Origin of the sequence: Planctopirus hydrillae, assembly GCF_001707835.1 — a bacterium.
GTDB lineage: Bacteria > Planctomycetota > Planctomycetia > Planctomycetales > Planctomycetaceae > Planctopirus > Planctopirus hydrillae.
In genome coordinates this window covers 1-57671 of record NZ_LYDR01000154.1, presented here as the reverse complement: position 1 = coordinate 57671, position 57671 = coordinate 1, and the positions used below count along the sequence as shown (strand labels likewise).

Genomic DNA, 57671 nt, shown 5'->3' with positions numbered 1-57671 from the left:
AGGCTGCGTCCAAAGTCTGAAAAGCTTCATCGAGTGCCTGGCGAGCTTCGCGAGGCCGTCTTTCGACTAAGGCGAGTTGTGCGCGCAATGAATGCATCTGAGGTGCGTTTTCTTGCGTGTTTTTCAGCCAGCGGGCCAGTTGAGGCCGGGAAGTATAAGTCACCAGGCCGTCTGTACTGAACGAGACAAGTCGATCTCCTGCAGCCACCAGATTGCCCAAGTAGGCGCTATCGTTGGCGGTTCGCCGTGTTCCTGTGATGCCACCATCCTGTAAATTGATGGAATAGATTCGTCCCTGGCGGGAAGGGGCAAGATATTCGCCATTTCCCAGAACACCACGTCCCGCCAGAAGATCCGACTCGGGAAGTTCGGTTGTCCATAAGGATTGTCCGTCAGCGAGATTTAAAGCTGTCAGACCACGTGGATGTGCCAGTACGACAGCCGTGGGTGTCACCGCTGCGACAAAGACATGATTTCCACGATCTATCTTCCATCGCTGGCGGCCACTGAGGAGATCAAAACAGAATAGGTGCTGGCTTTCCGCAGGAGCATAGACGACGGCATCGCCCATAATGCTGGGAATTGAGCCGTGCCATTCCGAGCCTAATGATTGCATACCCAGCAACTCAGCCCCCTGGTGAGACATCCCGCGCGTTTCGTGAATCTCGGAATACCTTTGAGCCCAGAGGATCGAATGCCGTTCACGATCCACAGCCACCAGCCACCCTAAAGTCGTAGGGCAGATGATGATTCCCTGGCTGGTGGCGACGGAATTGTTGATCCATCGGCGGGCAATATCGTCTTCAATTTTGGAATCCGGGTAGCCAATCAGTTGAGACCACTGCATTGAGCCGGACTGGGGATTGAGAGCGACTAAACGGACTTCGCCAGCAATTTCGCAGGTGACGAGGAGTTCGTCGCGATCGGGCAATGGGGCGCTGTGGAAGTAGCCACCAGCGAGTGGCAAGCCGAGTGAATCCTGGGCACCACCGCCACCAATTGTCCAGAGAATGCGTCCGGAAGTCAGGTCGTAGGCTGTCAGTCGGTTACTTCGCCAATTCTGTCCGAGAGGGTCTTGAATGTTGCCATTCATGGACCATTGATTGCCAGGATTGGCACGAGTAATGACGGCCTGATCCTCGACGACAAAGAGCCGCTGGCCATCGGACGAGAGGGAGTTGTAGGTCCCTTCGCGGAAGAGCAAAGTTCCCAGCGGATGGTAGTCTGCCGAGTCGCCATTATCGTCCATGGAAGAATCGGTGACCATTCCATTGCGGGCCATGCGGATCCCCGCCGCTCGATTGATGCGAACGTTCCCGCGAAAGGGGAGTGTTCCGTTGGCTGCAGGGGAATCGAGGAAGACATTTTCCGGGACCACGGTCATCTCGGTTTGCCATAACGAGCGACCTGTGCGTATGTCGTACACCTGGACGCCGCCCAGATCGCGGACAATCAATCGATCACCAACGACGAGTGGCTGATTGGTGAGCAGCGGGATCCTCCCTGATTCCAGCAATTCCTCGGTCATGGTGCGGATGCGCTCGAGCAGATAAGAACTGGTCGAGATGGGATGCGCATAAAGTGGCAGGAGGACGTAGTCGCTCGTTTTGGATGCCGAAACCCGGCCGCCAAGACCCTGCGGGATCCACTGCTCTGTCAATGACTGAGGTGGTGGTTCGATAATCGTATGCATGCGATCCAGCCATTGGAGTGGCTGGCGAATTTCTCCACTGGCAAGACTGGCTCCCTGTTTCCATTCCGGCCAGCTTTTTGTGAGGGTCTCGAGAAACTCTTTTCGGCCCGCATATTTGGCTGTGAGTGCGGCTCTCAATTGCCAGGGAGGGTTCTTGACGAACTCGGCCTGGGCGAGCCAGAGCATCTCATGCCAGCGACTGGCCAGGCCGTATTCACCACGATCGAGGCTTCCGAGAGCAAGTTCATCGGCAGCAAGCTGGCCTGCAGGTGTCAGCATAAAACGAGTGGCGACGCTGGTCAGTCGAGTGCGATCGCTGGTTTGCCGGGCTTCTTTGCGAAGTGCCTCGGCCAGTGGAGCGTACCGCTCGATATAAGTTCGTCGAACATTTTCGGGGGCTCGCAACAACGTCTGTGTGGCCAGCCACTTGAGAGATGTCCAGGTGCCATCCTGATTGCGTTCGAGCGAGTCGTTATCGTGATCGAGCACTCGTTGCAGGACATCCATGGCGGTTGCCCAGTCCTGTTGTTTTTCGACCCCTTCCAGTGCAGCACGATAAGCGGATTGCAGTTTCTGGTCCTGCGGTGCACGACTATCGATATGGTCGCGATCTCGGGAACCACGCTCTTTTCTGGCTTCATCGGGTTCGTCATCACGATCGACAGCCTGAGGGACAAGAATTCGCTGGATTATTTTACCCAGCGGGCCTAAGCCGCGATTCTGGGCATTCGCATTTGGCGTCTGATACATCGCCACGATCAGCAATGCGGTCACCAGACCTGCGGTCACCACGATCTTGAGTCGAGAGTTCTGATTGGTTTGACGCTGACCCATTCCTCATCCTTCTCAGAAACTGATCGTCCCGCTGAACGAATGACTCGAGAGACCTGGCCCGTCTGGTGCGGCTGGCGGCAAAACGCTGTTTGAAGCAATACTGGATACGAACATCCGGCTGGCAATCCGAGTGAATTCTGTTTTGGTTCTAACCCAGCCTGCGCAGGATCATTTGTCGAAGTGCAACAGTCACCACCTAGTACAATACCCAGGTGGATGTAAGAAGTAAGCACGTGAACTGACAGTTCCTGAAAAAATAGAGTTCGTAGCGGGTTCCACTGGATCTCGCTTGAATGTTGGTTGCACCAATTTTGTGACGTGATCGGCTTGCGATGTGCTCACCTGCGATTTCCGGAACCACGACGGCTTGGTTGCGAGTCAAGCAACCCCCGGTTAATCTACAGGGTTTGCAATGCCTGCAGCCAAGATGGGTGGGGAACAGTTTTTGATGCCCCAGCCCGTTTTCGCTGACCGATTGGAGAAGATTCTTTTGCGATAACATGTTGTCGCATAGAGAGTTAAGATCTTTGAATTGGGCGTATCGGCATTAGTTTTTTTGTCACACATTCAGCTAGTGGTTTTGCGACCGGAGTTTCTCTCATGTCTGCGGATTCAAAAGTTTCGGTGAAAAAGCGTCAGAAGCTCGGGACTGCAGAGACTCGTCGGCTGCGTCTTTCGGGTCTTGTACCCGGAATTGTTTACGGCCATCAGCAAGAGCCACAGCCAGTCGTTGTTGATGAAACTTTGATTCATCCTATCGTCGTCAGCGGTCATAAAGTTGTTGATCTCGACGTGGAAGGTGTGCTGGAAAAGGCCATCATCCGCGATGTGCAGGTCGATCCTTTTACCCGGCTGATTCAGCACATTGATTTCATGCGAGTTGACCCCAACGAGCGCGTGACAGTCGACGTGGCGATTGAGTTGAAGGGGACAGCACCTGGTATTCTTTCCGGTGGTATGCTCGAGCATCAATTGCACAGCATCAAGGTGGATTGCCTTGCTTACCAGATTCCTGACTCCATCGTCGTGAAGGTGAGTGATCTTCAGTTGGGCGGAGTTATCCATGTGAACGAACTGGAGATCCCTCCGGGTGTGCATGTGCAGACTCAGGGTGAATTGATTGTTGTGCATGTGGTGAAGGTAAGCACTCGCGAGCTGGATCTGGCCGCTCCGGGGGCTGCTGAGCCAGAAGTGATTGGTAAGAAGGCTGGCGAAGCTGAAGCCGATGCTGCACCAGCCAAGAAGAAGTAATTTTCGGGGCTTGATGGTTCCCGGATCAAAGACGAACTGTTGGCGATGACCCTCAGTTGGGGATGACCCTCAGTGCTGAAGCCTGCTTGAAAAAGCAGGCTTCATGGCTTTTGCCATCTGTGGTTGGGGGCGAGGTGGCGTCGGATCGGTGGCTCACTGACCGTGAGCTGGCGGGTGATCTGATGGCGCCTTTCTGTGATAGGAAATCGCTTTGTGTGCCATGCTCGCAGCCCGGGGCAAGCATGTCTTGGCAGCCGGCACTGCGGGGTTGTTCTCTGGGAATAGTAAAAGTAGGGTCTTCAAGGCGTTCTCTGAAGTAGATGTGGCATGAAATGCATTGTGGGGCTTGGAAATCCCGGCGGAAAGTATGTCGGCACAAGGCATAACATCGGCTGGGAGGTGACTGCCGAATTGTCCAGGCGAGGTGGAGGTCCTGCGGGAAAAAGCCGATTTGATGCGATCACTCGTGAAGTCGTGCTGAAGGGTGTTCCCGTGATTTTGCTGGAGCCGCAGACGTTTATGAATTTGAGCGGGCGATCCGTCGGTCAGATGGCGAAGTTCTATAAGATGTCACCCGCCGATTTTATGATTGTTTGTGATGATTTGAATTTGCCACTGGGTAAGCTGCGCGTTCGGGCGGGTGGTTCCTCCGGAGGACAGAAGGGACTGGCAGATATTCTGCAGGTTCTCGGGACGGATGCTGTGCCGCGTTTGCGTCTGGGAGTGGGCAGACCACCCGGAACGATGGATGCGGCTGCGTTTGTGTTGGCCCAGTTTCGGAAGGATGAGCGGATCGAGATGGATCTCGCAGTGGCGACAGCCGCCGATGCTGCGGAGGTATGGCTCGCGGATGGCGTGGATTCCGCTATGAATCGATTCAATGTCAGTGCGGATCCGAAGTGATTCTCTGGTAACAGGTTGTAGTGTTTTTTCTAAGAAACCGTGAAGGCCTTGAGAGACAAAATCAATGGCCGGACGCGGTTAGGTTGCATTCTGACGCTCAGGCGATAAAACTGTATGTTCACGCAAGGCGGCTCGAGATGAGTTCTGCCTTTTGTTTATTGGAGAAGAATTTTGTCCGAATACACTTATGAAGGCATGTTCCTTCTGGACAGCAATCGCTACGCCGCCGATCCCGAGGCAGCGACTGCCAGCGTCATGGGGATGCTGGATCGATGTGGCGCGACTGTTGTGGCACACCGTCCCTGGCAGGAAAACAAGTTGACCTATCCCATTAAGGGGCATCGCAAGGGGTTGTATTACCTTGCCTGCTTCAAGATGGATGGTAGCAAGGTCGACGAGTTGACCCGTTTGGGCAAACTCAACGAAACTGTCCTGCGTCAGATGGTGATTAACCATCCTCAGGTTGTCTTCGATGCCATGGTGGATGCGCTGTCGCATGACGGTGCCATTCACAGCCCTGAGCAGCGCCAGGATCCAATGGGTCTGCGTGATGACATGGGGCCACGCGGTGAGAAGCCCACCGATTTTGAATAATTTTACTGTTAGAGACCTGTGAGTTCACGGGTCAGTCAGCGATTGTTTGTCAGGACAATAAAGCCAGTCAGTCGTTTCCTATCGGATCTCGGGGTCGCCAATTATGGCCAGTTTCAACCGTGTCATTCTGATGGGTAACGTGACTCGCGATCCTCAGGTGAGATATACCACCGGTGGGATGGCGGTTACTGAGCTGGGGCTGGCAGTGAACAGGCAGTGGTACGATAAGGCGTCGAACCAGAAAAAAGAGGAAGTCACTTATGTTGACGTGACTCTCTGGGGCCGACAGGCTGAAGTTGCTGGTGAGTATCTGGCGAAGGGTCGACCTGTCTTCATTGAAGGTCGTCTGCAACTGGATACCTGGGACGATAAAGAGACCGGCCAGAAGCGATCCAAGATGCGAGTGGTGGGTGAAACTCTCCAGTTGCTGGGTTCTCGCGATGGCGGATCTTCTGGTGGGCGAGGAGAATCCTCGTCCCGCGGAGATTCCGGTTCTTTTGATGGTGGTCGGGGTGGTCGTGGTTCCTCACGGGATGGCGGGCAACCTGCACCTTCGGAATCGATGGGCAGTGATTACGGTGATTTTGGCGGTGGTGATGACGACGTGCCTTTCTAAGGCCACGTCTTGATCTTGTAAGGTTAACGTCGGTCAACTGATTCAGGTCAGTGAACTTAGTCGAGAAGTGAACTCAGACGAAAATTGAGATTAATATTTCGATGGTCGTGTCGAAGTGATTCCCAGTCATGGGCCTGTCTAAATCAGGGCAGGCTTTAAGGTTTACTGGGCCAGCTTGAACAGGCCAATCAAGTCAGTGAAAGAAGTGGCAGTCATGGGTCGTGCAAACGTTACCGCCTCCGGGATGTCCCGAGTTTCCCGTCAGGTTGAGCTTCTCCTGGTGGAATCAGTGGAATCATTGGGCGAGCAGGGCGAGATTGTTAAGGTTCGCCCTGGTTATGCTCGAAATTTTCTGCTTCCACAGGGGTTGGCAACTGTTGCGACTCCTGAAAACAAGCGAGCTGTTGAACGTCATAAGCAGAATCTGGCTGAACTCCAGGCCAAGCGTATGGCTGATCTGCAGAAGCTGGCTGAAGCCGTTGGCAAGTACAGCGTCACTCTGGAAGCCAATGCCAACGAAGATGGCCATCTGTTCGGTTCGATCCTGGGCCACGATATCAGCAAGTCGCTGAAATCGGCTGGTTATGCCATCGAAGCCGATCAGGTTCGTCTGGACGGGCCACTCAAAGAACTGGGTATGTACACAGTCAAGATTCATATTTACGGTGAAATCAAGACTGACGTTAAGGTTTGGGTGGTGCCAGCCGTTAAGAAGTAATGGCAACTCAGCTATTCAATTGATGCCGGACAAGTCCGATTTTACGGCATCACGAAATTAAGAACACCCAGGTTTTCCCTGGGTGTTTTGTTTGATATCGGGGAAGATCAGCGGCAATCTGCTGGTAAATGGTTGTTACGAGGTCGATCCGAGATCGAATGGTCAAGGGAGTGCCATGGCCACTGAATTTTCGCGATCAGAGAAATCACGAGTCAAACCGACGGCTTCAGATTTTGCTGGTCATGTGCCGCCGCAGAACCTGATCGCTGAGAAGAGTGTCCTCGGAAGTATTCTGCTTCAGAGTCGAGCCTTTGACGAAGTGGCCGACTTCCTGCTGGCGGATCATTTCTATCATCACGGCCATCAACTGATCTATGCGGCTATCAAGGCAATTGTTGAAGATAACAAGCAGCCTGTTGATCCAGTGACGGTCGCCGAGCATCTGGATCAGAAGTCGCAGTTAGAAGATGTGGGTGGCATTGAGTACCTGATGGAGGTGCTCGAGACAGTTCCGCACGCTGCGAACGTGAAAGGTTATGCGGAGATTGTGCGCGATCGCTGGATTCAGCGATCATTGACCGACGCCTGCACCGAAGTGTTGCGGGATTGTTACTCGGGTTCGGATGATACCTCGGAGGTGCTTTCACGGGCTGAGCAGAAAATCTTCGGCATTCTGCAGGAGCAGGAACGCAGTTCGCAGATCGACATGAACACGATCATGATGCAGACGTTGCATCGGATTAACGCGAGGTTTGATCGCGAAGGTGTGATCAGCGGTCTTTCGACGGGTTTTCTGGATCTGGATCGCCAGACGAACGGGTTTCAGGCGGCAGAGCTGATCATTCTCGCAGCCCGTCCCAGTATGGGTAAGACCGCACTGGTTTGTAATCTGGCGGAAGCGGTCGCCACCAATGGTAACACCGTGCTGGTTTTCAGTCTGGAACAGTCGAAGCTCGAACTGGCGGAGCGATTTCTGTGTATCAGGGCTCGGCTGGATGGTCATCGATTGCGTAAAGGGGATCTGGATCAGGCCGAGAAACATGCCTTGATGACGGCTTCTTCGGAATTGAGCCGGGTGCCACTGTTTATTGATGATGCTCCCGGACGGACAGTGGGACAGATCAGTGCGATTGCCCGCAGGCTCAAACGGAAGAATCAGTTGGGTCTGATTATCATCGACTACCTGCAACTGATTGAACCGGAAGATAAGCGGGCACCACGCGAACAGCAAATCGCGCAGATTACCCGGCGATTAAAAGGAATCGCTAAGGAAAATGAGATTCCAGTGATTGCGCTGTCACAGCTCAACCGGGGAGTGGAACTTCGAGAAGATAAACGTCCGAAAATGGCTGACTTGCGAGAGAGCGGTGCCATTGAGCAGGATGCAGATATCGTCATGTTTCTCCATCGCCCCGATGCTTATAACCCGGAAGATCAACCAGGGTTGGCCGAAGTGATTGTGGCCAAACACCGCAGCGGGCCGACCGGGATTGTGCGGCTGACATGGCGCAGGGAATTCATGCGTTTCGAAGACTACAGTGCCATGGATGCCCCGGATATTGCGTTTTCTGAGTAGGTGGGAGTCGATATGCCTCTCGAAGCGGATGCGGTTCGATTTCTCGATCAGCTCAATGCTCTCCATCTGCCACCTGTGAGCGAGCTGGGTGCTGTGGCGATCCGTAAAGCTCAATGGGAAGAAGCAGCGGCTGCAGCGTTTGCGACGGATGATCGTTTTGAGATGATTGAGGATGTGTGCATCAATCGAGAAATGCAGCTCATTTCACGTGAGGTGGTGGGAGCTTCAGCAGTCAGACCGCTTGTGAGCGATGACAATCAGCTCACTTTACGCATCTATCGCCCACAAGGGGCTTCCGGGCATCACTGTTTGTATTTTCATGGTGGTGGATGGGCGATAGGGAGTGTCGTTTATTTTGATTCGCTGGTGCGGCAATTGGCACTCGCCAGTGGAATGACCATGGTTTCTGTCGAGTATCGGCTCGCGCCGGAGTTTCCCTTTCCGGCGGCGACGATTGATGCCGCTCTGGCGGCCCGATGGGTGTGTTCGCAGCTTTTGCCGGGGCAGAAGTATGCTGTGGCTGGTGACAGTGCCGGTGCAAACCTGGCGACTGTGCTGTGCCAGATGTTGCGTGATCGTGGGGAGCATCTGCCAGCGGCTCAAGTTCTGTTTTATCCGGTGACCGATGCCAACTTTGAGAGCAGCAGTTATGAAGCCTGTCGGGCTGGGTATTTTCTCAGCCGGGAAGATATGAAATGGTTCTGGTCGCTCTACCAGCCCCAGGTTGCTGAGAGAAGTCATCCCTATACTTCACCGCTACAGGGAAATCTTCGAGGTTTGCCGCCAGCGCGAATCTGTGTCGCCGGTTATGATCCGCTCTATGATGAGGGAGCTCTGTATGCGGATAATTTGCAGGTCGCCGGGAATGACGTGGAGTTTGTGGAGTATCCGGGAATGATTCACGGGTTCGTCAAACGCTTTACGGAGTTTGCCTCAGGTCGGCAGGAGATCATCGCGGCGGGTGATTACCTGCGTCGCAAGGTTCAATGAGGGTCATGGGTTGCGACCTGGGCCCGAAATCAATCGGGAGTCAGGCGATTCCAGCGGTTGCTGAGTGAGAAGGCCTCTCTGGGTGCGGGGGCAAAATAGATTTGTGGTAATCGCATGATCGTCGTTCCAGCGATGACCACGATGGTGACGACGCTGACCTCTGTCACCACTTGAGTGATCCAGCCTGCGGGGAAATTCAAGCTGATGAAGCTGGTTGTCGAGCCCAGCGCTGTCACGAACGGCAGGCTGACGATCCATTGCCAGGGTTGATTCACCAGTGCTGAATGCCACCAGAGAAGACCGGCCATCAAGAGTGTGCAGGTAATCGTCTGCAGGCCCATACGGTTTGAATCAGAGAGTCCGTCGAGTAACAATCCCATGCAGGCTGCTGCCAGAAGTGGAGCCGAAGCGGGAAGCCCACAACGGCCCAAAAGTACCATGACACCTAAACCCAGCGCGGGAAGAATAAATCCTTGCGAGAGGTTTTGAGCCATAGGAAGTACGCTGGCCTGTTCGCCATGAGCGGGAGTCAGACTCATCAGGCAGGGAATCAGATAGGCCACACACAAGAGAGCCGCAAAGGATAGCAGTCGCTTCATGGCTGAACTCCCTGTGATGAGGGACTGTCATTCTCGAAACGGGATGAATTGGGACGCAGGCGCAGGATGCTGAGTCGTGCAGGAAATGGTGGCGATGGCGTGGAAGCAGTCGTCACCACGGATCTGGAAGTGACATGTGGATCTGACGTTGTGAATGCGGGATGGAGATACTCCGGTGTGACCTGAACTTCCCAGTAACGATCTTCTGCAGGTAAAGTGGCTTTGGTAATCGTTCCCAGAAAGAGTGGTTGATTCAGAAGACCATCGTCTTCCAGTGAATAGACTTCATCTCCGACACGCAGGCCAATGTTGTCAGAGATTTTCTCAAGACGACATGTCTGGGTGCCATCTCCTGCGAGAATTGTTTGTGTAAGAATGGTGGGCTTCTGTGAAACTGTCGAAGTTTCCGCCTGGCGCACCACCATGGCCCGGCAGCGAAATCGACCGTGAGTGACCGGTAGAAATGTACTCGTCCAATTCCCGACTCGCTCGACTTTTCCAACCACGACCAAACCGGCTGTCAGTACGAGATCGGCTGGGGCGATGTTGTGATCATGGCCAATATCCAGCAATGGTTCAGACGATTTCACGACCCATGCCGACTCTTCGATTCCCTGCCGGCTTCCCCGTGCGATGATGACGCCGGATTTCCAGTTTCTGGAAAGTTCGCTGCCCAGCAAAGTGGCTTCGATGAGATCTGCCACGAAGAGCCTTTTGCTGCTGGTGCGAAGTCGAGAAGAGTTCGATTTCTGTTCGAAATCGGGATGTTCAAAACTGACGGGAACAATCCGGGAAGACTCTGGGCTGATACTGGCCTCGGGAAGGAATGAATTGCTGGTGTGAGATTGTGTGAGCAGTAAGGCTGTGAGCCGGTGGTTTTTCTCGCGTTCGAGTTCAAGTTTCTGCCCAAGGATGGAAGCTGAGTTTTCGGATAATTCAGCAGTGCGCAGATCGTTAGAAGCCGAATGTTGAAACAAGCCTGTCATCTGGCGGGAGATGGGGGCTGCCAGATGAACTTGAAGTTTCCGCAGGATGAGACAGCCGGGAGCTACGACATCCCGAGCCGCTTTTTTCCAGGCACTGGTCATACCCGCGGGAAGTAATGGAACCAGTAGCGTCAGGATGACCAGCAGGGCCTGCGCAGTGCTGAACTGAAGGGGATTGAAGAGGCGTCGATCATTCAATCGCAATAGGCCTTGAAACGAGATTGCTGAGAGTCAGATTTTCGGGAGGCGTGGAGTCGTCAAGAGCAGCCCCAGTCGATTAACTGTCGTGAATGCTGAACAGGGACGATTGCCATTCGTTGAGATGTTCGCTGCAGATGGACAAACCGCGAACAACGGTTTGTTCGGGATCTTCAGCAATCAGAACGGGGATGGCCAGTTGTTCGCTGAAGAAGTCGTCTAATCCGGGAAGCAGGGCACTGCCACCAGCAAGCACCATTCCGGTATCGGCGAGGTCGGCGACAAGTTCTGGCTGACATTGTTCGAGGACCTGTCGAATCCCGGAGAGGATCTTCGCCAGTGGGGCCATGATGGCCTGGCGAACCTCACCTGTGGTCACCAGGACTTTACGCGGCACGCTGCTCATTGCATCGAGGCCGTTGACTTCGGTCGCTTTTTCACTGGTCTGGAGAGAGGCCGAGCCCACTTCGCGTTTGAGATGTTCTGCTGTCTGTCGGCCGATTTTCAGGCCAAAACGCTGCTTCATCCAATCGACAATCGCGTCGTCGAAGGCATCACCGGCAATACGAGTCGAGCAGGAAGCAACGGTCTCTCCCAGGCTGAAGATCGCGACTTCCGTAGTGCCAGCTCCAATATTGCAGACGAGGCTTGCCAAGGGTTCGGAAATCGGCATACCGGCACCAATGGCCGTGGCTTTGGCGGATTCAAGAAGATAGATCGAACCAGCACCAGCACGTTCGGCAGTTCCAAAGACAGCTCGACGTTCGACCGATGTGATCGATTGTGGAACCGAGACCAGGACGCGAGGTCGAAACCCGGGTGATTGCTTGGCTGCTTTTTGGACAAAGTGCCGCAGCATGGCTTCGCAGAGTTCGAAATCAGTGATGACACCATGACGAATGGGGCGAACTGCCGAGATCGAATCGGGCGTTCGGCCAAGCATTTGCCGGGCCAGTTTTCCCACGGCGGCACCGCGTCCGAGAATTTTTCGAGACCCGTTCTGAAGAGCGACGACTGTGGGTTCGTCGAGCACGATCCCTTGATTGAACAGGGCAATGCGTGTGTTCGCACTGCCGAGATCAATCGCGAGGTCGGGACTGAGCCACTGCCGTAACCTGTGGAGCATGATTCACTTTGCGAACGATATCAGAGGTTGACGGAAACCGATTGGCGCCCTGCGTGTATTAGCGCCTCGGAGAGCCTGCGAGCGGGGCATTCTGCAGAATGACAGGCTGCCAGGACTGAGCCTTGATCACATCGGTCGAGAATCGATCTTCAAAGGCCCGGACTCCTTTGAGGCCAACCGGCTTACCAATCTGATCCGCGAGTTGAATCATGAGTTCGTCGGAAGCTTCAACGTAGGCGAGGAGTTTGCCATCGGTCGTGGTAATTGCGAGTGGAGGAAAGTCGATAGGGCGTGGCTGAACTTTCTTGAGGACACCTGCTCCATCGAAATTGGGAATGGAAGTTCCCTGGGAGGCAGGCCTGGCTGTGGCTCGGATCGGGACTGAAGCCGTCATGTTCTGAGCATTTGCCGGGGTGATGGCACTGGTCGCTTGAGGACCTGTGGGTTGTGGGTTAGCAGGAACCTGATGATTCACGGGTTGAATGGCGCTGCCGGGAGGCACCATTGAATTTGCTGGTGCGGGGTAAGGAGAAGAGGCAGCCAATTGCCGGGGCGGTTGCTGTGCGATTGGCTGAGGGTAAGCATTTCCCGGTGGAGCATTACGGAGTGGCGGGGTGTTTGGAGCTTGTTGGAGTGCTGCCCGATTGACAGCCGCTTGTGCCTGAAGTGCCGCATCTTTCTCGCGTGCTTCACGGAAAATGCGATCGAAGTCCTGATAGTCGCTGTAGATCTTCTGATAACGAGACAGGCTGTGAATTCGCTGATCGACAACATACTGGAATGTTTCATCTGTCGTGTCGGCAGCGAGTTGCCGGTACTGCTGTTCGATTCTGGTGAGATCCCAGCGATCCGGAGTTTGTGTCACCATTGTCCGGAGTTGCTGGTCGATCTGGCTGAGGTGTTCTCGACGAGTGCGGGGTGTGACTTCTGCTCGGGAAATTTCTGGAAGAGGGGCAGGTTCCTCAACGGAAGCGACAGGAAAAGCTGGTGGTGATGTGAGCTTCTCGCTGCTGGTGGAGGCCAGCGGCACAGAATCAACGGCCTCTGTCGATGACGTTTCACTCGATAATGGCGGAATTTCGAGTGAAAAGGGATTGGCGGAAGTGGATGCCGATGTCGAGGAAGTGCCCGTCATGTGGGAAGCACTCGCCGAGGTGCTGGATGAAGGGCCGGATGGACTTGCCTGTGATATCGGTCGATCGGTTTCGGGTCGCAGTGCGCGGGCAGTAATCCAGCGGTATTCGTGCGTCGGTGGAGAGATTTTGAAGTACCGCAGAGCACGATTGCCGGCAGGGAGCATGGCCTCGCCCAATATCTGGACGTTGTCACCAGTCGTCAGACGACGCTGGACGACTTGCCGGGAAAGATTCAGTTCGCTTCCTACATACACCAGAGCAGTGCGGGCCGAGACTTTTCCTGAGACAGGTTGAGCTTCATTGAGACGAGCGGCATCGGCGGGATCCAGTTCGATATCTTCAGCGGCAATCCAACTGAAGCTGCCCGGAGGTGGAGCAATCATGACCCAGCCACCGGGATCGTGTCGATGGACGGTCACTTGAGAACCGCGGGGAAGATCGCTGGTGACGTCGTACCGAGGGCCGGGGCCACTGCGCACGGGTTCGGCATCGACATCGATGGTGGCGATGTAAGGGAATGTTCTGTCGGCGGCTATGCCCTGTGATGCAGCACACAGGGAGAGAGTCGCGATCAGAAAAGTCAGACGAAGGAAACGGAAAGGCCTAATTCCGTTGCCTGATGAAACGCATGACGCTGCTGGTGAAGAATTCTGCATAGGGCATCCTGCCTCAAATGTCGAGTGGTCGACACGGAAACCGGCAGAAATGGCCGGTGACTTCAGGCGAGGTGTAGCGAAAGTGGCGTGTTGCCTCAAGATGAATGGTGTTTGGCCGTCACCAAAAAGACTTGCGGATGTTCCGGAAACAACGCTTTGAATCAAAAATCGCTTCAAAGCGATAAATGCAGGAAAGCTGTGAATGTAGGAACGATGGCGAAAGTCAGTTGGCCTGACGACGGTAGAGGATGAGTGAGCGAATGGTGATGACGTGGGTGCAGTCTTTATGTGCCGCCATTTCCTGATGAATGAGCGTCTGCCGACGTAAACCACGTTTGCCCTGGATGCCAGTCCAGGCGATCCAGCCGGACGGGGCGACATGCGGCACAAATTTATGCAGCAATGTCATCAATTCATGACTGCTCCGCGATGAGTGAACGGAGAGCATCGAAATGGGATCGCGAAAGCTGGTGCAGGCTTCCAGTGGGTGAATGTTCTGCAGCCTTAATCGATCAAGAATTCTGGAGACAGGGATTGGTGAAGGGGAAGATAACGAGTTGCTGAGTGGTGCAACGACAGGCGAATAGACATCACTGAAAGTCTGATCGACAATGGATTGCAGGTGTGCGGATTCGGCCTGACGGGCAAAGACCTGCCAGACACGATCGATTTCCTCTCCAATCGAAACGACGGTAAGGGGTGAGGGATGTCTCATGGCGCCCATGGCCATCCAGGCAGCCGAGTATGTCCCCTGAGAGCCGATATCAACGAGACAACCTGTTGGTGGTGCCTGGGCAGCGAGCCAGGCCATCATGCGGTCGATGGTGCGATGTCCTGTTCCACAGATACTGCTCAGAATGGCCTGATCCTGAGGGGGAAACCACTGGGCAAGATCGTAAGCAGCCCGGCTTTCCCATTCGTAAGCACCGGAGAACCAGCGACTGGCAGAGCGGAAGAACCGGCTGGGAGATCGCCACAAGTTACCAAGGAAACGAGAATAAATTGGAACTGTGGAATTGTGATGGGTCGAAATCGCCTGAGCGGAGTTTGCGGCAGTCATGTGCCAATCCTGCTGGTCGAGCTTCTGTCTGAGTCTGTCTGCAGGAATTCCATCCTGATGACGAGATGAGACCAAGGTTTGCTTGCCGGGGCAGGTGTGTAAACCAAAAGGGTTTTTCCGTCCAGTCGAAGGTAGAGAGGATTTGATCGCTGAAAAGAAAAAACCCCGATCAGGTGGATCGGGGTGGAGCATTATCAGAAATTCTGTTTGATCGGGACATCGGCCGAATCCGGGATGCCAGACTGGTCTGCCATCCGGAGGGTTGGTATCAGCCGATGGGTGGGCCGAGAGGTTCTTTCTTTTCAGTGATGGGAGGGCACTGTTCCGACATTTCGGCGTTGAGCTTCAAATAGTCGGCCCATTGAGCGGGAAGATTGTCTTCGTGGAAAATGGCCTGCGGGGGGCACTCGGGGACACAGGCTTCGCAGTCGATGCACTCTTCGGGGTGAATGAAGAGCATCGATTCGCCCTCTTTGAAACATTCGACGGGGCAAACAACAACACAATCGGTGTATTTGCAGTTGAAGCAGGGTTCCGCCACAACGTGAGTCATAAGATCCCTTTGCAATTAAGCGGAAAGAGTCAATTCATTCCGCGAAGAGAGTAGTTACCGGGAAAATGATTACCGGAGAGTGTGAGTCTCGCATAACTTATCTGCTGACAACACATTGCAGAGTTATTCAGGTTGTCAGACGATGTTAGTTGCCACCCAAATAATCGTCAAGGACGTCCCGGTCGGGTGAAAGAAATCATCCCCCGAAGCTGAGATGTTTTTCCATCAGACAAAGAGACGGGTTTTTGGGTTCGATATGTTCGCATGAACATATTTCTTGCCAGAGTTGGGTCATTGCCATATAACTTTGGATAGAGGCGAGTGAATCTGTCGAAAAGATTTACTGACAGATTGATCTGCCTCGGCTGGTAATTCGTATCAGAAACAAGTCGACAGGCAGGCGGGAATTGCCGATCTGACTAAATGTTCACGCGGTGGTTGGGCCACTGGTGAGCCGTCTTTGAGGCTCTGGAACAATTCTGAATTCTGTTGGTGACAGGTATGTGACCAATTCATGAGGGGATGGAACCAGTGAGCGAGTCGCAGACGAAGAGTGTACTGGCAGCTTAAGTAAAGATAGCAGTCACTTTTTGTGATTGGCAGGGCAGAATCGTGGCACTTACGGACACTGATCGAGATCTGATCAATCGCTGCCTCCGCCGGGAAGCCGGTGCGTGGAGGGAGTTTGTTGACCGGTTTTTGCCGTTGTTTGCCCATGTGATTCATCATTCGGCCGAGGCGCGAAGCATTCCGCTGCAAAACTCTGATGTGGAGGATCTCTGCTCAGATGTGCTGATCGCGATCACAGAAAATGATTTTGCTGTGCTGAAGCGGTTTCGAGGGAAGGCTTCTCTTGCAGCGTATCTGGTTGTGGTGGCTCGCCGGGTTGTGGTGCGTGAAATGATCAAACGGCGGATGTCTGAGGCTTTCGGGCACGTGCGTTCGAATCATGTGAACTCCGGGCAGGGTAGCGATGTCATCGAGCCGGTGGCACCAACCGAAGTACGACGGATCGAGCACCAGGAAGTCATTGAGAAGATCCTGAGTGGACTGCCGGCCCGGGATGCCGAAGTGGTGCGTAAGTACCACATGGAGGGAAGCAGCTACCAGGAGATCAGCCGCCAGGTGGGGATTCCGCTGAACTCAATTGGGCCAATTCTTTCCCGTGCGCTGGAGCGGATGCGTCATCGAGTGGCCTCGACGTGATGGGAGCTGATTTCACAGTCGCTAATCGAATCCCGTTCAATGGGGCCAGGTTCTGAGCCAGGCCTGCAACATGAGCACTCCCCAGAGATGGTAATTCCAGACCGGTTGACCGTGGGTATGTGCGTGCCAGCGCTGCCTGATGAGAGGCGTGTTATAGAAACCGGTGGCGTTCAGACTTTGTTCCGAGAGCAGGTCTTCGGCCCAGTCGCGCAGGTCTTCGCAAAGCCAGCGTTCCATAGGCACACCGAAACCCTTCTTGGGGCGTTCGAAGAGTTCTGCCGGGACATATTTGTTGAGAATTCGCTTGAGAGGGATCTTGCCACTATTGGCCTGACGCTTGAAGTCCAGTGGTAATGTCCACGCGAACTCGATGACGCGATGATCAATAAGCGGGGCCCGGGTTTCGAGTGCCACTGCCATACTGGTTCGATCGACTTTAGTGAGGATGTCGTCGGGCAGGTAGGTGCGAGAATCGAGATCCATCCAGCGCTCTTCGGCATGAGATGATGCCAGCCAGGTCTCCCGATTCATGAACTCGGTGCCGCTCCAGGGGATGCCGACGGTGCCGGGAGTCTGCTCAGTCCAATACTGCATGTGGGACAGGTAAAGATCATCGCTCTCAGCATGGGAGAATAAATGGCTGGCGTGGCTGAAGCGTTTCTGCCATCGAAGCGAAACCGATTTTGCCAAGGGGACCGCCCATTGGCAGAGTTTGGCAGCCATTAACCTGGCGGGACCAGGAATTCGCTGCAGCATGCTGGCAATCTGCTGGGTTTGGAAATAGCGGCGGTAACCACAAAAGAACTCATCGCCCCCATCGCCGGAAAGTGCCACGGTCACTGATTGTCTGGCAAGTTTTGAGACGAGGTAGGTCGGGATTTGTGATGAATCCGCAAATGGTTCGTCGAACATTTCCGGGAGCAGCGGGATGACATCCAGGGCTTCGCGGCCCGAGACAATATGCTCGACGTGATCAGTTTTCAGGTGCTGGGCGATCGCTTTGGCAAAGGGGGCTTCGTCGTAGGCTGGGTCTTCAAAACCTATGGAGAAAGTGCGGACAGGTTTGGATGACACTTTCTGCATCAAAGCGGTGACGAGGGATGAATCGATGCCGCCAGAGAGAAAAGAACCAAGGGGAACATCGGCAATCATACGCAGCGAGATTGCGTTTTCGAGCAGTTGATCGAGTTGCTGGAGGGCTTCATCGAAGGTTCCCTGGAAGGGATTGGCCAGACCTTTGGCAGAGGCGTCTTTGCGCATGCTCCAATAAGTCTGCGGTCCTGTGGACTGGCCCTGGGCATTGATGGTCAGAATGGTTCCCGGCTGGAGTTTCCAGATGTGTTCGTAGATGGAATAGGGGCCGGGGATGTAGTTATGCCTCAGGTAGAGAGGAATCGCATGACGATTCAACCTTGGTTCAAAGCGGGGGTGAGGGTGCAGGGCTTTGAGTTCGGATGCAAAAAACCATGTTTGGCCAATGCAGCCGTAGTAGAGAGGCTTTTTTCCCAGTCGATCACGGACGAGAGTGAGTTCTCGCTCGCGATGGTTCCACGCGGCGATGGCAAACATGCCGACGCATTTTTCGATGGTGGGGCGAACCCCCCAGATGTTGAATCCTTCGACGAGCACTTCGGTGTCGGAATGGCCTTTGAAGGTGACACCGAGTGAGGCCAGTTCCTGGCGGAGTGTGTGAAAGTTATAGATTTCTCCGTTGAAGACGATTGTCCATTCGCCATTGGCAGAATCCATTGGTTGGTGGCCAAGTGGTGAGAGATCGACAATCGCCAGTCGAGTCTGACCGAGTGCAACGCCAGATGGCCCATCGATCCAGCAGCCGGAGTCATCAGGGCCACGATGCTCGAGGCGGTTGGTCATCTGGCGGAGCACATGCTCTGCCTCATGGAGTGGCATCGGGGCCTGAGGAGAGTAAAAACCAACGACACCACACATACCAACTCCGAACTCGAAGAAGATCCACCGGGAGATTCTCTGGATTCTGTCGTCACAGTTCTACTCAAGTTCTGCCGAACTTGAGTAGCTCAATGGTGCATGGGTCTGGAATTTCCTCGGGGATCATGCGGATGGGCGGACGAATTCCTGCTCAATTTATGGATTCGTCTGCAAGGAACATGTGGGCCACTCGGAAAATCAGCGTCGTTTTGACCGGAATCAAGAACTCAGGACAAATGACGAACCAAAGAGTCGGAAAAACGTCTTCCTGGGCGTGATCTCTGGAAGATTTATTGTGCGAAAAGTCATGTTGATAGACCTTGTGCGATTGATTGGTTGCGATGTGCGGCTCCGGTGAATTAGACTTCCGGGCTGTTCGAAAAGTGTGGTGGAAGTGGCAGTCTGGTGTGGTCAAGTTTTTCACATGATCGATGCCGGGCATGCTGAAATGAGGAGTAATAGCCAGTGACCAGAGTCCTTTACTGCGGCGATACTTCGCTGGAGACGGCGGCTGGTTATCTGGCGGGCCTGATGACCTCGTGGCAATGGGAGTTTGACTATGTCCCCAGTCATGTCGGGCTGGATGCTGGTGAACTCCTGGTCAAGCAGGATCTGGTCATTCTGAGTGATTACCCTGCGGAACGAATGACCGCACAGGCCATCGATCAACTGGTCACGATGGTCAAGGCTGGCTGCGGACTCGTGATGCTGGGTGGCTGGGAAAGCTATCATGGTCTGGGTGGGAACTGGGACCAGACGGCATTGGCAGAAGTCTTGCCGGTGGATATGAACTCTGCCGATGACCGGGTCAATTTTGACCAGCCGACGTTGGCCATTCCGGCGGCAATCAACAGTGTCTCGCATCCGATTCTGCAGAATCTTCCGTGGGAAGATCGTCCGCCGACCATTGGGGGCCTCAATCGCATCACGGCGAAAGCTAAAGCTCAAACCTTGCTGATGGCCCGCGTCTGGCGGCCGACCTTCAGTCTGGAACATGGAAAAACGACCTGGGAACACGCAGATCATCACCCACTTCTGGTGGTTGGAGAAGCGGGCTCAGGGCGAGTGGCTGCGTTTGCCAGTGATGTAGCACCTCACTGGGTGGGTGGACTGGTCGATTGGGGCCCCGAACGGGTGACGGCACAGGCTCCGGGAGCCGGTGCGATTGAAGTGGGAAATTTCTATTCACAGTTTTTCCGGCAGATGCTGGAGTGGGTCGCCAGATCAGCGAAATGATCCCATCGAATGGGTGGGTCTGAATTCAACGTCCTAAAGAAATCTCTGGAAGGTTTGGAACGAAATGCTCGCAGGCAATGCACTGATTGGACAATCGGGTGGGCCGACATCTGTAATTAATACATCGCTTCTGGGGGTGTTGGAGACAGCCCGGAAGAGTAAGCCCATTCAGCGTGTGTTTGGTATGCGGTTTGGTATTGAAGGTGTTCTCGGTGACCACCTCGTTGATTTTTCCAATGAAGACGCGGCAGTCTTAAAGGGATTGCGGGGAACCCCAGGTTCGGCACTCGGTTCGAGCCGCCTGAAGCTGAAGGATGAGCATTTTCCGGCAGTGCTCAAGCAACTGAAGAAGTACAACATTCGCTACTACTTCATGATTGGCGGTAACGACACAATGGATACGATCCACCGTGTCGTGAAGTATGCCGGGGAAAACGGCCATGAGATGATTGGCGTCGGTGTGCCGAAGACGGTCGATAATGATCTGTTTGGCACTGATCATACCCCTGGCTTTCCGAGTGCAGCCCGTTATGTGGCCATGAGTGTATTGCAGGGTGGGCTTCTGGCAAAAGACATGCAGCGTGTCGATCAGTTTGTTGTGTTTCAGACGGTTGGACGCAGTGCGGGTTGGCTGCCAGCAGCGGCGGCATGTGCCCGCGGAAACGGTCTGACGGCACCGCACGTGATTCTCTTCCCGGAGCGCCCTTTTGTTCGCGATGCATTTTTGAATGTGGTGAAGAAAGCGCAAGAGAAGCACGGGTTTGTTTCGATTGTCTGCGGCGAAGGGATCCGTGATGCCAACGGACAGCCGGTGAGTGCTTCGCAGACTCGTGACAAGTTTAACAATGTCGAGTTTGGTGCGATGGGCGGAACCAGTGCGGCCATGATGCTCCACCGGATGATTTCGGATGAGTTCGGCTGGCGTGGTGAATTCCAGGTGACGGAATCGTTGCAGATGTGTGCGGCAGACCGCGGGCTGAAGCTCGATCTCGATGAAGCGTATGCCTGTGGTAAAGAGGCTGTTCGATTGGCTCTTGCAGGAACCAGCGGCGTGATGGTGACGATGCAGCGCGTCGGGAAGAAGACCGACCCGTACCAGATTGGTTTTGGTACGATTCCTTTGGGAGAAGTCGCCAATCATGAGCGTCCGATGCCGGATAACTTTATCTCCAAGGATGGCTTTGATGTGACGAAGGCCTTTCTGGACTATGCCAAGCCTCTGGTGGGCGAATTGCCAACTTACAGCGTGCTGGCAGCAAAGAAAGCGAAGGCGTAGGGTCCACTGTGCGGACCAGAGTCATCCCCGTTTATCAATGACATTTTTCAAGTTTGGTGATATCCAACATGGTCCGTACAGCGGACCCTACTTTGACAGGTGTTTCATGTTTGCTGATCGTGAGCCGTATGCCGGGTTTGGACTTGTGGCCGATATGCTGGCTGTGCCCCAGGTGATTCGTGAGTTCGATCCTCGAGTGGTGAGTGAGACTGCCCAGGAGGTTCGCGCGGCTGGTCGATTGCTGCTGACAGGCGAAGGATCGAGCCGACTCTTCCCTGGGAAAAATGCCATCATGTACTCCCGCCAGCAGGGTTGGCCATGTGTGCTGCATACAGAAGCTGGTCGGCAATCACAGGATTATGCCCTGGGCGACTGGGCAGTCCTGGCCGCTTCAAATAGTGGCAAGACCGCAGAAGTGATTCGGCTGTTTACGCAGCTCAAAGGGGCCGGGCATCCGGCACTCTACAGTTTGACTGCTCTGGCGGCATCGCCACTGGAAGCTCTTGCCAAACGGGGACATGTCCTGAAGTGTGGTAAAGAAGGTGCCGTCGCAGCCACCAAGAGTGTGATTGAACAGGCTCTGGTGGTGCGGGCACTGCTCGAGGCAGTGGCGGGTGAATCGAATCTCAAGGGCCAGTTGCCCACCTTGGCGGATCAAGTGCAGAAAGTGCTGACTCAGCCGATCGATCGCGAGATCATCGAAAAACTGGCCAGGGCCAGGACGATCTATTTCGCGGGACGGAATGATGGTGTCGCCGAAGAGCTGACACTTAAGACCAATGAAATTACGCGTAAGCCCAGCGACTTCCTGGAAGGGACGTATGCCGTCCATGGGATTGAAGAGATCATGCACGCTGACGATGTGGTCGTGTGGATCAATCCTTATGCTGAGTCGGAACAGAAGTTCATGGACGTGCTGGTGAAGGGAGTGGGCTTAACTGTCGTGACCATTTCGCCGCGCGAGACGATGTTCCCGAACATTCAGATTCCGGATGGGGGAAGTCTGGCGGGGTTTGTCGAACTGAGTGCTGGCTGGAACCTGCTGGTGGAGATTGGCATGGCTCTGGGCGTGAATGTGGATAAGCCCCAAAGAGCCCGCAAAGTGGGCAACGAGTTTGTCGCGGGCTAAACTTGCCACGTGAGAAAGATGATTGCCCTCGTGAGAGACCAGCCACATGGCGGAGGATATTTGCACGCGACTGCTGGATCTCTGGCCGGCGGAAGTCGATCGGATTGACTATTCGTTGCCGACCGCTCCGGACAATCTGGCGTTCGACGAAGCACTGCTGCTGACAGTGAACGATGAGCCGGAAGCGGCGTGTGTGCGGTTTTGGGAACTGCGCCGGTACGCCGTCATTCTGGGGCGTTCCAACTCACGTGAGAAAGAGGTCAATGCAGAAGCCTGTGCTGCTGATGGAGTGGAGATCTTTCGGCGGTGCAGTGGAGGGGGGACTGTCGTGGCTGGGCCGGGCTGCCTGATGTTCACAGTCGTCGTGCCACTCACTGCCGAGATTTCCAAGCTGGGAGTACCGGCGACAACCTGTCAGTTGTTAGGCAGAATCGTCAAGCAATTGCGGCCCATGGTGGGTGATGTGCAGATCAAAGGGACGAGTGATCTGGTGATTGGTGAGCGGAAGTTTTCCGGGAACGCCCAGAAATACAGTCGGCATGCGCTGTTGCACCATGGTTCGATTTTGTACGGATTTGATCTGCCAAGAATCAGTCGATATCTGAAAATGCCCTCCCGGCAGCCCGATTATCGAGTCGGTCGTGGCCATGATGAGTTTGTCATGAACGTGGCGGCGACACGCGAACAGCTGACGTCTGCGATTGCCACTGCCTGGAGTGCTCAAGAAGATGAGCACTTTGTGCCTCCTTATGATCTGACGGCGCAGTTGGCGCGAGACAGATATCGCACGCCTGAGTGGAACGCCTGAAACACTTCGAGGAAGTCATTTCGAGGAGAACCAATCGGGCCGTGGATGCGACCGAAGAATAACGAGACTTCGGTCACTGCGGGATTTGCGGGCCTAAAGATCGGAAAATTGAGTCGCTGCACGGCTTTTTTCGGTCAATTGACTCTTTGGGCAGGACATGCTGTCTTCAATGGCGGGTCATGATGCAGCTCGCTTCGTGAAACTGAACTGTTCGATATGTCGTGCAACGAGCTTTGAACGATTTGAAAGGTGGGCCATGGTCAACCAGGAAGCGGATCGCGCTGTCGATTCTGAGAAGCTCAGGCACACTGCTGGTGGCCGACGGGAGTGGCTTTCGACGTTGCGCTACGGGCTGATTGTGGTGCTCGTGGGTTATCTGGCTGTGGCGTATGTTCTTTTACCTATGGGCTGGTGGCGGTACGAGAAGCGGCATCCTGCGTTGGAGAATGCCCCCACGCTCACTCATACCAAGCTTGGAATTCCCGGTGATCCGTTGAATGTAGGTTTTGTGGGGAGTGAAGAGCAGTTGGTCAAAGCTTTCCATGCCATTGGCTGGACGGAAGCCGAGAAGATTGATCTGAAATCGAGCCTGGGGATTGCTGAGAGCACAGTGCTCGACCGTCCTGATACTGTCGCTCCGGTGAGCAGTCTGTACCTGTTCGGGCGTAAGCAGGATCTGGCGTTTGAATTGCCAGTGGGTGAGAGTGCCCGCAAGCGGCATCATGTGCGTTTGTGGCGCTGTGCAGAGAAAGACGATCAGGGGCGACTCTTCTGGATTGGAAGTGTGACATTCGATGAGCGGGTGGGATTGAGCCATACGACAGAAGAGATCACGCATCACATCAGTCCGGATGTCGATGGTGAAAGAGATGGGCTGTTAAATTCCATGCTCAAGGCAAAGCAGATTGAGTCGATTGAATATGTGGATAATTTTCAGCCTGAGGCTCAGGGAAAGAATGGCGGTGGAGATCCCTGGAAGACCGATCAGCGATTGGGCTGGGGAACGCTGATCGATTAATGGGCCGCCGGGATGCGTATGATGGGGTGCCTGGTACCTGGATGTTCGTCATGTGAGGGGAAGGTTCGCGTTGTTGAATAAACCTGAAGTCCACAACCAGCCAGCCTCTCCAGCTGACCGATGTGAATCGGCTGGCTGTGGACATGACCACGATCACGATGACCATGGTCACGACCAATGTCATCGGCCAGATGCTGTGCAGCAGGGGCTGCCAATTGTGCCAGTTCGTACGTGCGGTCATGGTCATTCGCATGGACACGGGCATATCCATGCCCATGGGGCAAGTATCAACCTGGGGATTGCGTTTGGGTTAAATCTGCTGTTCACGATCATCGAGTTTGCAGGGGGGTACTGGACGAACAGCATTGCGATTACGACAGATGCCGTGCATGACCTGGGTGACTGCCTGTCGCTGGGTCTGGCGTGGTGGCTGCAGATCATTTCACGGCAACCGCGAAGTCCGCGGTTTACTTATGGAATGGCGCGTTTGTCGCCTTTGGGGGCCTTCCTCACGGGCATCGTGCTGATCTTCGGGTTGGTTTACGTGATGGGAGAATCTGTGCAGCGGTTGTGGGATCCACAAACTGTCGCGGGCGAGAAGGTGGTGCTGATTGCCATTCTGGGATTGATCTTCAATGGATTTGCTGCCTGGCGACTGCACGGCGGGATGACACTCAACGAGCAGGTGGCGAGCTGGCATTTGTGGGAAGATACACTGGGTTGGGCCGCAGTGCTGGTGGGTGGTGCGATCATGTCGATCTGGCATGTTCCGCTGCTTGATCCACTATTGGCCATTGGTCTGGCGGTCTTCGTGTTGTGGAACGTGAGTCGAAATCTGTGGCGTGTGGGCGAGTTGTTCTTGCAGGCACTCCCGGAAGGGATGGATGCGAAATCGCTGGAATCGATGGTGCAATCGATCGCAGGTGTGCAGAAGGTCGAAAATCTCCACGCGTGGACACTCGATGGTGAACGGCATGTGCTGACGATCCGCGTGTCCTGTTCACCAGCGACGTTCGAAGAGGTCGAACAGGTCAAATCCCGCATCCGGGAAAAAGCCGCCCAGATGGGATTTGAATCAGTGACAATCGAGACGTAAAAAAGTGGTCGTCGGTTGACTTCTGAAACGTCACTAGATGTTTCCTAGCAATTCAAGCCAAACTTAACGGTTTGAAGACGCCTCTTCCAATTTGCTTCAAGAATTTGCACTTCTTTATCGTCAGTATCCTCAGTAATTCGTTCGAGGATACAAAACTCGAAATTCTGAGGATCTCTTTTCTTAAGCTCTACGTTGCCTCCGTCTCCTGTTTTTGCGTAGTCCCTCCAGCGACCAAGAAGATGATCGGTTCCGTACGTACCTCCGACATATCCTTTTCCATCTGACTTGTCGATGATTAAATAAATGGCTCGCCAATGTTGAATAGCGATCTTCCATCGTTCGGGTATCAACATAAGTTCTTGCCACGTCAGATGTAAGTCTCTCCAGTTTGGTACTTTCTCAACCAAAAACGACTCAGCGTGTATTGCTTCAATGCGAAATTCGTTGCGTTTGGCCCATCGCCACCAAGAAAGCTCTCTCCCAGGCCAATTCACTACCAGCTTTCCACTCCATTGGGAATAGTTTGGAAGGAGTTCTAAATCAAACCATAAAGTGGCTTTTGCGTCTGGTGTCATCCCTTTGACACCATATTTTGCTAGCTCAATATTTTCGGCGAGTTCCCAGTAGGCTGAGTAGCTTAGGCTTTGATATCCATTAACCTTGTATAGGCCAACGAATATCGCTTTGCCTGCAGTATGACCTATGAACGAAGCGAGAAAACTGGCACCTTGTAGGGCTTTTTCTACCTTAGGGCCCTGTGCCTGTTGATATGCGTTGTAGATATTTTTGCGGTCACTTGCTAGCCAAGGCAATATTCTTCGAAGTGCAGCCTCTTTAGGGCGATGCCGCATGACCATCGTTTTTTCCACGCAAATGTTTTGAAGTTGCAAGAGGTCTTTTAGTTGCATTAACACTGCCCTAAGGTAAGGGGTGTGGATTGTGTGTCTGTGAACCTTTGGACGTGAGAGTCGTTCTGTTTCTACGTCCATCAATTATTCGACGCTTCGGTTGGCGCGGGCCAGGGCCAGGATTTCCTGTTCGGAGAGCTGGCGGGTGTTCATGGCGCTGCGGTCGCCTTTGAATTGGGTTGTGAGGCCATCGGAGGCCAGAGCGAATTCGCCCTGACCTTGCTGCGCGGCGCGATCCAGAAGTTGCGGCGTGTCGCTGAACATCGATTTCACTTTGTTGATCGATACATTGTCGTTGAGCCTTCCGATGGCCCAGGTGGCGCAGTTGCTGCGGCAGGTGGAATCGAGATCGCCCGGAGTTTGTGTAGCCAGGAAGACGCCCAGTCCGCCCGAGCGAGCCCGCTTGAGCAGGTTCAGCAAAGGTTCCTTGGTCGAGGGTTTACTGGTGGCCGGGACGTAGATATCGGCCTCGTCGAGGAGGATCACCGCCTGTAATGTCGCTGAGGGTGTGGCACTGACGTGGCGGCCCAGTGTCATGAGGAACCGCGACATCCAGAACTGGATGGCCGACATATCGACCAGCGACTTGAGGCTGATGATCGACAAAGGCGTGCGGCCATCGGCACGCGGAGTGAGCATCCGGGGGATGTTGAGCGGAGTTCCCTCTGTCGAGAGGAGCAGCCGGCGGGTGATCCGCAGGTCGCTGAGTGCCCTGGCTAGTTTCAGATAAACAGTGGGTTGTGTCCAGCGGTGATGCTTGACCAGTTCCTGATCCTTCTTGCCGATGACTTCTTCCAGCCACTCCAACGTGACTTCGCCCTGGGTGGTGTCGAGAATCACCTGCAGAGCCGTCAACAGGATCGGCTGGTACTCTCTGAATTGGTTTTCTGAGCAGCCGAGCATTTTCAACAGGCTGGCTGTCGTCGCTTCCAGAGCGGCTTCACGTTCATTGTCCGGCATCTGCCCCACGCCTTCGGGAATCAGCGGCAGCAGGAGGTTGTGGCCGGTGGGGTCGCCGGGAGTGTAGACACGGATGTCGAGCTGACTCTTGAGGCTCGCGGCCCGTTTTAGGAGGGCGGGTTCGTTGGGCGTACCCCAATCGTCCGAAGCATAGGTGGCGAGATCACCCTTGCGATCAATGAGGATTGCCGGGATGCCGGCGAGCAATAGTTGCTCGATGACATTGAGTGCGAGCGTTGTCTTGCCACTCCCGGCACCGCCGACGAATGCCGCGTGCCGCTTGAAGATTTCGGATTTGAGCGTGACCGGTGTTTGCCGCAAGCCTTGGGTGAAACCCAGGGGGATATCGAACGGGGTTTGGGGTATGGGCAACTGAGGGGGCTTGATGGGCGGAACAGGTTCTGTGGTGGCCTGCCCGTTTGGTTTTGGTGGGAGGACATCGTTCTTCGAGGTCGTAGTCGGCGGGGTGATGACCAAGGGGATCTTGTCGAGATCGAGGAGGTCGACCAAAGGCTTCACGTCGTTCAAAGGGCGGCTGGAAGTGCGCCATTCCAGATACTGGCCCTGGATGGAATGCTGCTCGTGGAAGGCGCGAAGAGTGGTGAGGAACCGCCAGTGGCTGTCTTCCCAGATGATCCGTTTGAACCTGTCCTTAGGGAGCGAAAGGAGCAGTTCGCCGATCTTGGTTCCCTTTTTGACAGCTGGGAAAGCGGTATTCCGCAAGAGGGCCGCCGATTGGTCGCCCGCCAGTTTGATGATGGACTCGATTCGCTTCTGCAGCTTTCCGCCCTGGGCGTTCTCATCGCAGAACGCAGCCAGCAGTTTGGAAGAGTGGGTGACGCCGCCGATGGTGGCCCCAATGAGTAACGAGTCGTCGTGGAGATCGGTCGACCATTCGGCGGCAGGTTGCCGTTCGAGAGTGCATTGTTCGATGGCCCAGTGCAGCAACTGCAGTTGCTGCTCAGCATCTTCCGGGATGTTGGGCGTGTGGCGTGCGCGGAAGTCATTCCATTCCTGTGGCCATGCAATCGCGAGTGGTGGTGGAGGAGGTGGCTGTTGGACGGGCTCGCCTGTTGCCAGTCGATCTCGGAAGGCGCGACAGGCGAAAAGGATGTCGCGGGCGGTGAGTCCTTCGAGGCCATCGATGAATTCTTCCGTGAAAGGGGCGATGGTTTCTGGATGATCGAGGCCAGCCTGCACATAGACCGACTTCAGCCGTGTCTCGATAATCTGCTTCGCCTCGTGGCGGGTGCGGCTGGCGATGAGCTGGATCGAGCGGGGATCGGTGGCGACCCTCGCGAGAACCGGCGCGGGAAGTCGAGGCTCCATGAGGTGGTAAAGGTCGGCCAGACAGCCGACGACACAGAGAGCGCCGGGTATGCCTCCCACCAGCGAGGAGATCGCCTGCATGGCGTGGCGGAAGCGGTGTTCCAGCCGGGCAGGGTCTTCGTCGAAGTTGGCCATTTCTTCGAGTTGATCGACGAGGATGACAAGCGTCTTGTTCGTGAGCTGCCGCATGATCTTGCCGAGGGCGGCGATCATGTGGGTGGGTGCATCGTCGGCCGTCCAGCGTGGCATCTCGGGAAGAATCTTCTCGTCGAACGAGGAGAACGGTTCGCAGCGTAGATACTTGAGCACTCTTGTGTGAACTTTGGGATTGCGGGGAATGAGCGAGAGGAGGGCGCGAATCACTCCTGCATCCAACGTGCGATTGCCCGGGCGGGACTGGAGGGCGTCGGCCAGTTCATTGGTCAGCTGGGCCAGTTCATCGTGGGTCAAATCGTCTTCGCGAAGACGCTGCATTTCCTTGGGGAGTAACAGTTCGACCTGTTGACCAACGGCGTCGGCGAGCCGCATCAATCCGGTCTCGTCGCCATCGGGTTCGAAGTAAATCTCGTCGAGCGAATCGATGAGATTAGAAAGGACATACTGTGGATAGTTCTGGGTGCCCGTCGTCATCTGCAAATAGCCGCAGAACCCATCGTTGCTGTAGTGAACGTGGTTTCTGAAAAACCGGAGCAGGTGCGTTTTGCCGCTTCCCGCCTCGCCCAGCACCAATTGGATGAGGCCGTAAGGGGCACCTCCTTCGGCCTTGAGGCGGCGAAGGAGGTTGTCAAACTGCAGGCGGGCCGGTTCGTGGATGTCGAAGACATCGAAGTTGTCGTGCCGCCAGATTTGATCTTTCTGGCAGACGGCGTGAAGGACTTCTTCCCCTCGAGGAGAGAGCAGAGCCTGAAGGTAAGGACCCACCTCAGGAAGGGGCTGGGCAGCTTGAGGGGAGAGCTGTGTCGGGATGTCAACGGGCATGTCTCAGGGCCTTGGGATAAGAACGATGGCTGTGGATGGAAAAATAAAATGAATTGGCTGCTCTGGGATTCACGGATCAGAGATTGTTGGATCAGGGAGTCGCTGGTGGTTTGTCTTCCCTCACGAGGAGGTGATATGTGGCTTGGCCATCCTCAATGCGGGATTCTTCGACAGCCCTCGGATCGAGGCGGTCGGTGAGGTCGGCCCGGACGAGCCGCACGTGCTGACTTTTGTGGAGTGCAAGGAGTGCTAGCCGGAATTGTTCGAGGGTGCCGCGTCGATCTGGAAGGAGGTGTTGCCACAGGTCGCGAATAAAGATTCGATTCGGGCCGAGTGGGCCAGCGGGAATGTGCGGGAGGGCGGCGTGAACATCGGCTAAGGTCAAGTTGGGTAGCGCCGTCGGAACATCACTAGAAGGAGTGGTGGCGGCTTGCCGGATCTTCTGGCGAATCAGTGACTGGGCGAAATCTTTGCCGGAATCTCCCAGCAGTTGTTGGGAGAGCAGTTTGGCGAGGGGGACTGTTGTGAGCGTGCGGTCGGTCTTCAGTGAGACTTTGGCGAGAACGCTGGCTGGTGTGAACTTCTTCCGCGAGTCGATACCCAGCTCTTTCCAGGCAAGGGCCACGAGGAGTTGACTGAGCGATGTGATCGGCCCCGCGAGCTGATGGCTCTGTTTGAGGAATTCAATCAGAAGGTGGTCGGCGAGCTTAGTCTTCGGGCCGGGTGGGGGGAAGCCGCAGAGCCGGGGTGTGATGTGCTTGTCGAGGAGTTGTTTCCAGCGGAGATTCTTGGGGAGTGCTTCCTCACTGCTGAAGCCGCAGAATTCGCGGGCAGTGGTCAGTCCAGAGGGAGTGAGGATGAGTTTGCTCACTTCCACATGCTGCGCAACGCGAATGGAACTCAAGACTTCGTCGAACAGCAAACGCCATTCACCAGAGGAGTATTGCTGGTTGAAGAGGGGTGCAAGGCTCTTGGCGAGTGCTGCCGGTGTGGGGGCCTTCGCCTGCGGGACGAGCAGGCGGGCAAGAATAAGTTGGGATGTGAGAACAAATGGCGAGGGGATGGACATTGGCTGGCCCGCAAAAATGTCGGTACGGCGCGCTGGCACCTGAGTGTATGAGCTTACACTCCGAGGGGGGCGGGCGGAAAACTTCTTTTCGGGGAAGGGGGGAAATTTTTCCGCGCGGGCCAGGCGAGCAGCGAAGCTTGCCCAGTCTTCCCGAATGGTGAGGAATCCTGATCCAGCCGATTTGCTGCTGAGTGTTCAGGGATGAACCCATAGGGGATCATGGCTGTTGAAATGTGCGGCGGTTTCGTGCGTGGTGCGACAATTTGTCGGTTCAAGTGAGGTCAGTCGCTGGCCGATTCGGTTTTCCTGATATTCAAAAGCGACTCGCTGCGACGTGGAAGCAAACTTTTCTCTCTGGAACATCTCTTGCAGCCAGTAGAATCGAGATTTGCGAAAACTGTGGTGAGATGACCGGGTCAGGAGAGGAGTTTGAGCATGCGGGGAATCTGTTGGGCAGCGGTGGTGGCGGGTTGTTTCGTTTTGCCGGTGTCGTTCGAAGCGAGCGGCATTGTGCATCCTGTTTCGTTGACTTGCGAAGGAGCGGAGGAAGGGCTCGCCGCAAACGTTGATCCGTCACGGGCCAAGGCGATCGAATTCCTGAAAACGTCGCAGATGAAGGATGGCAGTTGGACGACGCCACGTACCTCGGGGATCACGGCTCTCGTAGTTTATGCATTGATTGATGCGGGTGTGCCGGTGACTGATCCTGTGGTGGCCAAGGGATTAGAACGGATTGCCAGTTATGCCCAGCCAACGGGAGAAATTGCCGCCCCTGGCAGTCCGCATGCGAGCTATGAAACTTCGGTTTCCGTGATGGCGTTAGTTGCTGGTAATGCCGGGGGACAGTTTACGGAGCTTATTAAAAAGGCTGAGCAATACTTGCGTGGAGCTCAATACAGTGAGGCGAACAATACCGACAAAGCCGACATCGCCTATGGTGGTGCTGGCTATAAAGCGGGAGGTGGGAAGCCTGATCTGTCCAACACGGTCTTTTTTCTGGATGCACTCAAGGCGACAGGTGCGACCGAACAAGACCCGGCTGTCCAGAAAGCTCTGGTTTTTCTGTCGCGATGTCAGAACCTGGAATCCGAATTCAATACAACGCCCCAAGCATCCAAGATTAACGATGGCGGCTTCTATTACAACCCCAACGGTCCTGGTATTTCGCCTGCGGGACAATCGGATGAAGGGGGCTTGCGTTCGTATGGAAGCATGACCTATGCCGGCTTTAAGAGCATGCTTTATGCAGGTTTAAAGGCGGACGACCCGAGAGTGAAAGCAGCCCTCGAATGGATCAGTAAAAACTATACGCTGGAAGAGAACCCGGGGCTGGGTGCGGGTGGTCTATACTACTATTACTATCTGTTTGCCAAGGCGATGGAGGCAAATGGTGTTGATGAATTTACAGATAGCAAGGGAGTGAAACATAACTGGCGTAATGAGCTGGCACTTCAACTGATGGCACTCCAGAAAGCCAATGGAAACTGGCTCAATGATCGTTCGAGCCGCTGGATGGAAGGTGACCCGAATCTGGCGACAGCTTATGCTCTGGTGGCACTCAATCGATGTGCCAAGAAGTAGCGTCGGGAGTATTGAGTCTATATGTTGCTTTAAATACGTCCGCCAGGCGGTGTTTGCTGCTCAATGGGCAATCACCGCAGGGCGGATTTTTCTGGTTGATGAAGATGTTTTGTAGCTGTCGCTATGAAAGTTACTTGAGGTCGAAGGAGAAATCATTCTTGCCACTCTCGATAACTTGTGCAGAGAGACCTGATTTGGCAGGGATGGAAAAGTTTTCGGGGACATCCCAGGTTGTTTTCACAATGATCGCTGGTTGAGTTTCAGGTTCTTTGGGATGTGGCTTGGTCTCGACGGTCTTCTTGGTGATGGTCACGGTGTAGTTGCCCAGTGGAGCGCCGTCATTCGGATTGAATGTCGTGAGGCGAAATTTCCCAGCCGAATCTGTGACGCCAAAAGGTGATGATTTTCCGTCCATCGAGATAAAATTCACCGTGGCACCTTCAACGGGAGTTCCGTTGAGCGTCACGATGCCAGTGACGGGAATCGTTTTCGAGCGTTCCTTCGTCCATTGATCTTCTGATGCGCCACCGCAACCCGTGAAGACGAGTGAGAAGAGGAATAATCCAAAGAAAGTCAGGTTTTTCATTTTGGAGAACTCATAGGTTGATTAACGGTAAAAAGGCAAGGCTGGAAAGAATCAGGCCTTGCACGAATCCCGGCAAGGCCTGAAACCATCCTGCGTACAATCAGTCTTTAGAAATCGCCGATGACATCTCCGCCAGATTTCGTGCCGAGTGCACCCCAGACTCCATAAGGACTCAGAGCCGGCATGGTGGCTTGTGTGCCATCCGCTGCCTGGTTGCCAGCGTCGATATTCTCGCTGATGAAGCGAACGGCCCCGTCTCCCATCAGGACATGGACGCCGCCGGTGTGTTTACTGCTGCTGGAATAAATGCCGTTGGTGGCATCACCATTACCAAAAGTGCAGGAGGGAGAATTGGGTGGCAGGATGGTGGTCACTGCGCTGAAAGCGGCTCCTCCATCGGACCAGCGTGCCCCGCGATGTGGTTGAGGATTGGCAGCTGCGACATACTGATTCGTGGTACGATCAAACCGGGCACGACAATCATTGGGAATTGTGGAGCCAGTCCCCTGATCGACGTTTGAGAGATCGCGACCAGCCGTCGAGAAATCCATTTCAGCCATCAGGATGGTGTTGCTGGTGCCGTCAGTGATGTCACCGATTCGAACGCGAGACTGATAGCCGAAAACTCCGCGAGGATTGCGATCTTGAATGCTTGTCACCGAGTCACCTGCACTGAAGCCGTAGGATGTTCGGCCGTTTGGACGAGTGTCTCGATGAACACCGGCTGAAGGGCAGACGATGCCAGGAATTGTCGCGCGCCACGGTGGATAGTTGATGTTGGCACCCCCTTGATTCCAGGGAGCAGGGCCACCGGGGGGAGCATTGACGGGATTGCCACCCGTGTTGGTAAAGCCACCGGAAATCTGGTTGAAGAGTGGCCCTTGATCAATGTAGGGGAGGAGTCCGACCAAGCCGCTGAGGCGATTTCGATTTCCGCTCAGGTCGTCGGTCGCACCGGCACTGCCGCCCTGGCGATAGACGAGAACATTGAAGTTGTCGTGGTAGTTATGGAGCGCCAGTCCCATCTGCTTGAGATTATTGCGGCACTGGGTGCGGCGGGCGGCTTCGCGTGCCTGTTGCACAGCGGGGAGCAGGAGAGCGATCAGAATCGCAATAATTGCAATAACCACAAGGAGTTCGATCAAAGTGAAGGCACGCCGATGGCCTGCCTGGCCGGTTTGAAGTCTGAAAATGACCACGGGATGAAACCTTTGAATACGTACAAAAATGGAGACATGTGAACATAATTAGACGTGTTCTTGTGCTGTAGCAATCATATCTCTAGGTATTGTTAGGTCAATAATCAATGAGTGCTTATTCATATTTTTCGCAATGAAAAGGGGTTTTGACGTCGATCATTGAGCGATTATTCGCCGGACCAAAACGAAAACTCCCGGAGCCTGAGGCAGACTCCGGGAGTTGTTGATTGTTGGGAAGTGTTGTTTAAAGAATGACGACCAGTGGTTCATGCAAGAAGCACTGCTGGACAGCCAGCAGTGCTCCCAGAAAAACTCACGAGCGTCAATTACGCCTTAAGCGTGCCGCCGTAGCGGGCGTCTTTGCCGAGGAGTTCCTCGATGCGGAGGAGCTGGTTGTACTTGGCGATGCGGTCGGTGCGGCTGGCGGAGCCGGTCTTGATCTGGCCGGTGCCAAGAGCCACGGCCAGGTCGGCGATGGTGGTGTCTTCGGTTTCGCCTGAGCGATGGCTCATGATGGCGGTGTAGCCGTTGCGGTAGGCGAGCTGGACCGCGTCGATGGTTTCAGTCAACGAGCCGATCTGGTTGACCTTCACGAGGATGCTGTTGCCAACACCCTTGTCGATCCCTTCCTGTAGACGCTTGCTGTTGGTGACGAACAGGTCGTCGCCCACGAGCTGAACTTTCTTGCCAATGGCGTCGGTAAGTTTCTTCCAGGTATCCCAGTCGTCTTCGGAAGCACCGTCCTCGATGGAGACGATGGGGTACTTCTCGCTCCAGCTTTGCCAGATACCGACGAGTTCGTCGCCGTTGACCTTCTTGCCGTCGATGTCGTAGAGGCCGGTCTTGGTGTCGTAGAATTCGGTCGAGGCGCAGTCGAGGGCGAGCTTGATCTGCTTGCCGGGTTCGTAACCAGCCTTTTCGATCGCCTCGGTGATGACCTTTAGAGCATCTTCGTTGGTCTTGAGGTCAGGAGCGAAGCCCCCTTCGTCACCGACGGCAGTGCTCATGTGCTGGTCGTGCAGCACCTTCTTGAGGTTGTGGAAGACTTCGGCACCAGCGCGGAGGCCTTCGGAGAACGAGGCGAAGCCGGTGGGGACGATCATGAATTCCTGGAGGTCGATGCCGTTATTGGCATGGGCACCACCGTTGATGATGTTCATCAGAGGGACTGGCAGAGTGTTGGCGCCGACACCACCCAGGTAACGGTAAAGAGGCAGGAAGCTGGCACGGGCGGCAGCGTGAGCAGCGGCCAGCGAGCAGGCGAGGATGGCGTTGGCACCCAGGCGTGACTTGTTGGGCGTGCCATCGAGCTCGATCATCGTATGGTCGATGGCGGCCTGGTCAGTGACATTGAGGTCAATGAGGGCGTCGGCAATAGTTTCGTTAACGTTCTCGACGGCCTTACGAACACCCTTGCCGAGGTAACGCTTCTTGTCGGAAGCATCGCGAAGTTCGCAGGCTTCGTGAGCACCGGTGCTGGCACCGCTGGGGACGGCGGCACGGCCAATGGTGCCGTCTTCGAGTTCGATATCGACTTCAACGGTCGGGTTGCCGCGGCTGTCGAGGATTTCGCGGGCGTGGACGCTGGTGATTGCAAGTGACATAGCCAGAACTTTCGTAAAGAGGAACAAACCTCAGCAGTGAAACTGTTTAAAGGACACTTTGTGGTGAATGGTACAAGGAGAGCCGTGCAATTCTCCTCTGGAGGTCTACACTTGTAGCGTCCGGAACTCGATTCTGCCAACAAACAGCGGGTATGAAGGGGTTTTGGATGCAGGATACACGTTCGGGAGAAGTTGGCATGTTTACGGGATTGGTCGAAGGTGTGGGGCAGATTGAGGCTCTGGTCTCGGAACCTGGAGGAGTAAGAATCGTCGTTTCTCCGCCCGTGCAGATGCTCTTGCCCGAAGATCCTGCCGTGCTGGGCGAAAGCGTGGCGATTAATGGCTGCTGCCTGACTGTGGTGGAGCTTCAGAATCAGGGAAAACCGGCTGAGAAATGGAGTTTTCAGGCGGGGAGTGAGACACTGTCGAAAACAAACCTCGGAACGTTGGCCAGCGGTGTGAGTGTGAATCTGGAACGGGCCATGAAAGCGAATGCCCGTTTTGGAGGCCATATTGTGCAGGGCCATGTCGATGGGACTGCGACAATTTTGTCGATCGATCACGAGGCGGACTGGGTCTTTATGGCGTTCGCGTTAGCTCCGGAACTGGCACGGCAACTGGTGTCTAAGGGGAGTGTGACAGTCGATGGTGTGAGTTTGACTGTCGTCGAGGCCCAACGTGATGGTTTCAGCGTGGCGCTGATTCCCCATACCTTGAAAGAAACGACTTTAGGCCAGCGACAGGTCGGCGATAAGGTGAATATCGAGACAGACATTCTGGGGAAGTACGTCGAGCGGCTGATGGCCGGACGGTGATGGAGAGCCCGGGAAGACGAGCCTGTTTCGTTCGAGCGAACTGGACTTGTTCGCGCAGAACTAACTCAGGCTGGAGGCTGGATTTCTATAAGGAAAGAGTTTGTTGCTGGCAGGCAGTGGAGAAAACTCGTAGGTGGATGAGGGGACGTAGTATGCCCCAGGGGGATCCACAGGCTCCGCTTCTGACTGCCGGAAGGGGGAGCAGAGGACAGCAAAGGCATCAGCCAGGTGTTGGCTGAGCGGGGCGACAGTAACGGCGACCTGTTGCCATTGCTCGACGGGTGGAGCAGGGACAGGGACATAAAGCCCGCCGACAGTTTCCAGAAATGGACCCTGATGCTTTTGCTGAAGTTTGGAGTTCCAGGCCTCGACCGGTTCTCGCAGCTTCGCCAGATGGAGCGCCGGCTGGCTCAATGACAGGTAGGTGGTCAACTCCGGCCGGCTGGTTGAACCTGCTGCAGGTATCGAATCCGAGGGTTGCATCGCTGCTGTGTGGAATTCTGAAGTCCCAGCCTTCGTTTGAGAAGCTGGTGAGAATCTGACTGTCTGGTCAGGAGATGAACTGCCTGAGAACTGGCTGGCTGAGAACTGGCTGGCCGATAATGTCGCAGCGGTGATCCATAGTGGTGCGGAAGTTGCCGCCGGACGATGGGTATCGAATGTTGAAACAACGATTTCAATGGAGCTAGGTGCACGAAATGCGAGCACTCCCAGCACAAGGCAGGCTGCAATGGCGGTGACGGCCCAGCGAGTGGTGAAACGGCTGGGTGTCATCTGCCGGGTTGCTGTATTACTGGCTGGGGTTTTGCGACAGACTCGGCTTTGGAGAGGAGCCGTGGAGACCTTTTTCCAGGTTGTGATGGCCGCGCTGAGTTGAGTTTCGTCATGCCAGTGAGCATGGCAATTCGGGCAGTCGAGCAAATGTTTCCTGGCCGGTTCGCTCAATGAGGAATGATCAAGTTCTGTGTGGACAGAATTCAGGTTGTCCAGTTCTGTATGAAATTGATGGCAATCCACGATTCACCCATGATCAAAAATAAACCCTAATAGGTTTCACATCGCCTGTCGCTTAATTCAAGGATTCAGAAATGACTTGTCGCTCTTTGAGAATTGTTGCGAGAGCCTTGCGACCTCGATGGAGCCAGGTCTTGACGGTTCCTTCGGGAACATTCAGGAGTTGAGAGATTTCATCGACAGATCGTTCTTCTTTGTAAAACAATTCAAAGACCTGTCGATATTCGGGTTTCAGGCTTTCCATAGCCACTTGGATTTGAAGGGCGGTTTCGGCCTGGATCGCTGATTGCGTTTGTGTTGCCGGGACGCTGAGGTGCTGTGCCGAATGTTCTTCGAGGGAAGATCCCCTTGGACGAGATTTCAAGCTCAATCTGGATTTGCAGCGGTTGACGACAATCGCTAACAGCCAGGGTTTCAGCGGGCGTGCGGGATTCCAGTTGCCCAGATGCCTGATGGCCCGCGTAAGAGACTCCTGCGTCACGTCTTCCGCATCCTGATGATGCCCCAGCATACGGATCGCAATGGAATAGACGAGCCGCTCAAATTTGCGCACGAAGAGTACTGTCGCGTCAGGTTCACCCTCGAGGCAACGATCGACAAGCTGGATTTCCGACGTTTCAGTCATTCCATGCATCCCTGTTTGTAATACCCGCTTGTCTGGGGTGGGGTTTCAAAATGCTGAAACCTGTCGACGACCCGAATCCATGGGTCAGAAAATCGCTAGCGATTGACAGCTTCGCGGACCAGTTGCCGGGCCACCTTGTAGGCATGCCGGACGGCAAACGCACGCACTTCGATCTGCTCTTCAGTGTAGTATTTCCCGGAGTCGCTTTGCGGGAGTCCGGCCAGGGATAAGGTGAGGGGCATCAGGTCGAGAAATTCCCGGTAACGTCTCTGCTGTTCAGCAGCATTGGTATCCGCAGTGCTCATAGAAAGATTCCAGCAAGCCGAAGAGTGGAGCCAGGTGACATCCTGTTCAATCAATGCCTGGACACAATTGTTCTGGGCATTTTGCAGGGCGAGGTCAAGACCTGAGTCTCCGTTTGAATCAGAATTTCACTCATTCCCACCAAGAGCCGGGATGAATGTTGAAAGGACTCCAGGTTGAGAATGATTGGGATTGATCTCAGGAGGTGATCTCGGGAGATGATCAAAGAGCCAGAGCGCGGAAATCAGCGTCCGCCACGTCGATTCAAGTACTGCTTGATGATGTCGCCCGCTTTATCTGAAGGTTTTTCCGTTTTGGAAGGTGAAGGGCCACCAGCAGCAGGAGGCGGTGCGACTTCGACGGCGCCGGTCTCTTCAGGATTGGGGAGCCTGATCGGTGGCGGGACGACACCGGCTGAAGGCCCCTGTGCCTGAGGTGTTTCCACCGGTTGAGGAGCATAGCCGGGCATGGGGGCCGTTTGTGGATATGCGGGAGATTGTCCTGCATAACCTGGAACCCCTGGATAGGCCTGCTGAGGGTAACCGGGCATGGGATAGCCGGCAGGATACATTCCCTGTGGGTAGCCAGCGGCCGGATAACCTGCGGCTGGGTAACCCATTCCGGGATTCGGGAATGCCGGATTGGGCATGCCGGGGTATTGAGGGTTCTGATACTGGGGCATGCCAGCCGGATATGGCTGTTGAGGATATCCAGGCGGAGGTGCTCCGATGTTGGCGAAGCCTGGAGGGGGTGTCGGTGTCAAAGGTGGAGGAGGGCTTCCCACAATGGCGGTATCGCCCGTGGCGACCTCGGGAGTGTAAGCGACCATTTCATAGCTGGTGTCTTGAGCTGCGGTATCGACTGGCATGGCCATTGAGAAGTTGGCCAGCTCCAAAGTCGCACGGGCGGCGTTTTCCTCGTGGACAGCAGTCCCTAGTGCTGCGGTACCTTGCCGCGCTTCGGCAGCGGATTGTGTCTCGATACTGGCTTCGGCTTTGAGGAGGAGTTGCAGTTCCAGTTTGCCAATGGTGACCTGATCACCTTCGTTGAGAATCACTTCTCCGCGAATATTCTCACCATTGACCTGCGTGCCATTGGTACTGCCTAAGTCTCTCAGGCGGACCGCATAATCATCGATGGTAAAGACACAATGGTGGCGACTGACAAGATCACTGTTAGGCCTCAAGTGGCAATCTTGCTCACGGCCAACGAGAAACTTTCTCGCTGCCAGGGGAATAACTTTTCCCTGATGCTTACCAACGAGGATTTTTAACTCTGCTTTGAGCATGAGTTGGCTTCTCCCAGGATCTTACCGGATGAAATCTGCCGGGCAGGAATCTTTTGAATCATTCAAAAGACGGGTACCCCGATGATGGATTCTCTGAGGACGATGAACAATGGCTGACGACAGGGGAGAATAAAGACGAACTTTTCAGATACGTTTCGCGATATGCAGTCGAGAGTTAACAAATGAAAAACAAATACTGTTAGCAATTACTTGATCATTTCACGCTACCAGTCATTTGCGAGAGCGTCAATCAATGAAGTTTCTGAATTTGAACTGAATTGGAATTCTTTTTGAATGTGTTCAAAGGTCAATGATTTGCCGTTGTTTTTTGAATGTGAGTTTGCGTTTTTGGCTACTCAAAATCTGGTGGTCATGAAGTTGGAAATAGAACCACAATGGATCTCTTCCTGATGGCGCATGAGTTTGGCGCGACATCGCTTTTCTGAGTGAGAATTCCAGTATCAGTGGTCGCTGCGTTCCGTGCGGGATCAGGCGGATGTCTCGGCTTCATTCAGGAGAGAACTCAGTTCGGCAGGCCAGTCGTTGTGAATGTGAACCTGCTGGCTGATGTTGCTGGCGATCTTTGTGGCCAGTTCCAGTCGAAGAGACTCGTTGATTGCTGTCCCGTAGATATCGCTGATGCCGTGGATTTCGGGAGTCACTGGCGAGCTGCTGAGAATGAGGCTGCCGTGCTGCAGGAGTGAGCCCTTTCGCCTGCGTTGGGCACTTCCCAGGATTTTCTGATGCCCGATGACGAGGTCGTTTTCGTCGGAGCGGAGAAAGCAGAGATCGGGTTCCAGGGGCAGGTGATTGGTGACCCCACGGAACTGTGCGGGAATGCCAATCGAGTTCAAAACACCAACAATCGGTTGATGAATTCTGGCATAGAGTTCGTGCGGCCTTTCGACGAGTTGTGGCCAATGGGGGACCGTCAGGCTGTAAGTCCATTCGCGATCATGGAGGATGGCTCCACCACCTGAAAGCCTGCGGACCACTGGCAGAGATTGCCAGCGGGGAGTGGCCACAATGGCTTCGAGTTTCTGAAAGTAGCCGATAGAGAGCGTGGGTTCTTTCCAGGCATACAATCGAAGAATACCAGCCTGTTCAGGCCATTGGCTGGTCGCGGCGGCACTCAGAAGTGAGGCGTCTCGACGCATATTCTCGAACCCCGAAAGTGGCTGTGGTTCGAGAATGAGATGGCAGCGTTCGAGTTGGCGCATGGGATCCATTGCCATTGATTGAGTGACCCCAGGCTGGGGACTGAGTGAGGCGTATTTCTAAGTCCCTGGGCCTGGTATCCGTTCGACCTGCCCATCGAAAAAAAGAGGCCCGGCAAATGTCGTCGTCGCCTTGAATCAAAGGACACGGGTTGACATGAGCAGGGCTCGGGTGGAACTTTTTCCTAAGGGAAGTTTTTCCAGGTCAGGAATCTTAAATTGTGTCTATTAGACTCCGACTTTCGGACTCCAGGAGAGGACTGGCTGCCGAGCCGCCTGGACATCGTTGGGGCGGCTGACTGGCAGCGAATGCGGTGCATCGTGCAGGAACTCTGCGGATTCCTCGGTGATCTTGCGGATGGTCTCCGCGAAGGCATCGAGTGTGGCTTTGGATTCTGTCTCTGTGGGTTCCATCATCAGAGCTTCAGGCACGACGAGCGGGAAATAGACTGTTGGAGCATGGAAGCCAAAATCGAGCAATCGTTTGGCGATATCCATGGCCGAGATATGTTTCTCTTTGGAGAGCTTGGAGGCGGAAGCCACAAACTCGTGAAGGCAGTATTCGCCATGAGCGGCTGGAAGAATATCCTTCAGAATCGCTTTGAGATAATTGGCATTGAGAATGGCGTGTTCGGCAGCTTTGCGAACACCTTCGGGACCCAACGTTCTTAAATAGCAGTAGCCTCGAATGAGGATGCCGACGTTTCCGAAGAAGGTACGGACTTTACCAATCGTCTTCTCGGGCGTGACGAGTTGATAGACGGTCTGGCCGTTTTCGGCAGTCGTCTTTTCGATGATTGGTGCCGGGAGGTAAGGCTTCAGGAAATCGCGGACAGCAATCGGGCCGGAGCCTGGCCCACCGGCTCCATGTGGGCCCGTAAATGTTTTGTGAACATTGTAATGCATCATGTCGCCGCCGAAGTCACCGGGGCGGGTGATACCCATGATGGCATTCATGTTGGCACCATCAATGTAAACGAGCCCACCGACGTCGTGAATGATCTTGGCCACTTCAGCAATCTGCTTTTCGAAGAGGCCGAGCGTATTCGGATTGGTCACCATGAGACAGGCTGTCGAGCTGTCCGCATGCTTTCGCAGTTCTTCGACATCCATGAGGCCATTGGCAGTGGCTGGCAACTGGACACAATCGAAACCGGCAATTGCAGCACTGGCGGGATTTGTCCCGTGGGCACTGGCGGGGAAGAGCACCTTGCGGCGGTTTTCACCTTTGTCTCGGAAGTAGGCAGCGGCCACCATCAGAGCTGTGAGTTCGCCTTGTGCACCGGCGGCGGGCTGGAGGGAAACAGCAGGAAGCCCGGCGATTTCACCCAGCATGTTCTGCATTTCGTACAGAATCGCAAGCAGGCCCTGCATACGGTCTGCCTGCTGATAAGGGTGGACGTCCACAATACCGCTGAGCTTGGAAAGACGCTCATGTCGCTTGGGGTTGTACTTCATCGTGCAACTCCCCAGCGGGTAGAAGTGCGTATCTACCGACATATTCAAGGTGGAAAGATTCACATAGTGACGCACGATATCCGGCTCAGCAACTTCGGGAAGTGGAAGTGGTTTTTGTGCCAGAAACTTCGCGGGAATGAGTTCTTCAACCGCTCGCGTGGGAACATCGCATTGGGGAAGTCGAGCGGCTCTTCGGCCTGGGCTCGAGAGATCAAAAATCAATTGAGTCGAGAGAGTGTTACGCATCCAAAATCCTTTTGGCGGAATTTTTTCGCTGTGCTTTTCGTTGCAAAAATTGTTCGGTGGCAGAGCCTGCTCATGGGAAAATGACACGGCAGGACAAGCGGGTTGGATGAATGGCAGGCGGGAGCCTGCCCTACTCTTACTGTCTTACTTGAGGAGATCGACCAGATGATCGATCTGGGCTTTTGTTCGTTGTTCTGTGACGGCAACCAGCAGAAGATTTTCGGTATCGGGCATACCTGGAATCGGTGCAAACTGGCTGAGAGCGGGGCCGATATCCACACCGGCTTTGGCAACTTTTTCAATCAGCGTCTGAGCCCTTTGGGGGGCCTTGACGACAAACTCTTTGAACTTGGGTGTTTCACTGAGGAGAACTGTGTAGCCGGGGAGAGCGGCAATTTTCGTGGCAGCGTAATGAGCTTTCTGCAGGCACAATTCGGCAGTTTCCTTGAAGCCCTGAGGACCCATCTGAGCCATGAACATCGTTGCCCGGAGGGCCATCAATCCCTGATTGGTGCAGATGTTACTGGTCGCTTTATCGCGTCGAATATGCTGCTCACGAGCCTGCAGGCTGAGAACAAAGCAACGTCCCCCGGTGCGATCGATCGTTTCGCCAATTAATCGGCCCGGCATACGGCGGATGAAGTCGTTGCGGCAGGCCAGAATACCGAGGTAAGGGCCGCCAAATTGCAAAGGAATTCCGAGTGACTGGCCTTCGGCGACCACGATATCCGCCCCCAGATCACCGGGCCTGGCGAGCAGGCCCAGGCTGATCGGATCTGTCGAGACAACCATCAGCGACTCTTTGGCATGAGTCAAATCGGCAATCGCAGCGAGGTCTTCGATGTTTCCCAGGAAGTTCGGATTTTGAACGATGACAGCGGCTGTGTTCTCGTCGATCGCCCCGGCGAGCTTCGTCAAATCGACAGTGCCATCGGATCCGACCGGAATATGAATCACTTCGGTGGAGGTGTGCCCGACGTAGGTTCTCAAAACCTGTGTGTATTCGGGATGTAACGCACCAGCTATTACGACCCGGCCTGTGCGGCCTGTGGTACGCATCGCCATGAGAGTGGCTTCGCTGACAGATCCACCACCTTCGTACAAAGAGGCGTTCGAGACCTGCATGCCTGTGAGCTGGCAGATCATGGTCTGATATTCGAAGAAGGCCTGCAGAGTTCCCTGTGAAGCCTCGGCCTGGTAGGGAGTGTAGGCCGTGTAATATTCGCCGCGACCAGTAATTTCGTCGACGACACTGGGAATGTAGTGATCGTAGGCACCACCACCCTGAAAGCAGGTGCGGGAGGTTGCACCGCTGGAGTGTGACGCGAGCTGGCGGAGATGCTGCTCGAGTTCCATTTCACTGAGAGCTGGCGGGAGATCGAGCAGTCTGTCGAGTTGCAGCGGTTTGGGAATCTGCTGCAACAGTTGGTCAATCGAATCAACACCAATCCGAGAAAGCATCGCCTGCTCTTCGGTAGCCGTAGCGAACAAATAGCTCACGAGTGGGAATCCTACCCTGGTAAAGATGACCGCCTCTCAAGAGAGCGAGAGAGCGAACTTAAAAATGCTTGAAAACTCGACAGATATTACTGGTTCCATCACGACGCCTGAGAATTGTAGGCGCTCGTGAGAATAATCCATCGGTGACCGTAATTTGACTGATCTTTGCAGCGGGTGGATCAACCAGGAAGATCCTCGCCTTGCCGACTTAGTGAGCTTCGGACTCGCAGTGTTTTTCGTAGGAGGCTCGATCGAGTAATTGGTCCAGACCGGACAGATCTGAGACTTTCATCTTGATCAGCCAGCCGTTACCGAAAGGATCACTGGAAAGTGGCTCGGTGTTATCGCCAAGATTGGGGTTGGTTTCTGTGACGACACCGGCCAGTGGGGCGTAGACATCGCTGACGGCTTTAACACTCTCGACCTCACCACAGGACTCACCGACCTTGAGAGCTTTGCCGGGCTTGGGCAGGTCGATGTAAACCAGGTCACTCAAAAGCTGAACGGCGAAATCGGTGATTCCGACAGTTGCAACATCACCTTCAATCGCGACCCATTCATGAGTCTTTGCATACTTAAGTGCCGCCAAATCCATGAACTTCGCATCCTTCCGGAAAGTTTTTGTCGAAGAAATCCAATGATCTTAGTCGTCAGGTTTTGAAATTGCCTACGAGAAATGCTGCTCGTGTGGTCAATCGTGTCGATCTCTGCAGTTGAAACTGTGGTCACATCAAGATGTGTTTGCGTGTGGCCAGAGTTATCGGTGCCTTTGTCAGACACAGCTTCATGGATGCCAAGGTCGCTCTTCGATTGAGTAAAGCCAGGATGTCGGCGTTGTTCTCGATGTTGTGAAAAGAGATCAAGACATCTGCCGGAGACTCAATGCGACCATCGGTGATTCATTCGCAGATCGACAAGACAAGCGCACAAGATATCGCGAGGATCGGGCGAGTCAAAGCGACTTCCCGGAAGAAAGTGATTATCGTCAGTGCTCATGACTTTTTGCGAAGGTGCGTGAGTCAGGAGTTGGATGAAAATTCTTCGGACTCGTAATGAGAGATTTTGTCGACACGCCGGGCGTGCCTGGCACCTTCGAATTCGGTGGTGAGCCAGATTTCGACCATTCTCATGGCGAATGGCTCGCCCAGAAGATCGCCCGAAAGACACATGACGTTGGCGTTATTGTGTCGGCGGCTGAGTTCGGCAGTGACGTCGTCGTGGCAAGTCGCGGCACGAACACCGCGAAATTTGTTGGCGACGATGCACATGCCCATGCCTGTGCCACAGATGAGGATGCCGCGATCGACCTCTCTACGAGAGACGGCTTTTGCCACGCGGGCACCGTAGTCGGGATAATCGACGCTCTCATGATCCTGCGGTCCAAAATCAAGTGCCTGATGTCCGAGATCGGAAACCAGTGCGAGGATTTTGGATTTGATTTGCACGCCGCGATGATCGCTGGCAACGGCTATCTTCATCATGACGGGTGGGATCTTAACGACAAGAGGTCCTGAATAATCTGCTGCAAATGCGTTTCAATGACTTGTTTACAGGAACGATAGACATCACGCCCCCCCCCAATCGGGTCCGCAATGTCTTTCCCGCCGGGAGACAAGGTTCGCACGCGCGAAGCCAGATCTGGCCTTTCGGCGAGAATGGCGTCGCGATGTCCACGTGTCATGGTATAGATCATATCGACCTGTTGCAGCAATCGCTCGGTCAGAGGCTGACTTTCGTGATTACGGAGGTCCAGCCCTTCATCGGCCAGCAGTGCAATCGCTTCAGGGTTAGCAGGTGCACCAATGGCTGCCGCTAATCCTGCGGAGAGAATGACATAACCGTGATCGACAAGTTCTTCTTCGGGGCAGTTCAGCTTTTCTGCAAGGAGTTTGCGGAAGAGGACTTCGGCCATCGGGCTGCGGCAGGTGTTGCCTGTGCAGGCGAATAGTATAACTTCGCTGGCAAGTCGCCCCATCGTGCGGTCGGAGACAACCCCGGGGAATGCGATGTTCCAATCGTGGTTACCGATCTGGACGACTGTGCTTGGCTCGCCGTATCGGGAAGGGCCGTCATCAACGATCAGTGCCAGGTTGTTGCCAAACCTCTGGTCGGCATCTCGCGCATGCCTGAGAGGTGACTGTCCGGGCTGAGCCTCCGAAAGTGCGATCAGCGGGCCAGGCAACAGATTTAGAATATCGGCCGGGAGTGTGTGTGCCGGGACACGGAAAGAGACTGTGTTTTCGGGGGCCGTGAGGAGATGACGGCTGGTTTCCGGGAGTTGTTCGAAGAACCATCCGCAGTGAGATTTGGGGAATCGCAACGTCACGGGGCCTGGCCAGCAGCGTCGGATCAGTTTGCGGCCATATCGCGACTGCTCCACCAGATAATCGAGTGCTTCGTCAGCCGCTTTAAGAAGGAGTTCGAATTGGGGTGGTTGATGATTGACCGCGAGTTCGGTGGCTAGAACCTTCAGTCGCTGGATACCAACTTCAGAAAGTGCGCTGGCAGCAACGGTGTAGGTGGTTTCTGTGGGGAGACCGACCAATTCACCTTGCGCCAAAGACTGGCACACACGGTGGATGACATCTCGCGGATCATCAGAACGGCGGATCTCAACGATGTCAGTCATCGAATTATGATCCGTTCCGATCTCTCGTCTGAAGTGATGAGCGCCTCGAATGCCTGCTGGAAGTGCAGTTAAGTCTAGGAAGCCGGGGCCAGCGGTTCAAGAGCTTCGACAAAAACGTCTTGAGGTTCGGGTGGGTGGCGTGGAGAAGGGGCAGGTCAGGCTATGCGACATGAGCTTCACAATGGTCGCTTTTTCACAGGAGTCGCCTCGACCCAGTGGTCGGTCTTTATGGGTCCATTTGTGTGGGATTCCCATTGAGCTTTCGGGTGAGATGAGCCGGGAGAATCCGTTTTATCGTCAAAATGAACCGAATAAGAGAATGTTCCATATTTTACCCAGGCTTCTTATAGCCCTTATTTATTCGCTGTGCCGATGGAAACGAGGGCGATTTGTGGACGGACGAGTTGAGGGAAATTGACAGGGTGTTCGTTTGGGGAACTGTGGTTCGTCAGGCGTGTTGTGAAAGGATCCAGCCATGTACGATTGCACCATTGCTGGTGGAACGGCTCTTGCGGTCGAAGTGGCCGCGACGGCGGCACGGCTGGGATTACGAACTGCTTTGATTGAACCCGCGTCGGCATGGGAAATTTCCAGCGAGTCTGTCGGGGCGCAGTGGTCACCGGAATTCCTGGAAATGATCACTCAAAGTGAGTTTGCTGCCGCTATGAGCTCACAGACGTTGGCTCGTCGATTGCTGCCTTACGGCCGAAGAGAACAGGAACGCCAGCAGAGGCTCTTGAGGGAGGCCCGGGTCGATTGTTTCGCCGGTGCCGCAAAGGTCGTGGGGGCCGATGGCGCCTCGATTGCTGTGATGGCCATGAGTGCTGCTGATCCGTCGGTAAAGCAGGCGGTTGTCGATGGGCCACTCCTGATGACGCATCTGCTGATTGTGGCGACGGGATCCGTCGTGGCTCCTGTCCGCCATGGTGTTTCGCCTCATGCACCGCATGAATCGATGAATGGCAAAAGTTCTTTACCATCTTCGCTGGGAGAATTGTTGCTGACGAAGTCGGTGCCGCAATCGATGGTGGTGCTGGGGAGTAATCGCTGGGCCCAGGCTGTGGCAGGAATTTACAGCAGGTTAGGAAGTGATGTTCTGCTGCTGGGGCGGCGTTTGCCCGAAAGGCAGAAATCGACCGAATGGCAAGAGTTTCGCGCCGGAATTCGAGGATTGAGGCAACGCGGTAATTATTGCGAAGTGGAGATCTGTAACGGGGAACGTGTGTTGGTACAGACCGTTGTTTCCTGCCAGACAGAAGTCGGTGTGACGGTGGAGCTTGATCTGGGCAAAGTCGGTATTGAATCGGATGAGTGCGGGAAGCTCTGGTGCGACGCCATGGGGCGAACCTGGCATCCGCAGATTCTGGCGATGGGTTCCGTGGTGGGTTTCCCGGAAGAACTCCGGCAGCCTCGGAATATCAGACAGCTTCTGGAAGAGGTGTATCTGCTGAAGGAGTCGCGAACTGAAAATTCCAGCTCACATCCAGCAGGCATAAGCCGAATGAAGTCTCCAAAGTGGCTGTCTGCCTCAAGGGCCAGTTTGCCGACAAATTGATTAACTCTTCGGCTGTGAGCTGTCGGGGTGTGCCAATGAGAAAGCCCAGTTGTGGCAGGTTCCCTTTGCCGGAACCTGCCACCATATTGGCCACCTCACCGACGATATCTCTCAATAAGCCCAGATCGCCTTCGGCACCGAAGCCCGTGAGCCGCTCGACAAACTGGTCAGCGACAGTTTCGGCAACACTTAAGATGACTCGGCCCGGTGCTGTCCCGGTGAGGTCGATGGCAATTGTGATGGATTCAAGTGGTGGTGCTGAATCCGGAGGTCGGATGGCTTGGATCTGGCAAGTGGCTTGAAGCATGCAGAGAAAAACTTCGGTGGCCGCATCGCAAAAAGGGATGATCCAACCAGCAGGCGATGCATAAGACTCTGTCACGACAAATCCTGAAAGGTTTGGAATTACAAAACGGATTGACGTCGAGGGCGATTCACTCGGCAGGAAGGTCGTGCGTCGGAGAAAAGGATATTTTTACACGGGTCTCCGTTGAGCTGCCCTTATTTAGCAATCTGAATGACAGGGAGCCTCATTTTTTGATCCAGCCGAGTTCAACGAGAAACTTGTCAGCTTCAGCGAGAGTCTTGTCGTAGTTTTCACCTCGATTGAAGAAGCCATGTTCGGCACCTTCATAGCCGACTAACTTGCACGGTCTGCCAGCTTTTTTCATCTCAGCTTCGAATGCGACGACCGAAGCGTAGGGAACTGTGGTGTCTTTCGTGCCGTGGAGAATCAAGGTTGGTGGAGTCTGCGGACCGACGTGATGAGCCGGTGAGATGGCTGTGGCCTCGACTCCCAATCGTTCCGTGCTGAGTTTGGCACTGGCTCCCGGGGTTTTCCAACCAGCGATGGGTGCGAGAGTGCAGGCAGGATTGAAGAGAATCATGGCGTTGGGACGTTCATCACTGCCAAAACCACTGATAGTGCCGGTGGAGGCCGCAAGGTGGCCTCCGGCAGAGCCTCCTGAAGCAGCAATCTTGTCGGGATCAACGCCTAATCGCTTAGCGTTTTCTCGAACCCAGGCAATAGCAGCTTTGGCATCCTTGACGCATTCAACAACCTGCACATTGTGTCTGGATTTGACCCTGTAGTCGGCCACAATCGCAATCATGCCTCGTTTAGCAAAGTGCCGTGCCTGATTTTCAAATTGTGCTGGTGATCCGGAATTCCAGCCACCGCCGAAGAAAAACACAATTGCGGGCTTGGGAGTTTTGGGATCAGACTCTCCGAAGATCCAGAGCTTCAGTTCTGTCGAACCTGTTTTCCGGTAAGTCTCGACGCGAGCCTCCTTGAATTCAGGTGGGTAGGAAAATTGCGCAGATAAAGAGACCGGTGCCATTAAAGGGATCAGCAGGAAGCCTAAAATTCGAGTGAGTTTAAGTGATTGGTTGATTATTAGCCTTGATGGCTTTTGTTGATCGTCGTTGATCATGACGAGACTCTCGGGTGGGTGCTATTTATGGAAAATCTTGAGTGAAGTTTAAAAGGCGATTGAATGGGAATGTTTTGTCGTGGGCCGATTGATTGAGAGCGAAATGCATTCATTAACAGGGAATTAACCTGCTGGCCATCGAAGTCTCTGGCACAACGATCAGATTCACTGATGACCGCAGATCAAATTTCAGAGAGTAGATCTCAAACAGTAAATATTAGAGAGTTCTTGACGTTCCGCAAAAATTCATACTTGATTTGACCGATCTTTTGCTAGCCGAGGACTTGCGAAATTGAAAATCTGAACTTGAAGTAGACTCGCGTGAGATCCTGATGATCTTTGCAGGTTGAACGATGACTTGGCAGATATTATTGCTAGCGCAAACGGAATTGCAGGCGTTTGCCGCATTTATTGCTGTTGCTTTGTAATCGCTGCGGCTTTCTGCACGGGCCGAGTGGGCGATGTGCAGGACATCGCCTTGTTGCTGATGCGCAGCAAGGGCAGCTCCCGAGTGATCGAAACTCAGTTGGCCGATGGTCGTTCTTCAACAAGGTTTTTGAACTTCGATCGAATCTACTTCGATCCAATCCACTTCGATCTAAAAGAGCGGAATTCTTCGCTGAACCCCTTTTTCAAGTTTGGCCATGGCGGGCGAGTTCGATGGCTTGGCGCAGATCGTCGGGCAAAGGAGCTTGAAAGTCTTGCCACTCGTTGGTGAGCGGGTGGGCGAAGGAAAGGCCAGCGGCGTGCAAGGCTTGTCGATTGATGAGAGACGAGACCTGCTCGCGTTCACTTTCTGGCCAGACGAGTGGCCGGATTTCCCCTCCTTTGAGGTAGAACTCGTCTCCCACAATGGGAAACCCGATGGTTGCCAGGTGAATTCGAATCTGATGCATGCGGCCTGTGCGGGGTTTGGCCTCGACAAGAGTGTGTTTCGGGAACCGTTCCACGACTCGCAGAGAAGTTTTCGAGGCCTGGGCTTCGAGAGCATCGGCCCGGCACGACATGAGCGCGCTGGAGCAACCAGGCGCCCGGCCAATCGGAAGGTCGATGACCATTTGATCGTCTGTGAGGACACCTTCCACGAGTGCGAGATAACTTTTGGAGATACGCCCCAACTGGAACTGGATCGAGAGTAAGCGGTGCGAAAGGTGTTCTTTGCAGATGGCCATGGCTCCGCTCGTATCGCGATCCAGCCTGTGGACAATCCCGGGTCGCTCGAGACCAGGATGAGTCGATTGTTTGTCGAGATAATGCTGGACTGCATTAATCAGTGTGCCATCAGGGATTTCGCCAGTCGGGTGAGCAATAAGACCTGCAGGCTTGTTGATGACGAGCAGGGAGTCGTCTTCAAACAGGATTTCGAGTGGGGTTGGTTCGGGGGGAATGTACAGGTCTGGTGGCTCTGCGAGTTGAATTGTCACCTGTTGGCCGGGATGCACACGTTGAGTGGTGGCGGCGACTTGTCCGTCGATGGTCACCAGGCCAGCGGCAACCATGCGGAGGATCCGCCAGCTCGTGTAGCTGCGAAAATGTTTGACCAAAAAACTGTCGACACGGACTCCTGCCAGATATTTTTCGACGGTGACCGTTTTTGACAGGATGGCCATCGTTTCAGAGTTCTCGTCGGGGTTCTTGGAAATAAAAAATGCCGGGTTGGAGAGCGATCCCGGACGTCATTCATGGAGATTCATGGATCGTAACAGGCGTCTAGATTGCAGTTTATGGCTCGTGGCGGATTCCTGGAAAGAGCTGGCGATCTGTTCTGTCATCAGAGTTTATGGATGGATCATACAGCGAAAGAATTTCAAAAAACTGAGTCATTGATCATCTATTCGAGGGCCGAGAACGTATAAGGATCTGGTAGATTTCACCAGTCTGCCATGGTTTCCGACAGCAAATTCAACTTATCGAAGGTCAGTAAATGATGCGTACCGGGAATCCTGTTCTTAACGAGGGGGCTTTTGACCGCTGGGCTCAAGAGGGTGGTTTTTCGTCGTCCTCTGTGATGACCGTTTCTGGAGCCGTCAACAAATCGATGGTTCTGATTGGTTTGACTGCCAGCCTGGGATTACTTTCCTACAGTTATCTGCAGAACAATCCACAGCTTTTAATGCCATCTTTGATTGGCAGTGCGATTGGCGGGCTGATTGCCAGTTTGTGTGTTTGTTTCTGGCTGCGCAGTGCACCTGTGGCAGCACCCATTTATGCACTTCTGGAAGGTGTGTTTCTGGGGGGGATCACTACAATTTTTGAGGCCCGCTTCCCGGGAATTGGCGTGCAGGCGATCGCAGCCACCGTGGGTGTGGCAGCGGCCATGCTGCTCGCTTACAAAGTTGGTTTGATTCGTGCCACGGCCACATTCCGCGCCGGCATAATCGCCGCCACCGGAGGAATCGGCCTGGTCTATCTGTTGGCGTTCGTTTTGAGCCTGTTCAATATTCAGGCGATGTCTTTCGTGTATGACGCTTCGCTTCTGGGAATTGGGTTCACTGCCTTTTGTGTGATCATTGCCGCCTTGAATCTGATTCTGGACTTCGACTTTATCGCGACGGCCGCCTCCCAGAACTTGCCTAAGAATTATGAGTGGCTCGCTGCTCATGGGCTGAATGTGACTCTGGTGTGGCTGTATCTGGAAATGCTGCGTCTGCTCAGTAAGTTGCAAAGTCGAGACTAGAAACGACTTAGGCTGTTTCTGTCTTGGCGGATGTGCCCTGCAATCCCCAAGCGGCAGGAAAATGAAACAAAGCATGACTCGCGAGAATCGGCAGGTGGCTGATTCTCGCGAGTTGTCTTTCAATCGTTTACAATTTGGCAACCTTCGTGTTGACTCAATAATTTGCTGAGTGAAAACCAGCGATTGTCTGATCGATTATTGACTTCGAAAAAAGCCACGCCGCATGAATCTTGAACTCAACGAACTGTCTCTCTCGATTATTGAAGAAGTCGTTGAGTCGCCGGATCATTTCCGGATCATTGCTCATGAATCGGCAGGGACCGGTTTGCTGCTCGATTTTGGTGTGGAAGCGGAAGGGTCACTTGAGGCAGGTCAGGTGCTTTCCACGGTCTGCATGGCGGGCCTGGCAACAGTCAATCTGCAGCCCCAGCTATTGGGCAAGTGGCAATGGCCGCATGTTGTGGTGGAGACCGACTACCCGGTGGCTGCCTGCCTGTATAGTCAATATGCAGGGTGGCAGCTTTCGAGCGGCAAGTTTCATGCGATGGGGAGTGGCCCCATGCGAGCTGCGGCTGGTGTCGAGCCATTGTTCGACAAGTTGTGGTACAAGGAAGAGGCTGACCATGTGGTCGGGATTCTGGAAACAGCCATGCTCCCGCCCGAGTCGATTTTTGAGGAAATCTCTGCGAAAACAGGGGTCGAACCGGCGGATATCACACTGTTAATTGCACCGACATCTTCCGTTGCGGGAAATTATCAGGTGGCGGCCCGTTCTGTCGAAACGGCGATGCACAAACTGCTGGAGTTGGGCTTTGATGTACATCGCATTCGCAGTGGCTTTGGTTCGGCACCTTTGCCACCTGTTGCCGCCAATGATTTGCAGGGCATCGGTCGAACCAACGACGCAATTCTTTATGGCTCGACAGTCACTTTGCTGATGACAGGTGATGACGCATCGATTGCCGAGATTTTGCCCCAGGTTCCATCGAAATCGTCGTCGGTCTTTGGAAAAACCTTCCTGGAGATTTTCGAAGCTGCCGGACGCGACTTCTACAAAATTGACAAGCTGTTGTTCAGCCCCGCCCAGGTGATTGTGCAGAACGTCGATACTGGTCGAGTGCATGTGGCGGGCGAGCCTCATGTGCCACTGGTTCTGAAGTCGTTTGGTCTGGTTGCGGAATGACAACCCTCTTGAAGATGGGTGTGCTGTCACAGCCCGGGAACTGGTCACTGGAGCAAATCACCCTGGCGGCGACGGAGCGCGGGCATGTCATTGTGCCCCTGGAGTTCCATGAACTCGCGGCAAGCTGCGGATCAGGAACTCGTTCAGCAACCTGGCCCATCGAGATCACAGGTCAGGCATTTCTGAAACGATCAACTGAGGTCATGCCTCGTTTCGAACTGGAAGAATTGGATGCGTTGATTGTCAGGTCCATGCCCGGCGGTTCGCTGGAGCAGGTGGTCACACGGATGAATCTGCTGGCGCTGGCCGAGCAGAAAGGTCTGCCGATCATTAATTCGCCCAGGTCGCTCGAATGTGCCATTGATAAATTTCTCACCACAGCTCGCCTCGCTCATGCCGGGCTGCGGGTGCCAGCCACATTTGTTTGCGAGACAGCACAGGCGGCTTTGCAGGCTTTTGAGAAGCTGGAGCGAAATGTGGTGCTCAAGCCACTGTTTGGCTCCGAAGGGCGGGGGATATTTCGTATCGATGAGCCGGAGTTACTCTGGAGAGTGGCACAGACACTGGTGCGAACAGGAGCCGTCCTTTACCTGCAAGAGTACATTGATCATGGTGGTCGTGATTTACGGGTGCTGGTGCTCAATGGAGTTCCATTAGGAGCCATTGAGCGCACGTCGCAAGAAGATTTCCGCACGAATCTCTCGCTGGGAGGCCAATCGATGCGTCAAGAACTCGATGATGAAACAGCCAGCCTAGCGGTCGCTGCAGCAAGAACAGTGGGAACTGTGTTTGCAGGTGTTGATCTGGTACGACATCCGGATGGTCAATGGCTGCTGTTGGAAGTGAATGGAGTTCCCGGCTGGAAAGGATTTCAGGCTGCCACAGGAATTCCTGTCGCAACACGGTTGATCGAGTATGTCGAGCAGCTTGTGGAAGGTTCACAGGCTGATCGATCTGAACCTGGCGGCTGAATTCTTGCTTGTGTGGCATCAATCCACTGCTTGAAAAAAACTTTCCCATCGATATTGCTCAATAAGGCGACGCGCCATGCAGTCTGAGTTTCTGATCAACGCTCTGAGTGTCCATCTCCCACCCATTTTGCGCTGGGCAGGTGCGATCGCGCGACGGTTACGAAGTCACAACATTTCTGTGGCCACCAAAACGACGGGAAGTGCGCTGACTGATGCACTCACGCTCGCCGACCTGACGATCCAGGAATTGCTGGTGGCGGCTCTTCGGGATGTGGATCTGATCTTCCGTCATTGTCGAATTGAGGCTGAGGAGTCGACAGGCGATCTGCAGGCCTTCGCTCAACAATCGGAGTTTGTGCTGGCTCTGGATCCCATTGATGGAACCAAACAGTACCGAGACCATACGGGGAACGGATATGCCGTGATGCTGCATCTGCGGACAGCCAGCGAAATGCTTTATTCGCTGGTGTACATCCCGGAAAAAGGTGCGCAGGGCTGGTGGGTTGAGGTGACGCCGGAACGTGTGGTCAGTGGGCCGGATGACTGGTCACGCCCCGCGACGGATGTTGTGCGGAGTCTTGTGGTGGCAGAGGCCGATCGGCCAACAACTTCAAAGAAAATCTACGTGATTGGCTTTCAGCATCGGGATGTGATGGCAGCCCGTGAGATTACGAAGTGCGGCTACGAAGGAGTCGCACCTGATGAGATGCCAGGGAGTATCTATGAACTGATGGCTTCGGGAGAGTTTGCCGGCTCGTTGATTCATTCGCCGAACGTCTACGACTTTCCGGTTTCAATGCAGATTGCGCGGTACTTTGGTGGGAATGCCTGCTGGACCGATACCGGCGAGCCGGTGCATTTTCGTCAGACGTGGCTGGATGAAAAAGCCGACATGATTCGTTTACCACGTGTGGTGGCCTGTGCGAATGACCCGCAGATTCTGGCAGGGCTGGTCAATCTGGCAAAGTCGTGGCACCCTGATCGCTACCGGCCTGGTGATTCGCTGGTGGAGTAATCACCCGAGGGCCGCAGCTCGGATCTCTCTTCCCTGCGTCTGGAAGATCGTGTGCTGGCTCCGTGCGCTGCATAATCCGCAGAATCGCTGTGCGTGTTAAACCGTGAATTCCGCGTACAACAGGGCCTTTCACTGCCAACTCGAATTTGCGGGGTGAGTTCCTGCATTTCCTGCCACTGATCAGGCTCTGGCCTTCCGATCAAAGAGGCGGTGAGTTCTCTCATCGGGTTCGCCCATTGAGCCATCCGACAGCCGTCGTTCTCTTTGCCATATCGTTCCCGAAGGTGCCCTCAGCGAGCGGAATATCGCGGCATGTTTGTGATTATCGGATTCATCGTTGTAACTGGCTGCGTGCTGGGCGGCTACACATGGGCTGGTGGCCATGTGGAGGCTTTGATCCACCCCTCCGAAGTGCTCACCATTGGTGGTGCTTCGCTGGGGGCCATGCTGGTCATGGGCAGCCCCAAAATCCTCAAAGATCTGATCAAGGCCATCATCGGGGCGCTCAAGGGGAGCCCGTTTAACAAGAAAGCGTACGGTGATCTTTTCAAGCTGTCTTATGATCTCCTCAAGACGGCTCGAAAAGATGGCTTACTCGCACTGGAGCCTCACCTGAACGATCCTCACGAAAGCAAGATTTTCTCGAAGTATCCCAGGCTCCAGAAGGATCATCATTTTACGACCTTTCTATGTGATGGTCTGTCTTCCGTCGTGGAGGCCAGCATGAGCCAGGAACAGCTCCACGACCTGCTCCAGAAGCAGATTGCGGTGATGGAAGAAGAGCATCATCAGGCCGTTGGAATTCTCGCCAAGAGTGCCGACGCCATGCCCGGCTTCGGGATTGTGGCCGCCGTGCTTGGAATTGTGATCACCATGGGTGCCATTGATGGCCCTGTGGAAGAAATTGGTCACAAAGTGGGTGCGGCTCTCGTTGGTACCTTCCTCGGGATTCTTGCCTCGTATGGCTTTATGGCTCCTCTGGCAGCACGCATGGATCTTCTCGGGAAATCTGAGATGGATTTCTATCGCACGACAGCGGCGATCATTGAGGCTGCCATTGGTGGTGCCGCTCCTAAGCAGATTATCGAACAGGCCCGTCGAGTCGTCTGTAGTGAGGCGCGCCCCGAGCGTGTCGAACTGGAGAAGATGCTCAAAGAAGCCGATGCAGCAGCGTAGTTGCGTTCACTAGAGTCGATTTTCAGGAGATTGAACGATGGCCGGTGGTGGCGGAGGAGCATGGAAAGTTGCCTATGCCGACTTCGTCACCGCGATGATGGCGTTCTTTCTCGTCATGTGGCTGGTGGGCCAGAGCAAAGAAGTGAAAACGGCTGTGGCGCATTACTTTCAGCCCCCACCCGGTGCTGCTGCCACCGAACTGGATCCCGATGTGGAACCATCGCTCTTTCCGCCGCGTGCGGAACTGAAGATTTTCCACGACATCGAGAAAACGCGAAACGTGGGGACAATGGTCCTCTTCGCCGAAAAAGCCTATGCACTCGATGAATCGGCCATCAATCAACTCGAAGCATTGCTTCCCGATCTTCTGGGGAAACCCAACAAGATTGAAATTCGGGGCCACGCTTCTCGCCGCGAACGTGCCGACACTCAGACGAAAGAAGATCCCTGGCAGTTATCGTGGATGCGCAGTCAGGCCGTTAAAGACTTTCTGGTGAGTAAAGGTGTTGAACTTGGCCGCTTGCGGCTCAGCCAGGATGGTGCCGAAGAACCTTATAGTGCGAAAAAGCTCGATGCTGAACATCAGGCCCAGAATGCTCGTGTCGAGGTCTTTCTGATTGGTGAGCTCGCTCGAAAGTATCGAGAAAGCCCAGACGAACCGGGCGGCTTCTTTGGCAAGGCTGATCCATCACAGGTTCCACCGGGACAAAGCCTGCACGCGAAGCCCAAGACCGATAGTCATGCACCGGAAAAAGCGGCGGGTCACGGTTCATCGGGGCATGGCTCTTCAGGCCACGGTTCATCGAGTGGTCATGGAGCGAAAAAGGAAACCTCTGGGCATGGTTCTTCTGGGCACGGTTCCAGCAGCCATGGCGCGAAGGCGGAGACCAAGAAAGCGGAGCCCAAGAAGTCCTCGGGTCACCACTGATATCTAACGATCAATGATTGTTGCATTCTGAGTGCCATGCCTCGTGGCTGTGAGCGAGCATGTCTGATGCAATTCCAGAAATTGATGGCCTGTAGACGGGTAGTCGAGCATGCTTGCCCAGAGCTGCAAGCATGGCACACAACGCCGTCCACGATTTTACAAGTCTGATGACGTGACGTAAGTTTCGTGTTCTCAAGAAGATCGAGTCTCGGGTAG

General features: G+C 54.4%; 49 protein-coding genes and 1 pseudogene (1 of these 50 running past the window's edge). 23 read left to right on the top strand and 27 right to left on the bottom strand.

The window, feature by feature from the left end:
- Positions 1-2527 carry the 5' portion of an outer membrane protein assembly factor BamB family protein gene (locus tag A6X21_RS21265; protein ID WP_068852494.1) on the bottom strand. Its footprint begins 2435 nt before the window's first position, so the window shows 2527 of its 4962 coding nt (coding positions 1-2527); it begins with the start codon at positions 2525-2527; its stop codon lies off the left edge, out of view.
- Between the two features lie 600 nt (positions 2528-3127).
- Here A6X21_RS21265 and A6X21_RS21260 point away from each other — a divergent pair.
- The 7 genes from A6X21_RS21260 to A6X21_RS21230 all read left to right on the top strand — a co-directional run bounded on the left by A6X21_RS21260 (position 3128) and on the right by A6X21_RS21230 (position 9175).
- Complete coding sequence (locus A6X21_RS21260) at positions 3128-3778, top strand: 50S ribosomal protein L25 (RefSeq protein WP_013110884.1); 651 nt, start codon at positions 3128-3130, stop codon at positions 3776-3778.
- 327 nt (positions 3779-4105) lie between these two features.
- On the top strand, positions 4106-4681 hold the full coding sequence (pth, locus tag A6X21_RS21255; protein WP_068852484.1) for an aminoacyl-tRNA hydrolase: 576 nt from the start codon (positions 4106-4108) through the stop codon (positions 4679-4681).
- Between the two features lie 171 nt (positions 4682-4852).
- Complete coding sequence (rpsF, locus tag A6X21_RS21250) at positions 4853-5275, top strand: 30S ribosomal protein S6 (protein WP_068852481.1); 423 nt, start codon at positions 4853-4855, stop codon at positions 5273-5275.
- A gap of 103 nt (positions 5276-5378) precedes the next feature.
- On the top strand, positions 5379-5891 hold the full coding sequence (locus A6X21_RS21245; protein WP_068852477.1) for a single-stranded DNA-binding protein: 513 nt from the start codon (positions 5379-5381) through the stop codon (positions 5889-5891).
- Positions 5892-6105: 214 nt separating this feature from the next.
- The gene (gene rplI, locus A6X21_RS21240; RefSeq protein ID WP_013110880.1) at positions 6106-6609 is read left to right on the top strand and encodes a 50S ribosomal protein L9; all 504 of its coding nucleotides are present in this window, start codon (positions 6106-6108) and stop codon (positions 6607-6609) included.
- Between the two features lie 175 nt (positions 6610-6784).
- Entirely contained in the window at positions 6785-8185 is a 1401-nt protein-coding gene (dnaB, locus tag A6X21_RS21235) for a replicative DNA helicase (RefSeq protein WP_052301689.1), read from the top strand.
- A 12-nt stretch (positions 8186-8197) separates the two neighbouring features.
- Positions 8198-9175, top strand: a complete 978-nt coding sequence (locus A6X21_RS21230) for an alpha/beta hydrolase (RefSeq protein ID WP_068852474.1) — start codon at positions 8198-8200, stop codon at positions 9173-9175.
- Positions 9176-9204: 29 nt separating this feature from the next.
- Here A6X21_RS21230 and A6X21_RS21225 read toward each other — a convergent pair whose 3' ends face one another.
- From A6X21_RS21225 to A6X21_RS21200, 6 genes are all read right to left on the bottom strand, one after another.
- The gene (locus A6X21_RS21225; RefSeq protein WP_068852471.1) at positions 9205-9774 is read right to left on the bottom strand and encodes a hypothetical protein; all 570 of its coding nucleotides are present in this window, start codon (positions 9772-9774) and stop codon (positions 9205-9207) included.
- A complete protein-coding gene (locus A6X21_RS21220) occupies positions 9771-10958 on the bottom strand; it encodes a rod shape-determining protein MreC (protein ID WP_131818479.1) in 1188 nt (395 codons plus the stop codon). The genes A6X21_RS21225 and A6X21_RS21220 overlap by 4 nt, the downstream gene beginning before the upstream one ends.
- A gap of 79 nt (positions 10959-11037) precedes the next feature.
- Positions 11038-12084, bottom strand: a complete 1047-nt coding sequence (locus A6X21_RS21215; protein ID WP_068852465.1) for a rod shape-determining protein — start codon at positions 12082-12084, stop codon at positions 11038-11040.
- Positions 12085-12142: 58 nt separating this feature from the next.
- Complete coding sequence (locus A6X21_RS21210; protein ID WP_068852462.1) at positions 12143-13876, bottom strand: SH3 domain-containing protein; 1734 nt, start codon at positions 13874-13876, stop codon at positions 12143-12145.
- Between the two features lie 223 nt (positions 13877-14099).
- Positions 14100-14936, bottom strand: a complete 837-nt coding sequence (locus tag A6X21_RS21205; protein WP_131818478.1) for a hypothetical protein — start codon at positions 14934-14936, stop codon at positions 14100-14102.
- Positions 14937-15204: 268 nt separating this feature from the next.
- On the bottom strand, positions 15205-15489 hold the full coding sequence (locus A6X21_RS21200) for a ferredoxin family protein (RefSeq protein ID WP_013110872.1): 285 nt from the start codon (positions 15487-15489) through the stop codon (positions 15205-15207).
- A 612-nt stretch (positions 15490-16101) separates the two neighbouring features.
- Between A6X21_RS21200 and A6X21_RS21195 the strand changes: the two genes are divergently transcribed.
- The gene (locus A6X21_RS21195) at positions 16102-16695 is read left to right on the top strand and encodes an RNA polymerase sigma factor (protein WP_068852456.1); all 594 of its coding nucleotides are present in this window, start codon (positions 16102-16104) and stop codon (positions 16693-16695) included.
- Between the two features lie 36 nt (positions 16696-16731).
- Here the strand turns inward: A6X21_RS21195 and asnB are convergent, their stop codons facing one another.
- Positions 16732-18645 carry an asparagine synthase (glutamine-hydrolyzing) gene (asnB, locus tag A6X21_RS21190; RefSeq protein ID WP_068852453.1) on the bottom strand — a complete coding sequence of 638 codons (1914 nt, stop codon included), beginning with the start codon at positions 18643-18645 and terminating at the stop codon, positions 16732-16734.
- 465 nt (positions 18646-19110) lie between these two features.
- Between asnB and A6X21_RS21185 the strand changes: the two genes are divergently transcribed.
- The 6 genes from A6X21_RS21185 (at position 19111) to A6X21_RS21160 (ending at position 25208) form a co-directional block, all read left to right on the top strand.
- A complete protein-coding gene (locus A6X21_RS21185) occupies positions 19111-19881 on the top strand; it encodes a glutamine amidotransferase (RefSeq protein ID WP_068852450.1) in 771 nt (256 codons plus the stop codon).
- 64 nt (positions 19882-19945) lie between these two features.
- On the top strand, positions 19946-21157 hold the full coding sequence (locus A6X21_RS21180; RefSeq protein WP_068852447.1) for a diphosphate--fructose-6-phosphate 1-phosphotransferase: 1212 nt from the start codon (positions 19946-19948) through the stop codon (positions 21155-21157).
- A 106-nt stretch (positions 21158-21263) separates the two neighbouring features.
- Complete coding sequence (locus A6X21_RS21175; protein ID WP_068852728.1) at positions 21264-22286, top strand: SIS domain-containing protein; 1023 nt, start codon at positions 21264-21266, stop codon at positions 22284-22286.
- A 46-nt stretch (positions 22287-22332) separates the two neighbouring features.
- Positions 22333-23094, top strand: a complete 762-nt coding sequence (locus A6X21_RS21170) for a lipoate--protein ligase family protein (RefSeq protein ID WP_068852445.1) — start codon at positions 22333-22335, stop codon at positions 23092-23094.
- 256 nt (positions 23095-23350) lie between these two features.
- On the top strand, positions 23351-24112 hold the full coding sequence (locus A6X21_RS21165) for an LssY C-terminal domain-containing protein (RefSeq protein WP_083233812.1): 762 nt from the start codon (positions 23351-23353) through the stop codon (positions 24110-24112).
- A gap of 70 nt (positions 24113-24182) precedes the next feature.
- Positions 24183-25208, top strand: coding sequence for a cation diffusion facilitator family transporter (locus A6X21_RS21160; protein WP_165603895.1), 1026 nt, complete (start codon positions 24183-24185; stop codon positions 25206-25208).
- 44 nt (positions 25209-25252) lie between these two features.
- On the opposite strand, the gene A6X21_RS21155 is transcribed toward A6X21_RS21160, so the two are convergent.
- From A6X21_RS21155 to A6X21_RS21145, 3 genes are all read right to left on the bottom strand, one after another.
- Positions 25253-26116 carry a GIY-YIG nuclease family protein gene (locus tag A6X21_RS21155; RefSeq protein ID WP_165603894.1) on the bottom strand — a complete coding sequence of 288 codons (864 nt, stop codon included), beginning with the start codon at positions 26114-26116 and terminating at the stop codon, positions 25253-25255.
- Positions 26117-26200: 84 nt separating this feature from the next.
- Positions 26201-29383 carry an ATP-binding protein gene (locus A6X21_RS21150; RefSeq protein WP_068852442.1) on the bottom strand — a complete coding sequence of 1061 codons (3183 nt, stop codon included), beginning with the start codon at positions 29381-29383 and terminating at the stop codon, positions 26201-26203.
- A 91-nt stretch (positions 29384-29474) separates the two neighbouring features.
- On the bottom strand, positions 29475-30452 hold the full coding sequence (locus A6X21_RS21145) for a hypothetical protein (protein WP_131818477.1): 978 nt from the start codon (positions 30450-30452) through the stop codon (positions 29475-29477).
- A 435-nt stretch (positions 30453-30887) separates the two neighbouring features.
- Here A6X21_RS21145 and A6X21_RS21140 point away from each other — a divergent pair, with 435 nt between their 5' ends.
- Positions 30888-32033: a prenyltransferase/squalene oxidase repeat-containing protein gene (locus tag A6X21_RS21140; protein ID WP_068852437.1), complete on the top strand. Its 1146-nt coding sequence runs from the start codon at positions 30888-30890 to the stop codon at positions 32031-32033.
- A gap of 130 nt (positions 32034-32163) precedes the next feature.
- Here A6X21_RS21140 and A6X21_RS21135 read toward each other — a convergent pair whose 3' ends face one another.
- From A6X21_RS21135 to eno, 3 genes are all read right to left on the bottom strand, one after another.
- Positions 32164-32619 (bottom strand): carboxypeptidase-like regulatory domain-containing protein, encoded by a 456-nt coding sequence (locus A6X21_RS21135; RefSeq protein ID WP_068852432.1) that lies wholly within the window; start codon positions 32617-32619, stop codon positions 32164-32166.
- Between the two features lie 107 nt (positions 32620-32726).
- Positions 32727-33818 (bottom strand): DUF1559 domain-containing protein, encoded by a 1092-nt coding sequence (locus A6X21_RS21130; RefSeq protein WP_240490357.1) that lies wholly within the window; start codon positions 33816-33818, stop codon positions 32727-32729.
- A 326-nt stretch (positions 33819-34144) separates the two neighbouring features.
- Positions 34145-35422 carry a phosphopyruvate hydratase gene (gene eno / locus A6X21_RS21125; RefSeq protein ID WP_068852429.1) on the bottom strand — a complete coding sequence of 426 codons (1278 nt, stop codon included), beginning with the start codon at positions 35420-35422 and terminating at the stop codon, positions 34145-34147.
- Between the two features lie 167 nt (positions 35423-35589).
- Here eno and A6X21_RS21120 point away from each other — a divergent pair, with 167 nt between their 5' ends.
- Positions 35590-36237, top strand: coding sequence for a riboflavin synthase (locus tag A6X21_RS21120; protein ID WP_240490356.1), 648 nt, complete (start codon positions 35590-35592; stop codon positions 36235-36237).
- Between the two features lie 60 nt (positions 36238-36297).
- On the opposite strand, the gene A6X21_RS21115 is transcribed toward A6X21_RS21120, so the two are convergent.
- The 10 genes from A6X21_RS21115 to A6X21_RS23900 all read right to left on the bottom strand — a co-directional run bounded on the left by A6X21_RS21115 (position 36298) and on the right by A6X21_RS23900 (position 46517).
- On the bottom strand, positions 36298-37011 hold the full coding sequence (locus A6X21_RS21115; protein WP_131818476.1) for a hypothetical protein: 714 nt from the start codon (positions 37009-37011) through the stop codon (positions 36298-36300).
- Between the two features lie 295 nt (positions 37012-37306).
- Entirely contained in the window at positions 37307-37876 is a 570-nt protein-coding gene (locus A6X21_RS21110; RefSeq protein ID WP_068852712.1) for an RNA polymerase sigma factor, read from the bottom strand.
- Positions 37877-37971: 95 nt separating this feature from the next.
- Positions 37972-38181, bottom strand: coding sequence for a hypothetical protein (locus A6X21_RS21105; protein ID WP_013110854.1), 210 nt, complete (start codon positions 38179-38181; stop codon positions 37972-37974).
- Positions 38182-38423: 242 nt separating this feature from the next.
- A complete protein-coding gene (locus tag A6X21_RS21100; RefSeq protein ID WP_068852425.1) occupies positions 38424-39467 on the bottom strand; it encodes an FHA domain-containing protein in 1044 nt (347 codons plus the stop codon).
- 488 nt (positions 39468-39955) lie between these two features.
- Positions 39956-40687: a lipoate--protein ligase family protein gene (locus tag A6X21_RS21095; RefSeq protein WP_165603893.1), complete on the bottom strand. Its 732-nt coding sequence runs from the start codon at positions 40685-40687 to the stop codon at positions 39956-39958.
- Positions 40688-40912: 225 nt separating this feature from the next.
- A complete protein-coding gene (gene gcvPB, locus A6X21_RS21090; RefSeq protein WP_068852420.1) occupies positions 40913-42388 on the bottom strand; it encodes an aminomethyl-transferring glycine dehydrogenase subunit GcvPB in 1476 nt (491 codons plus the stop codon).
- Positions 42389-42532: 144 nt separating this feature from the next.
- The gene (gene gcvPA, locus A6X21_RS21085; RefSeq protein ID WP_068852417.1) at positions 42533-43888 is read right to left on the bottom strand and encodes an aminomethyl-transferring glycine dehydrogenase subunit GcvPA; all 1356 of its coding nucleotides are present in this window, start codon (positions 43886-43888) and stop codon (positions 42533-42535) included.
- A 208-nt stretch (positions 43889-44096) separates the two neighbouring features.
- On the bottom strand, positions 44097-44483 hold the full coding sequence (gene gcvH / locus A6X21_RS21080; protein ID WP_068852414.1) for a glycine cleavage system protein GcvH: 387 nt from the start codon (positions 44481-44483) through the stop codon (positions 44097-44099).
- 424 nt (positions 44484-44907) lie between these two features.
- On the bottom strand, positions 44908-45366 hold the full coding sequence (rpiB, locus tag A6X21_RS21075) for a ribose 5-phosphate isomerase B (RefSeq protein ID WP_068852709.1): 459 nt from the start codon (positions 45364-45366) through the stop codon (positions 44908-44910).
- The gene (locus tag A6X21_RS23900; protein WP_083233807.1) at positions 45366-46517 is read right to left on the bottom strand and encodes an arsenate reductase/protein-tyrosine-phosphatase family protein; all 1152 of its coding nucleotides are present in this window, start codon (positions 46515-46517) and stop codon (positions 45366-45368) included. The genes rpiB and A6X21_RS23900 overlap by 1 nt, the downstream gene beginning before the upstream one ends.
- A 475-nt stretch (positions 46518-46992) precedes the next feature.
- On the opposite strand from A6X21_RS23900, the gene A6X21_RS25640 reads away from it, so the two are divergent.
- A complete protein-coding gene (locus tag A6X21_RS25640) occupies positions 46993-48072 on the top strand; it encodes an FAD-dependent oxidoreductase (protein WP_068852411.1) in 1080 nt (359 codons plus the stop codon).
- A 13-nt stretch (positions 48073-48085) separates the two neighbouring features.
- Here A6X21_RS25640 and A6X21_RS25635 read toward each other — a convergent pair.
- The 3 genes and pseudogenes from A6X21_RS25635 to A6X21_RS21050 all read right to left on the bottom strand — a co-directional run.
- Positions 48086-48379, bottom strand: a pseudogene (locus tag A6X21_RS25635) (chemotaxis protein CheX); the annotation flags it as partial.
- A 223-nt stretch (positions 48380-48602) separates the two neighbouring features.
- Positions 48603-49505 (bottom strand): alpha/beta hydrolase, encoded by a 903-nt coding sequence (locus A6X21_RS21055; protein WP_083233803.1) that lies wholly within the window; start codon positions 49503-49505, stop codon positions 48603-48605.
- Between the two features lie 632 nt (positions 49506-50137).
- Positions 50138-51115, bottom strand: coding sequence for an RluA family pseudouridine synthase (locus tag A6X21_RS21050; RefSeq protein WP_068852402.1), 978 nt, complete (start codon positions 51113-51115; stop codon positions 50138-50140).
- A 314-nt stretch (positions 51116-51429) separates the two neighbouring features.
- On the opposite strand from A6X21_RS21050, the gene A6X21_RS21045 reads away from it, so the two are divergent.
- From A6X21_RS21045 to A6X21_RS21020, 6 genes are all read left to right on the top strand, one after another.
- Complete coding sequence (locus A6X21_RS21045; protein WP_205847506.1) at positions 51430-52182, top strand: Bax inhibitor-1/YccA family protein; 753 nt, start codon at positions 51430-51432, stop codon at positions 52180-52182.
- Positions 52183-52405: 223 nt separating this feature from the next.
- Complete coding sequence (gene mch, locus A6X21_RS21040) at positions 52406-53365, top strand: methenyltetrahydromethanopterin cyclohydrolase (protein ID WP_013110842.1); 960 nt, start codon at positions 52406-52408, stop codon at positions 53363-53365.
- Positions 53362-54336: an ATP-grasp domain-containing protein gene (locus A6X21_RS21035; protein ID WP_083233802.1), complete on the top strand. Its 975-nt coding sequence runs from the start codon at positions 53362-53364 to the stop codon at positions 54334-54336. Before mch ends, A6X21_RS21035 begins: the two co-directional genes overlap by 4 nt.
- 76 nt (positions 54337-54412) lie before the next feature.
- Positions 54413-55351: an inositol monophosphatase family protein gene (locus A6X21_RS21030; RefSeq protein WP_068852399.1), complete on the top strand. Its 939-nt coding sequence runs from the start codon at positions 54413-54415 to the stop codon at positions 55349-55351.
- A 312-nt stretch (positions 55352-55663) separates the two neighbouring features.
- Complete coding sequence (motA, locus tag A6X21_RS21025) at positions 55664-56527, top strand: flagellar motor stator protein MotA (protein WP_068852396.1); 864 nt, start codon at positions 55664-55666, stop codon at positions 56525-56527.
- Between the two features lie 37 nt (positions 56528-56564).
- Entirely contained in the window at positions 56565-57455 is an 891-nt protein-coding gene (locus tag A6X21_RS21020) for an OmpA/MotB family protein (RefSeq protein WP_068852393.1), read from the top strand.
- The last annotated feature ends 216 nt before the right edge of the window (positions 57456-57671 follow it).

What these genes read in the sequence shown, in the direction of transcription:
- A6X21_RS21260 (WP_013110884.1), top strand. Translation starts at nt 3,128, where the DNA reads ATGTCTGCGGATTCAAAAGTTTCGGTGAAAAAGCGTCAGAAGCTCGGG.
- pth (WP_068852484.1), top strand. Translation starts at nt 4,106, where the DNA reads ATGAAATGCATTGTGGGGCTTGGAAATCCCGGCGGAAAGTATGTCGGC.
- A6X21_RS21245 (WP_068852477.1), top strand. Translation starts at nt 5,379, where the DNA reads ATGGCCAGTTTCAACCGTGTCATTCTGATGGGTAACGTGACTCGCGAT.
- rplI (WP_013110880.1), top strand. Translation starts at nt 6,106, where the DNA reads ATGGGTCGTGCAAACGTTACCGCCTCCGGGATGTCCCGAGTTTCCCGT.
- dnaB (WP_052301689.1), top strand. Translation starts at nt 6,785, where the DNA reads ATGGCCACTGAATTTTCGCGATCAGAGAAATCACGAGTCAAACCGACG.
- A6X21_RS21230 (WP_068852474.1), top strand. Translation starts at nt 8,198, where the DNA reads ATGCCTCTCGAAGCGGATGCGGTTCGATTTCTCGATCAGCTCAATGCT.
- A6X21_RS21225 (WP_068852471.1), bottom strand. Translation starts at nt 9,774, where the DNA reads ATGAAGCGACTGCTATCCTTTGCGGCTCTCTTGTGTGTGGCCTATCTG.
- A6X21_RS21215 (WP_068852465.1), bottom strand. Translation starts at nt 12,084, where the DNA reads ATGCTCCACAGGTTACGGCAGTGGCTCAGTCCCGACCTCGCGATTGAT.
- A6X21_RS21210 (WP_068852462.1), bottom strand. Translation starts at nt 13,876, where the DNA reads ATGCAGAATTCTTCACCAGCAGCGTCATGCGTTTCATCAGGCAACGGA.
- A6X21_RS21205 (WP_131818478.1), bottom strand. Translation starts at nt 14,936, where the DNA reads ATGACTGCCGCAAACTCCGCTCAGGCGATTTCGACCCATCACAATTCC.
- A6X21_RS21200 (WP_013110872.1), bottom strand. Translation starts at nt 15,489, where the DNA reads ATGACTCACGTTGTGGCGGAACCCTGCTTCAACTGCAAATACACCGAT.
- asnB (WP_068852453.1), bottom strand. Translation starts at nt 18,645, where the DNA reads ATGTGTGGTGTCGTTGGTTTTTACTCTCCTCAGGCCCCGATGCCACTC.
- A6X21_RS21180 (WP_068852447.1), top strand. Translation starts at nt 19,946, where the DNA reads ATGCTCGCAGGCAATGCACTGATTGGACAATCGGGTGGGCCGACATCT.
- A6X21_RS21175 (WP_068852728.1), top strand. Translation starts at nt 21,264, where the DNA reads ATGTTTGCTGATCGTGAGCCGTATGCCGGGTTTGGACTTGTGGCCGAT.
- A6X21_RS21170 (WP_068852445.1), top strand. Translation starts at nt 22,333, where the DNA reads ATGGCGGAGGATATTTGCACGCGACTGCTGGATCTCTGGCCGGCGGAA.
- A6X21_RS21165 (WP_083233812.1), top strand. Translation starts at nt 23,351, where the DNA reads ATGGTCAACCAGGAAGCGGATCGCGCTGTCGATTCTGAGAAGCTCAGG.
- A6X21_RS21155 (WP_165603894.1), bottom strand. Translation starts at nt 26,116, where the DNA reads ATGCAACTAAAAGACCTCTTGCAACTTCAAAACATTTGCGTGGAAAAA.
- A6X21_RS21150 (WP_068852442.1), bottom strand. Translation starts at nt 29,383, where the DNA reads ATGCCCGTTGACATCCCGACACAGCTCTCCCCTCAAGCTGCCCAGCCC.
- A6X21_RS21145 (WP_131818477.1), bottom strand. Translation starts at nt 30,452, where the DNA reads ATGTCCATCCCCTCGCCATTTGTTCTCACATCCCAACTTATTCTTGCC.
- A6X21_RS21140 (WP_068852437.1), top strand. Translation starts at nt 30,888, where the DNA reads ATGCGGGGAATCTGTTGGGCAGCGGTGGTGGCGGGTTGTTTCGTTTTG.
- A6X21_RS21135 (WP_068852432.1), bottom strand. Translation starts at nt 32,619, where the DNA reads ATGAAAAACCTGACTTTCTTTGGATTATTCCTCTTCTCACTCGTCTTC.
- eno (WP_068852429.1), bottom strand. Translation starts at nt 35,422, where the DNA reads ATGTCACTTGCAATCACCAGCGTCCACGCCCGCGAAATCCTCGACAGC.
- A6X21_RS21120 (WP_240490356.1), top strand. Translation starts at nt 35,590, where the DNA reads ATGCAGGATACACGTTCGGGAGAAGTTGGCATGTTTACGGGATTGGTC.
- A6X21_RS21115 (WP_131818476.1), bottom strand. Translation starts at nt 37,011, where the DNA reads ATGACACCCAGCCGTTTCACCACTCGCTGGGCCGTCACCGCCATTGCA.
- A6X21_RS21110 (WP_068852712.1), bottom strand. Translation starts at nt 37,876, where the DNA reads ATGACTGAAACGTCGGAAATCCAGCTTGTCGATCGTTGCCTCGAGGGT.
- A6X21_RS21105 (WP_013110854.1), bottom strand. Translation starts at nt 38,181, where the DNA reads ATGAGCACTGCGGATACCAATGCTGCTGAACAGCAGAGACGTTACCGG.
- A6X21_RS21100 (WP_068852425.1), bottom strand. Translation starts at nt 39,467, where the DNA reads ATGCTCAAAGCAGAGTTAAAAATCCTCGTTGGTAAGCATCAGGGAAAA.
- A6X21_RS21095 (WP_165603893.1), bottom strand. Translation starts at nt 40,687, where the DNA reads ATGCGCCAACTCGAACGCTGCCATCTCATTCTCGAACCACAGCCACTT.
- gcvPB (WP_068852420.1), bottom strand. Translation starts at nt 42,388, where the DNA reads ATGCGTAACACTCTCTCGACTCAATTGATTTTTGATCTCTCGAGCCCA.
- gcvH (WP_068852414.1), bottom strand. Translation starts at nt 44,483, where the DNA reads ATGGATTTGGCGGCACTTAAGTATGCAAAGACTCATGAATGGGTCGCG.
- rpiB (WP_068852709.1), bottom strand. Translation starts at nt 45,366, where the DNA reads ATGAAGATAGCCGTTGCCAGCGATCATCGCGGCGTGCAAATCAAATCC.
- A6X21_RS23900 (WP_083233807.1), bottom strand. Translation starts at nt 46,517, where the DNA reads ATGACTGACATCGTTGAGATCCGCCGTTCTGATGATCCGCGAGATGTC.
- A6X21_RS25640 (WP_068852411.1), top strand. Translation starts at nt 46,993, where the DNA reads ATGTACGATTGCACCATTGCTGGTGGAACGGCTCTTGCGGTCGAAGTG.
- A6X21_RS21055 (WP_083233803.1), bottom strand. Translation starts at nt 49,505, where the DNA reads ATGATCAACGACGATCAACAAAAGCCATCAAGGCTAATAATCAACCAA.
- A6X21_RS21050 (WP_068852402.1), bottom strand. Translation starts at nt 51,115, where the DNA reads ATGGCCATCCTGTCAAAAACGGTCACCGTCGAAAAATATCTGGCAGGA.
- A6X21_RS21045 (WP_205847506.1), top strand. Translation starts at nt 51,430, where the DNA reads ATGATGCGTACCGGGAATCCTGTTCTTAACGAGGGGGCTTTTGACCGC.
- mch (WP_013110842.1), top strand. Translation starts at nt 52,406, where the DNA reads ATGAATCTTGAACTCAACGAACTGTCTCTCTCGATTATTGAAGAAGTC.
- A6X21_RS21035 (WP_083233802.1), top strand. Translation starts at nt 53,362, where the DNA reads ATGACAACCCTCTTGAAGATGGGTGTGCTGTCACAGCCCGGGAACTGG.
- A6X21_RS21030 (WP_068852399.1), top strand. Translation starts at nt 54,413, where the DNA reads ATGCAGTCTGAGTTTCTGATCAACGCTCTGAGTGTCCATCTCCCACCC.
- motA (WP_068852396.1), top strand. Translation starts at nt 55,664, where the DNA reads ATGTTTGTGATTATCGGATTCATCGTTGTAACTGGCTGCGTGCTGGGC.
- A6X21_RS21020 (WP_068852393.1), top strand. Translation starts at nt 56,565, where the DNA reads ATGGCCGGTGGTGGCGGAGGAGCATGGAAAGTTGCCTATGCCGACTTC.